Genomic DNA, 57,224 nt, shown 5'->3' on the forward strand with positions numbered 1-57,224 from the left:
CAGTTCAACCATTTGTGCCCGGAATTCCGCCGGGTACGGGGTACGATGCTTGCCCATTTCGGCACCTCCTTCTTCAAAAGGATAGGCGTCCGTTTTCGCGGGTCAACTTCAGTCAGCTAGCCATCAGGCTAGTTTGCTTCTACCATGCAAGCTGCTAAGCGGCGGCTCCCATGCTCGGGATGGATGAGCGCAGCATCGCCATCCGCTGTTTCATTCCTGGTAGCCGTTTCGAATACCGCGTGAACCGGTCTGGTTCTTCGTGGGTCCGTCATCAAAGCGTGTTGCAGGCCGTGTCATGCTTGATTGAGCATGACCGCCGTGTATCGCCGGTCGTTTTTCTCCGATGTTCCACCCACGCGCGCGTCGAGTGAGTCTTGCATTCGTGGTTAACGGTTTTCGTCGGGCGGCACAGCTCGTGTTGCCCGAATGGTTTGAGAGGCACGCTTCATCCACCTGCCGGCGACGGCAGACTTCATCCAAAGGGGTCAGCAGATGAGCACGATCACCACGAAAGACGGTACGGAAATCTTCTACAAGGACTGGGGCAAAGGCCGCCCGGTTGTCTTCTCGCACGGTTGGCCGTTGTCCGCGGACGCTTGGGACGCGCAGATGCTGTTCCTCGGCAGCAAAGGTTTTCGCGTGATCGCACACGACCGGCGCAGCCATGGCCGTTCCGCGCAGACGTGGGACGGCAACGACATGGATACCTATGCCGACGATCTGGCCGCGCTGATCGAGCATCTGGACCTGCAGGACACCACGATGATCGGCCATTCGACCGGCGGCGGGGAGGTCGCGCACTACATCGGCCGGCACGGCACGAAACGCGTGGCGAAGGCTGTGCTGATCGGCGCGGTGCCGCCGATTATGCTCAAGACCGAGGGCAACCCCGAGGGCACGCCGATCGATGTGTTCGATGGCATTCGTAAGGGCGTGGTCGACGATCGCTCGCAGTTTTTCAAGGATCTGGCGCTGCCGTTTTACGGCTACAACCGTCCGAACGCGAAGGTGTCGCAAGGCGTAATCGATTCATTCTGGGCACAAGGCATGGTGGGTTCGATCAAGGGCTTGTACGACTGCATCAAGCAGTTCTCCGAAGTCGACTACACGGAAGATCTGAAGAAGATCGACGTGCCGACTCTGGTACTGCATGGTGACGACGACCAGATCGTGCCGATCGACGCGGCAGGCCGCAAGACGGCGAAGATCGTGAAGAACGCCACACTCAAGGTCTACCCGGGCGGGCAGCACGGCATGTGCACCGTCGAAGCGGACAAGGTGAATGCCGATCTGCTGGAATTTATCAGCTCGTAATACGCTGACGTAGCGAGTGCGGCGGCGTGCGGCGATTGCCTTGCGTCAGCCGCACCTGTGGCCGCCTATGACAGCGCCGGTCAGGCAGTCGGCCAGCCGATGCGCGCCGCCCGGCGCAAAGACGAGCGAACCACCAGACGATGGAACGGTGCGATGGCGAAAATATAGAAGCGCCCGAGCCCGTTGTGGCAGTGCACGACGGTGGACAGGATCAAATAGCGCGCGCTCCCTTCGAGCGTATCGCGCGTTTGCTGCAACACCGAAAGCCGGAAGTCGAGATGGCTGTCATTCTCGCCGAGGATGATCTCGCGCGCGCTGCGCGTGTAGATTCTGAAGAAGTCGACCCGTTCCCTGGAGGCGTGCGAAGCTGCCGCGCGCAACTGCTTCGCCGTTTTGATTCCGAAGCGAGCGACCAGCGCATCGCGCAAGCTCAAGAGTTTCGCAACCCACGCCGGCTGGTGTGCGAACAGAAAACGCGCGAGTAGTTCGGGATCGTCAATTGCGTTGTCCGGCAAGCGGACGGCGAACGCGTCCGCGAGATCCGGGGCATCGTACAGGCGGGCTACGCCGGATTCGGCCGGCACAGCGACGGACAGCACGGAACGGTTGGTGTCTGGCATGGGAAGGTACTGTGCCGAAAAAAGATCGTGGTGAGAAGGGCGACCTTGCCGCTGGCGTGCCGCAGTTCGATCACACGCGTGCGCATCAAGTCTACGCGCGCTCGACGATAAGCGCCCGAGTGGCGATGCCCATCGAGCCAATCGGGTGCGACTCGGTATTAATTCACGTCTTATGTTATACGACGTCATACCAATATCGAGGTCGTGCGTGTTTGTTTTTCAACGACGAATTGCTGAACTACAAAAGTCAGTGCGGGTAAGTGCCTAGTTGAAATCCATCTTGGGATCGATGATAGTACGTTATCGTACAACTAGCCGGTCACTCTCGGCCCGATGCCACCACGGCTCGACCGCTGCCGTCCTCCGGCTCAATCGCGCGCAGCGCTGTAAAGGAACCTTATGAAGAAGATTGCCCTGAGTGGGGCCGGCGGACAGCTCGGCTCGGTAGTGCGTGCGGCGTTGATCGCCCGCGGCGTCTCCTTGCGTTCAGCCGCGGGTTCCAGGGCGCTGGTTCCTCTGGTGGAAGGCGAGGACGTGATGCACGGCGACCTGCGCGATCCCGCCGTCGTGGACCGTCTGCTGGAGGGGGTCGATGTGCTGATCCACTTCGCCGGCACGAGCGTGGAACGTCCGCTGCCGGAAATTATCGACAACAACCTGCGCGCGCTCGTCGAGGTGTACGAAGGCGCGCGCCGGCAAGGTGTCAAGCGCGTGGTGTTTGCCAGCTCCAATCATGCGATCGGCATGTATCCGGTCACCGAATATCTCAGTCTCGACTGCGCGTTGCGCCCGGACGGGTTCTACGGCCTGAGCAAGGTGTGGGGCGAAGCGCTGGCGCGCATGTATTGGGACAAGCACGGCATCGAAAGTATTTGCGTGCGCATCGGCAGCTGTCTTGAGCGGCCGACCGAGCAGCGACACTTGAGCACCTGGTTCGGTCATCGCGACCTGATGCATTTCCTCGACCGCTGTGTCGAGGCAGAAGACGTAGGTTTCATCACCGTGTGGGGCGTGTCGGCCAACAAGCGCAGCTGGTGGGACAACAGCGGCGCCGCGCGCCTCGGTTATCAGCCGACCCAGGACGCCGAGGCCTACGCCGAGGAAATCCTGCCACGGCCGAATCCGCTCGATGCATTGGGTCAACGTTATCAGGGCGGCAGCTTTGTCGGCATCGATTACTCGCGCGACGACGCGAGCAGCGACACCGCGGGCCGGCACGTCTGATTGGTTAAGGAATACGAGGAGACACAGTCATGAAAATCAAGGGCATCCGCTGGTGGATGGTCAGTCTGGTCGCGGCCGGGCTCATCATCAATTACCTCGCGCGCAATACGTTGTCGGTGGCAGCGCCGACGTTGATGAAGGACCTCAATATCACGACCGAGCAGTATTCGCATGTCGTGGTGGCGTGGCAACTTTGCTATGCATTCATGCAGCCGGTCGCGGGCTATGTGCTCGACACCGTCGGCACCAAGGTCGGCTTTGCGGTGTTCGCGCTGGCCTGGTCGCTGGCCTGTGCCGCGGCGGCATGGTCGACGGGGTGGCGCAGCCTGGCGTTCTTCCGCGGCGTGCTCGGTATCGCCGAAGCGGCGGGCATCCCGGCCGGCGTCAAGGTGACGAGCGAGTGGTTCCCGGCCAAGGAGCGCTCCGTCGCGATCGGCTGGTTCAATATCGGTTCGTCCGTGGGCGCGCTGCTGGCGCCGCCGCTGGTCGTTTGGGCGTTGTTGCACGGTCAATGGCAATGGGCGTTTCTGATCGTCGGGGTGGCGGGGATTGTCTGGAGCGTGCTGTGGATGCTGCTGTACAAGCACCCGCAGAAACAGAAGCTGTTGAGCGACGCCGAGCGGGATTACATCCTCAGCGGGCAGGAGGCAAAGCACAGCGACGTCGGCGCGGTCAAACGCAGTTGGGCTTCGATGCTCGGCAGCCGCGACTTCTGGGCAATCGGTATTCCGCGGATTCTGTCCGAGCCGGCCTGGCAGACTTTCAACGCCTGGATCCCGCTGTACATGATGACCGAACGGCACATGAACCTGAAGGAAGTCGCGCTGTACGCGTGGATGCCTTTTCTGGCCGCGGATATCGGCTGCGTGCTCGGCGGCTACCTCAGCCCGCTGTTTCATAAGTACGCGAAGGTCTCGCTGTTCACGTCGCGAAAGATGGTTTTCGTCGTGGGCGCGCTTTGCATGATCGGGCCGGCCTGCGTCGGGCTGGTGGCGAGTCCTTACGCGGCCGTTGCGCTGTTGTGTGTCGGCGGCTTTGCGCACCAGACCCTGTCGGGTGCGCTGTACGCAATCACCTCCGATATGTTCGGCAAGAACGAAGTCGCCACCGCCACAGGCATGGGCGGTATGGCGGGGTACCTCGGCGCGGCGGCATTCACGGCGCTGTTCGGCGTGCTGGTCACGCAGATCGGATACAGCCCGTTGTTTGTGGTGTTGGCGGTGTTCGACATCATCGCGGCCGCCGTGGTGTGCCTGCTGGCCCGAAGCAGTGACAAGGTGCCGGATCCGCGCTGGGGGGCTGGGACTGCTGTGGTCAAGTGAGTAACGATTTAGACCCGGCCGCGAATCGCGCCGGGTAATGAAGAAAAATGGAAAAATGGCGGCGCCCGAGGGCGCCGCCATTTGTTTTACCTCTCGCTTAACGCTGATCGACGACCGTCGTGTTGTAAGTCGTCGAACCGATGATCACGTTTTTCAGCGTGATTGCGTTGACGTTGTACGCATAGATCGGGCCCGGCGCCGTAGAGCTTGCGGGACCAGCGGAGACCGCCGTGCCCAGGTTGCAGTTCGAGATCGTGACGCCGCTGATTGGCGGGATGGACGGCGTCGGGGCGGGCCCGTTGTAGTCGAAGGCGACTGGTCCCTGAGCCACGATCGCCTGAAAACATGAACCCGTTACCCCGTTGAGCGTGACGTTGCTCGCCTGCACGTTGGAAATGTTCACGTTCTGTATGACCGCCGGGCGAGTGCGGATGGCGTCGTTTGCCGGTTGATAGTCGCAGTCGAACGTAATCAGGCCGCCCTGCGACGCAGAAGGATTACCCGCCGTCGCCGTGACGACGCCCACCGGCACCGTGCCATTGATCGGACTGCCGCTCAGCAACGCGCTGCCGTAGCCGCCGCCTTTCAGATTGATGCCGTTGGGCAGCGTGACTGTATCGACATAGAAGTTCTTCACGAAGCCGCCGCGATTCATATTCGTCTTGATGCGGATCGCGATGTTCAACGGATTGGTGGCCCAGTTCTGATTCAGCATCTGCAGATTTCGCGCGTAGATATTCTGCACGCCGCCGCCCATTTCGCTGCCGAGCGTGATGCCGCCGTGGCCGCTATTCATCGTGCAGTTCTGGATCACGTGATTCTGCGCGGGACCATACTGCGTATCGAGGTCCTTGCCCGACTTGATCGCGATGCAGTCGTCGCCGGTGTTGAACGTGACGCTGTCGCAGAGAACGTTGTTACACGCGTCCGGATCGAATCCATCGTTGTTCGGGCCGATGCTGTCAGCCATCACGCCGCGAATCACGACGTTCTTGCAATCGGTTGGGTGGTGCTGCCAGAACGGCGTGTTGTTGGTGTGATAGTTCTCCATCAGCACGTTCGTACAACCAATAAACTCGACCATGCACGGACGCAGATAATGTCCGATGCCGAAAATCCGCTGTGCGATCGGTACGCCCGCTTCGGACAAAGCTGGCAGGTAGTTTTGATCCTCTTGCCAGGGGGTCGTAGGGCTTGTCAGCAGCGCGTACAGCGCGTTGGAGATGCCGGGCGCAGCAGTTTTAAGGTCGACGTTCTTCGGATTGATGTAGGCCTGTGACGGTGTCGACGAGTTCACGCAGCCGTATGCCCCGTTCGATCCCTTGTAGGTCCACCAGCAGGTGGCGGTGTTGCCGGTTCCGGCGAACGGCGTCATCGCCTGGCCGTTGAGAACTGACGTGGCGTCTTCGCCGGTCAGGGCAATGTTGGTCTGGTTGCGCGCGTAGACTGGCGAGCCGTAGTTGAGGCAGTCGTTCGCCTGCCAGCGGCTATAGAAGAGGTTGCCGTTCGTGCCGCAGTTGACTGGGCCGTCTTTCGCGTAGTCCGCCGGGTTAGGGCTGAAGTAGATCGTGCAGTTCGCGCTGAGGTGGAAGTTGACATTGCTGAGCAGGACGATCGGGCCGGCGCAATACCACGTGCCGGCCGGCACAACGACGCGGCCGCCGCCGGCCGCATTGCATGCCACTATCGCGGCGAGAAACGCGGGCCTCGCGTCGGGCGCGTTCGCGGCATTGGTTTGCGCCGAGCCCGGACTCGCAACTGAAGACGCGCCCGTGTACGGATTGGTCGCGGCGACGACCGCGCAAGGCGTTGCGCCGTACTGGGTGACCACAAAATCGCGCGCCGGGAACATTGCCTGCGTGATGTTCTGGAGCGACGCAATGATCTGCGTCGCGGCGCCCGAGGTGCCCCAGATCGGGTCTTGCACCACCGGCGGCGTGGTGGCGGGCGCGTTGACGGAGCCGCCGCAAGCGGACAGTCCGCCTAGCAGGGTTGCGCCTGCGGAGGTTCCTGCGAGCACAATAAACGCTCTGCGTTTAGGTGAGTTCGGCGCGTCCTGGCCGCGGATTCTCGATGTTGCCGGCTTGCCGTTGTTTTTATCCTTAGTTGCCACGGATGTCTCCTTGCCCTTTGCGGGCGTTGTGAGTGATCGTCAATACTCGATGAGGCACAGTGCTTCAATCCATCGCCCGAATCGGCGGTGGATATCGGTGCAAGCTTTCGCGTCGTAAGTCATCCTTAATATTTGTAATAAAATGCTATGAATGAGCGTGAAGCTGTTGTACTTGAGACTCGCGCGCTCAGGCTGTGAACGTGCAGATGCGCCGCTCCATCTTCTCTATCTGCATAGAGGGGGTGGATTTGCGCGTGGAGCAGGGCTGCGGGTTTAGGCGGGCTTCTGGCCGATTTCGTGATTGGCGAGTATTTCGAGCGCGCGCACCATGGCGGAGTGATCCCATGCCTTGCCGCCATGCGCCACGCAGGCGCTGAAGAGCTGCTGACAGGTGGCCGTATTCGGCAGCGAGACGCCGAGCGCCTGGGCTGTCGAGAGCGCGAGATTCAGATCCTTCTGGTGGAGCTCGATCCGGAATCCCGGATCGAAGGTGCGCTTCGTCATCCGTTCACCGTGTACTTCGAGAATGCGCGAGGACGCAAAACCGCCCATGAGCGCTTCACGCACGCGCGCCGGATCGACGCCGGCTTTGGAGGCGAGCAGCAACGCTTCGCCGACCGCCTCGATCGTCGCGGCGACGATCACCTGATTGGCCACCTTGCACACCTGGCCCGCGCCGACAGCGCCGATCAGCGTGACATTCTTGCCCATCATGTCGAATAGCGGCTTGACGCTATCGAAGGTCGTCGTTTCGCCGCCCACCATGATCGTCAACGAACCGGCTTTCGCACCGACTTCGCCGCCTGAAACCGGTGCATCCAGATAGTCCGCGCCGTGCTCACGCACGCGGGCTGCGAACTCACGGGTGGCCATGGGCGAAATCGAGCTCATGTCGACCACGATTTGTCCTGGGCGCAATGCGTCGGCAAGACCTTGTTCGCCGAACAGCACGCGCTCGACGTCCGGTGTATCCGGCACCATGACGAAGATCACGTCAGCATGCGCGGCCACGGCGGCGGGGCTGTCACACGCGACAGCGCCCGCCTGGACGAGATCGTCGGGCACGCCGCTGCGTGTAAACGCAGCAAGGGCCACGCCGTTCTTGAGAAGGTTGGCGGCCATGGGCTTGCCCATGATGCCGAGTCCAATAAAGCCTGCTTTTTGCATGGAATGCTCCGTAGATATCATCGCGGCCCTCTCTACTTCGGGTCCGCCTGTTTCTGCATGAAGTGTTTTTGAACCGTCTGTGCGGCGGCTTTCAGCAGCCCCATATCCGCACAGACCGCGATGACGCGGCAGCCCATCGAGATATAGCGCTCCGCGTCGGCCTGCACGGGCGCGAGGATGCCGCTCGGCTTGCCTGCGGCCTGTGCGCGCTCGAAGACGCGAAGAATCGCCTGTTGCACGTCGGGATGGTTCGGATTGCCGATGTGGCCGTAGGCGGCTGCGAGATCGGAGGGGCCGACGAAAACAGCATCGACGCCGTCCACGGCGAGAATCTCGTCAATGTTGTCAACGGCCTTGCGGCTTTCGATCTGAACGATGACGCAGACGTTGTCGTTGGCGATATCGAAGTAATTGGCTACCGTTGCGTAGCGATTGCCCCGCTGGCTCACCGAGACGCCGCGGATACCCTGCGGCGGATAACGCGTCGCGGCGACAGCGCGCGCCGCGTCTTCGGCGCTATCGACGAACGGCACCAGAAAATTCGAGAAGCCGCTATCGAGGAGCCGCTTGATGAATACGCTGTCGTTGGCCGGCGGGCGCACGACCGGCGCGCTCGGGCTATCCTTGAGCGCCATCAACTGGGGGATCAGCGTCAGAACGTCGTTCGGCGCGTGTTCGGCATCCAGCAGCATCCAGTCGAAGCCGACAATGCCGAGCAGTTCCGTGACAATCGGACTGGCGAGGGATGCCCAGCAGCCGATCAGGGTTTCGCCGCCGCAGACGGCACGGCGAAAGCTATTGGGTAAGGGCTGATAAGGCGTGGCGGCTGTCATGGGCATGTCTCCTCAAACTGGAATTAACTGGGCAAACTCCGACGGTTGCTGAATTAAACGTTATAGGTCGTCGTACATCTTGATGAAGATTAGCACTGGCGTGTCGGCTTGTAACTGCCACGTAAACCCGAATTCCTTGCGGGGTAAGGATTTCGGGTTGCGTGAAGGCCGCTCTATGTTGTAGGATGACTTATATCTAGGATGTCCATCTAAGGAAAGCGAAATGTCTATTACCGGCGAAATGCTGATTGGTCGCAATGCAGTGCGCGGCGAGGAAAAACCCTTGCGTGCGTTCAATCCCGCCACGGGGTCCGACATCGCGGAGCCGGTGTTCGGCAGCGGTTCGGTCGCGAATGTCGAACTCGCCTGCGAACTCGCGCAGCAAGCGTTCGACCCGTACCGGCATCTGCCGCTCACGGTGCGCGCCGAGTTTCTCGAGCGTATCGCGGACGGCATCACGGCGCTCGGGGACGCGCTGATCCAGCGCGCGCAGGAAGAGTCGGGCCTGCCGAAGGCGCGTCTGGAAGGCGAGCGCGGCCGCACGACTGGCCAGCTCAAACTGTTCGCGCAAGTCGTACGCGCCGGCCAATGGCTTGCCGCAACGCTCGATTCGCCGTTGCCCGAGCGCAAGCCCTTGCCGCGCTCCGACCTGCGGATGCAAAAGATTCCGCTAGGCCCGGTTGCGGTGTTCGGCGCCAGCAACTTCCCGCTCGCGTTTTCGGTGGCGGGCGGCGATACGGCAGCGGCGCTCGCGGCGGGCTGCCCGGTGGTGGTGAAGGCGCATCGCGCTCACCTGGGCACCTCCGAGATGGTCGGCCGTGTGATTCAGCAAGTCGCGAAGGAAATGAATCTGCCTGAAGGCGTGTTCTCGATGATCGTCGGCGCCGGCAATTCTGTCGGTGAAGCGTTGGTCGCGCATCCGGCGATCAAGGCGGTGGGCTTCACGGGTTCACGGGCAGGCGGGACGTCGCTGATGCGCGTCGCGGCAGCCCGGGCCGAGCCGATTCCGGTTTACGCGGAAATGAGCAGCATCAACCCGGTGTTTCTCCTGTCGAATGCGCTGTCGCAACGCGGTGAGACCATCGCGCGTGGCTTCGTCGATTCATTGGTGCTGGGCGCGGGGCAGTTCTGTACCAATCCGGGGCTCGCGATTGCCGTCGACAGCGACGCCCTCAAAGGCTTCGTTGCAACGGCGTCCGAGGCGCTGAGCGGCAAACCGGCGCAGACCATGCTGACTGCCGGCATTCACGCGGCCTATGAAGAGGGCGAGGGCAAGCTGGAGGCGACGAGGGGCGTCGAGGCCGTTGCACGCGGCGTTGACGCGACGGGCCCGACGCAGGCTCGCGCGGCCTTGTTCGTGACCGATGCCGTGACCTTCCTGTCTACGCCGGCGCTGGAGGACGAGGTTTTCGGGCCGGCATCGACCATCGTGCGTTGCAAGGACGAGCAGGAGATGCTTGCAGTTGCCGAGCACTTTGCCGGTCAGTTGACCGCCACCGTGCAAATGGATAGCGCTGATCTGGCGGCCGCGAAGAAGCTGGCGCCGATCCTCGAGCGCAAGGCGGGCCGGATTCTGATCAATGGTTTCCCGACGGGCGTTGAAGTCTCACACGCGATGGTGCACGGCGGCCCGTTCCCGGCCACCTCCGATAGCCGCGCGACGTCAGTGGGGACGACATCGATCGAGCGCTTCCTGCGCCCGGTGTGCTATCAGGATTTCCCGGCCGATCTGCTGCCGGAGTCGCTGGCCGACGCCAACCCGCTGAACTTGTGGCGTCGTCGCGATGGCGAGATCACACGCAGCTAAGCGATGCGTGAGCGGCGCCGAAGTGGGCGCCGCGTGAGATAAAAAATGGCCGGGATCAAACTCCCGGCCATTTTTTGCGTCCAGCGCGACGAATCAGCGCTTGCTCAGCGTCAGCGCAAAGAATCAGCTGTTCGCTTCAGCGCTTTCGTTGGCGCGCCGCAGCCGCTCGCGGCTATTGGACAGGTGCATGCGCATCGCCGCGCGCGCGCCTTCGGCATCGTGCCGTGTGATCGCCTCGAGAATGCTTTCGTGCTCCAGATTGACGAGCGACAGATACGCGTCGGGCTCAGCATGCGCGATCCCCGCCGAGTCGAGCCGGTTGCGCGGAATCAGCGCGCTGCCCATTTGCGTCAGGATGTCGACGAAATACCGGTTGCCGGTTGCACGCGCCACGGAGATATGGAATTGCAGGTCGGCGTTGACGCTATCCAGCCCGTTGTGGCGAGTGGCTTCGATCGCGTCGAGCGCGGCGCGCATGCGCGCGAGGTCGTCCGGCTTGGCCCGTTGAGCCGCCAGACCCGCGCATTCCGTTTCGAGGCTGATGCGCAGTTCGAGGATCGCCAGTACGTCGCGCAACGTGGTGGCCGGCACCATATCGATACCGAGCTTTTCGCGCTGCGGTTCCAGCACGAAGCTGCCGATGCCATGGCGCGTCTCGATGATCTTGCCCGCCTGCAGGCGTGAAATCGCTTCACGGATGACGGTGCGGCTCACGCTCAGCGTGACCATCAATTGCGATTCCGTCGGCAATTTGTCGCCGGGCTTCAAGGCGTTAGACGCAATTTGCTCGGTGACGTAGCTGACGACAAACTCGGCAAGATTGCGCGCGCGTCGTGGCGGTGCCGCGGATGCCAGTGGTGTAGCCATCGAAAACGCCCCTCGAATCAGATAGTTGCAGATACTTCCTGCGATCCATTATACCGTCGTCTGACGACTGATTATATAAACGCCGGATCATTTTCGGTATCGACGTCAGACCTGGCGTCGATATCCGGTTTCAGGCGCCTGGCGGGCGAGCCGCATTGTTTGGCAGGCGCCGGGGGAAGTACGATAACCGCCCGGCTGCTAGCCTGGGCGCAGTTCGACCCGTTTGATGTCTTTCACGATCACGAGGTAACTGAACACCGTCAGCAAGGCATTCAGGCCGACGAAAACCAGCGCGCCGTTGAACGACCCGGTCTTCGCGACGAGATAGCCGATCACGATGGGCGTCACGATGCCGGCGACATTGCCGAACATGTTGAAGATCGCGCCCGACAGACCAAGGGCCTCCTTCGGCGACGTATCCGCCACGACGGCCCAACCGAGCGCTCCAATGCCTTTGCCGAAGAACGCGAGCGACATGAGCGCGACGACGACCCAGTCGGTCGACACGTAGTTGCATCCGATGATGCACACCGACAGCAGCATGCCGCCGACAATCGGCACCTTGCGTGCGATCGTGAGCGAATGTCCGCGCCGGATCAGCCCGTCGGACAAAATGCCGCCGAGCACGCCACCGGAGAATCCGCAAATCGCGGGCAGCGATGCGACCAGACCCGCTTGCAGAATCGTCATACCGCGCGCCTGCACGAGGTAGATCGGAAACCAGGTCAGGAAGAAGTAGGTCAGCACGTTGATGCAATACTGCGCGAGATAGACGCCGAGCAGCATGCGGTTGCTCAGCAGTTGGCGCACTAGCGACCAGCCGCCGGCGCCGGCTATGTCCTCAGCCCGGGCTGCTTTCTTGTGCCCGTTCACCACGCCGCCGCCCTGTTCGATGTAGTCGAGTTCGGCGCGCGAGACGCGTGGGTGGTCGGCCGGGTTCTTCATCACCTTCAACCAGGTGAGGGCGAGTAACAGTCCGGTCACGCCCATGACGACGTAGACCGTGTGCCAGCCGAATGCATGGGTCAGCCAGGCCATCAGCGGTGTGAAAATGACCGCCGCGAAATATTGAGCTGAATTGAAAATCGCGGAAGCAGTGCCGCGTTCGTTCGTGGGAAACCAGCTGGCGACAACCTTGGCATTGGCCGGAAACGCCGGCGATTCCGCCGCGCCCATCGCGAAGCGCAGCACGAACAGCGCGGTGACGGCGGCTGCTGCGCTGCCGAGCAGGCCAATTGAGCTTTGCAGCAGCGTAAACAACGACCACAGGAAAATGCTCGCCGCGTAGACGCGCCGCGCGCCGAAACGGTCGAGCAGCCACCCCGCCGGCAATTGCGACAGAACGTAGGCCCAGCTGAACGCGGAGAAGATGTAGCCCATCTTGATTGCGTCGAGGCCGAACTCAGCGCGCATCGCGGATCCGGTGACCGAGAGCGTGGCGCGGTCCGCGTAATTGAACGTCGTGATCAGAAAGATCAGCAGCAGAATCGCGTAGCGGACTTTGGTTCGTTTCTCAGCGTGGGCGGGGTTCGCCGTGCGGCTCATTTCCATGCTTGTCTCCTGAATCTCATGCAAGGGAGCGGACTCCCAGGTGTCGTGCCGCAATCGGCCGGCCGCCGCGGTCCTGACAAGTCGAGCCGGCGCTTCTTCGCAGGAAGCGCCGTGCGTCAACGCAGTGAAAAGCGCAGTAAAAAAACGCCCGGCGACGTTGCCGTCCCGGGCGCCCTGTGCAGTGCCGTGCGCGCGACCCAGGTTCGCACGGCTTGGCGCCGTACTGCGTTACTGCGCGCCGAGCTTCTTGATCAGCCCATCGAGTTGCGCCATTTCTTCTTCGGTCAGATCGGTCAGCGGTGCGCGCACCGGACCTGCACTGTGGCCGACCAGCTTCGCGCCGGCTTTCACGATGCTGACCGCGTAACCCTGGCGGCGGTTGCGGATTGCCAGGTACGGCAGGAAGAATTCGTCGATCAGCTTGCCGACGGTCGCGTGGTCGTCCGCGGCAATCGCGCGGTAGAAGTCCATCGCGGTCTTCGGGATGAAGTTGAAGACGGCCGACGAGTACACCGGCACGCCCAGCGCCTTGTAAGCCGCGGCGTAGACTTCAGCGGTAGGCAGGCCGCCGAGGTACGAGAAACGGTCGCCAAGGCGGCGGCGGATCGTCACCATGTTCTCGATCTCGCCCACGCCGTCCTTGAAGCCGATCAGGTTCGGGCAGCGCTCGGCAAGCCTTTCGAGCATGTCGGCGTTAAGCTTGGAGTTCGCGCGGTTGTAGATGATCACGCCCATGTTCGGCACCGACTTGCAGACTTCCTCTGCGTGCGCCGCGATGCCTTCCTGGCAGGCTTCGGTCAGGTAGTGCGGCATCAACAGAATGCCGTTCGCGCCGTGACGTTCGGCTTCCTGTGCGTAGGCGATCGCCACGCGCGTCGGGCCGCCGGCGCCGGCGAGAATCGGTACCTTGCCCTTGCAGACTTCAGTTGCCGTACGCACGACGTTCGAGTAATCGTTATGCGTGAGCGAGAAGAATTCGCCCGTTCCGCCGGCGACGAACAGTGCCGAAGCACCGTAAGGAGCGAGCCATTCGAGGCGCTCAGCATAAGTATCGGCGCGGAAGTCGCCTTGTGCGTCGAAGTCGGTAACGGGGAAGGACAGAAGGCCTTCGGAAACGATCTGCTTCAGTTCCTGCGGTGTCGTCATGATGAGTATCCAGGCGTCGAATGGAGTCAGTATTGAGAAATCGAGATTTCTTATACGTCATCGTACAACAACAAATCGTCTAACTCAACGGGGTTTTCGCGGCATAATGCGTGTCATAGGGTAAATACGGAACATCCGGCAATCTTCTATGTTGTAGGATGACGTATGAATGGTCGCTGCAGCAGGCGTGAAACCGCCATAAGGATCGATGCAATGGAACAAACCCCGCTCTACATTCGCGTTCACCCCAATGACAATGTCGCGATCGTCGTCAACGACGGCGGTCTGGGTGAGGGCGCCGTATTTCCCGACGGTCTTGCGCTGCGCGAGCGTGTTCCGCAAGGACACAAGGTCGCGTTGGCCGATCTCGCGGAAGGCGACGAGGTCATCCGCTATAACGTGGTGATCGGTTACGCGCTCAAGGCTTTGCCGAAGGGCAGCTGGATCAACGAACACGTGATCCGCATGCCGAGCCCGCCCGGACTGGAAGATCTGCCGATCGCCACCATCAAGGCGCCGGAGATGCCGCCGCTGGAAGGCTTCACATTCGAGGGCTATCGCAACGCCGACGGCTCGGTGGGCTCGCGCAACATTCTGGCCATTACGACCACGGTGCAATGCGTGGCCGACGTGGTTCAGCACGCGGTTACGCGTATCAAGGCCGAGCTGCTGCCGCACTACCCGAACGTCGATGATGTCGTGAGCCTCGGGCACACCTATGGTTGCGGCGTCGCGATCGACGCGCCCGACGCGATGGTACCGATCCGCACCGTGCGCAATATCAGCCTGAATCCGAATTTCGGCGGCGAAGTGATGATGGTCAGCCTCGGTTGCGAGAAGCTGCAGCCTGAACGCCTGATGCCGCCGGGCACGATTCCGATTGCCGCTGCTGCGAATGTCGCCGAAGTGGCCGACATTGGTGACGTCGAAGCCGATCTGAATGGCGACGTGGTGGTGCTGCAGGACGAAGCGCACGTCGGCTTCCAGTCGATGATCGAGTCGATCATGAGAATGGCCGACGGCCATCTGAAGCGGCTGAACAATCGCCGCCGCGAAACCTGCCCGGCCTCTGATCTGGTGATCGGTGTGCAATGCGGCGGCAGCGATGCATTTTCCGGGTTGACCGCGAATCCCGCCGTGGGCTTCGCCACCGACTTGCTGGTGCGCGCCGGTGCGACGGTGATGTTCTCCGAAGTGACTGAAGTGCGCGACGGCGTCGATCAGCTGACGGCGCGCGCGGCCAACGCGGACGTGGCTGCCGCGATCATCCGCGAGATGCAGTGGTACGACGATTATCTGAAGCGCGGCGGCGCGGACCGTAGTGCCAACACTACGCCGGGCAACAAGAAGGGCGGCTTGTCGAACATCGTTGAAAAGGCGATGGGTTCGATCATCAAGTCGGGCAATTCGGCCATCTCCGGTGTGTTGTCGCCTGGTGAAAAGGTTAAGCAGAAAGGCCTGATATACGCGGCCACGCCGGCCAGTGATTTCATCTGCGGCACGCTGCAAGTGGCGGCGGGCATCAATCTGCATGTGTTCACGACCGGCCGCGGCACGCCGTACAGCCTCGCGGAAGTACCTGTCATCAAGGTCGCGACGCGCTCCGATCTCGCGCGCCGCTGGCATGATCTGATGGATATCAATGCCGGCACCATTGCAACCGGCGCAGCGACGATCGAAGACGTGGGTTGGGAGCTGTTCCGCCTGATGCTCGACGTCGCAAGCGGACGTAAACAGACCTGCGCGGAGAAACTCAAACTCCACAATGCATTGACGCTGTTCAATCCGGCGCCGGTGACCTGATCGTACTGATAGTAATCACGAAAAAGACTGCGACATGACTGACTCGAACCTTGACCGCCCGGCGGCACAGAAACCTTTCCGCCGTCTTCTGCTCACGGGCGCTGCCGGCAACCTCGGCAAGCAGTTGCGCGGCGCGCTTGCCGCGTGGGCCGACGTGGTGCGCGTCACCGATATCGCGCCGCTCGGCGACGTGGCGGCGCATGAAGAAGCATCGATCGTGGACCTCGCGGATGAGGCCGCCGTTCACGCGCTGCTCGAAGGCGTGGATACGGTCGTACATCTCGGCGGCATTTCCGTCGAGGCGCCGTTCGAAGATCTGCTCGACGCGAATATCCGCGGCTTGTACAACCTCTATTCGGCCGCGCAGAAGCAGGGCGTAAAGCGCATCGTGTACGCGAGCTCGAATCATGCCGTGGGTTTTCACCCGACGACATCGGTGGTCGATATCGATGCGCCGCTGCGTCCCGACAGCCTGTATGGCGTGACGAAGTGTTTCGGCGAATCGCTGTCGCGCTATTACTTCGACCGTTTCGGTCTCGAGACGGTGTGCCTGCGGATCGGCTCATCGTTCGAGCAGCCGAAGAATCCGCGCATGCTCGTCACCTATCTGAGCTTCCGCGACTTTATCGAACTGGTGCGTTGCTCGCTGTTCACCAACCGGGTCGGACATGCGATCGTTTATGGCGTCTCGGATAACCGGACCAAGTGGGTCGATAACACCAGGGCGGCGTTCCTCGGCTTTCGTCCGCAGGACAGTTCGATTGAATTCGAGCACCTCTTTCCGGTCACGGCGCCCACCGCCGAGCTCGATGATCCGACGCAGCATTTCCAGGGCGGGCCGTTTGTGCTGGCCGGTCCGATGGAACCGAAGCGGTGAGCGCCACGGCGAACCCGCGCGTTGAGCGTGTTGAGGCGGCAGGGCAGGCGCCCGCATCGGTCGGCGAGAGTCCGGTGTGGCGCGCCGCGGAACAGGCGCTCTACTGGGTGGATATTCCGGCGCAAAAGATCGTGCGGCTACGGCTCGATTCGGCCGAGCGCACCGAGTGGCAATTGCCGGAGAAGGTGGCGTGCATTGCCTTCGATCGTCACGGCACGGTGCTGGCGGGCTGTGAGTCGGGGCTCTTCGCGGTCACGCTGACCGAAGGCGCGCCCCGCGGCGAACCCATGAAGGTGACAGGCAGAAAGCTCGCTGCGCCGGTCTTCGCATTCGACGATATGCGGTTCAACGACGGCCGTTGCGATCGGCAAGGACGCTTCTGGTCCGGCACGATGGTGCAGGACATGGCGGCCGCAATTCCCGCTGGCGCGCTCTATCGCTTCGATGAGCGCGGCGCGTTGTCGGAGTCGGCCGTCGACGCGTTGATCACCCAAAATGGTCTCGCGTGGTCGCCCGACGGGACCACGATGTATCTGTCGGACTCACATCCTCTACGCCGGCAGATCTGGGCGTTCGATTACGACATCGAAGCGGGAGAGCCGCGTAACCGGCGTGTATTCGCCGATCTGCATCACTATGCCGGCCGGCCGGACGGCGCTGCGGTGGATGCCGATGGCTGCTACTGGATCTGCGCGAACGACGCAGGGCTGTTGCTGCGCTTTACGTCCGAGGGCAAGCTCGATCGGCAGATTGCCGTGCCGGCTGTGAAGCCAGCGATGTGCGCGTTCGGCGGCAGCAATCTGGATACCCTGTTCGTGACGTCGATTCGTCCCGCGGCTGGCGCGAGCGAACACGACGGCCATCTCTTTGCCGTTCGCCCCGGCGTGACCGGGCTGCCCGAGCCTGAATACGCGGGCGAACTCTGATCAAGCGACATGCACGAGACGGGGCGCCGGGGTATTAGCACGCCGGCGCCCAACAGTCGCAATCTTTTATTCATCGCTTGTCGTACAACATAGTGGCAAAAATGCCACTCTCGGGTCATTTTCCTCTTTACAAAGAATATAAATCCACGAGCTGGAGATCTTGCTCGCTTTCCCTTCTGGATTGGGTTTGCAGCCTGATTTCAATCCGGCAACTCTGACGTGCAACGCGTTCTGGTGCGGGTAAATACCGGCTGTACAACTCAGATTACGTTTTATAGACTTCATATGTCGTCGTACAACATATGAGCCCAAACAAATTCATTTCAAGATGGTTTTGGCCGCTGGACAAAGAGGGCGGTGTTCGCTGCGCGTGTGGCCAACTCGCGCAGGGTTCACGCCGATGCAGTTGAAGTAAAGAAGTCGAGCTGTCTGACAGGAGTGCTGAGCATCTGTGCCGGGGAAGTAAAACAGGCCAGCACGGCAAATCGTTCGCTACCCGAGAAGGGCGGCGTGCGTGGCGCCGGGAGACGCATCAAAACCATGTCGCATCCGATAGCGGCCCCCCGCAGGCGGCCGCCCGCAATCGATTGGATGATCTAATTTCAAGGAATGTCACGATGAACAAGAAGTTTGCCTCTTCCCGTGTTTCGATGATTGTCGCGGCCTCCGTGCTGGCGTTCAGCACCGTGTCGGCACACGCTCGCGTGTTCCGTGTGTCGGACGTGCATGGCGACACCTATCCGACCAATATGGCCGTGAAGTACATGGGTGAAGAAATCAGCAAGGCAACCGGTGGCAAGGATTCCGTGAAGGTCTTCGGCAACAGCGCGCTGGGTTCCGAAAACGACACGATCGATCAGGTGCGCATCGGCGCACTGGACATGGCGCGCGCCAACGGCGCTGCGTTCAACGAGATCGTGCCTGAATCGATGATCCCGTCGCTGCCGTTCCTGTTTCGCGACATCGACCATTTCCGCAAAGTGATGTACGGCCCGGAAGGCCAGAAGATTCTCGACGCCTTCAAGGCGAAGGGCATGATCGCGCTGACGTTCTACGAGAGCGGCGCGCGCTCGATGTACGCGAAGAAGGCGATCCATTCGCCCGCCGACATGAAGGGCCTCAAGGTGCGCGTGCAGCCGTCGGATCTGATGGTCGATGAAATCAAGGCGATGGGCGGCACACCGACGCCGATGCCGTTCGCCGAAGTCTATACGGGCCTGAAGACGGGCCTGGTGGATGGCGCGGAAAACAATCTGCCGTCGTACGAAGAGACCAAGCACTTCGAAGTCGCGCAGTTCTATTCCGAAACCCAGCATTCGATGACGCCGGAAGTCCTGGTGTTCTCCAAGAAGGTATGGGACACGCTGACGCCGCAAGAGCAGGACATCATCAAAAAGGCTGCGGCTGACTCGGTGCCTTACTACGAGAAGCTGTGGACCGCGCGCGAAGCCGATGCGGCAAAGACGGTCACCAAGGGTGGCGCGACGATCGTCACTGCTTCGCAGATCGACCGTCCTGCTTTCGTGAAGGCGATGCAGCCGGTCTGGGCGAAGTACGAGAAGACGCCGCAGATGAAGCAGATCGTCGACGAAATCCAGGCAGTCAAATAAGTTCGGAAGTAACGCGGTGGCGAAAGACCTTGCAGCGAGCGCTGGAGGTTTTTCCCGCCGCGCGGTCTCCTGGATTGGCGACAGTTAGCAGGATTCCTGAAGATTAAAAATAAGTCCGCTGTATGCAAGGATGGGGTCAATGAGATTCATGAAGCGCCCAAATGATTTTCTCTTCCGTGTGCTGGTTGTCGTGGCGTCGGTGAGCCTTGCCGCGCTGTGCCTGTTGGTGATTTACAGCGTTGTGATGCGCTATGTCTTCAGCGATGCACCGGATTTCGTCGAGCCCATTGCCCTCTTGCTGGTGATTGTGATCGCCATGTTCGGCGCCGCGCTCAAGGTTCGTGAGGGCGGCCATATCGGGCTTGATTCGCTCGTCAAGAAATTGCCGCCGAAAGGCCAAACGGTCGCGCACGCGTTCCAGCATCTCTGCCTGATTGTGTTGGCCGTGGCGATTTTCTTCGGCTGCTGGCAGATGGCGGAGACGACCATGGACGACAAGATCCCGATTCTGGGTCTTCCGGAAGCGCTTCGTTACGTCATTCCGATCGTTGCCAGTGCCTGCATCGCTTTGTTCTCATTCGAGAACCTGCTGGGGCTTTTCGCACAGAAACACAAATAGAAGAATCATGGAACTTGCCATCCTCTCAGTTAGCTTCCTCGTTTTCCTCGTATTCGGGGTTCCTGTTTCGTTCGCGCTGGGGCTTTCGTGCGTCCTGACCTATCTGTATGAAGGCTTGCCGGCGGCCACCGCCATGCAGTCGATGATTTCGGGCATGAACGCGTTTTCATTCCTCGCGGTCCCGTTCTTCATTTTCTCCGGCGAGTTGATGCTGCACGGTGGTATCGCCGACCGCATCCTGCGTTTCGCGCAGGCCACGGTGGGCCATTTCCGCGGTGGACTCGGCATGGCTAACGTGGTCGCGTGCACCTTGTTCGGCGGCGTGTCCGGTTCGCCGACGGCAGACACTTCCGCCATGGGCGGCGTCGTCATTCCGCTGATGAAGCGCGAAGGCTACAGCGCGGCCTATGCGGTCAATGTGACGACCCATTCGTCGCTGGCGGGCGCGCTGATGCCTACGTCGACGAACATGATCATTTATGCGTTCGCTGCACAGGGCATCACCGGGACGTTGAACGGACACCAGATGAGCGGTGTGTCGATCGGCGATCTGTTGTTTTCTGGTCTCTTGCCGGTTCTGTGGGTGATGGGTTTCGTGCTCATCGCCGCGTACTGGCAGGCAGTCAAGTTCGGCTATCCGCGCCGCCCTGACGGCTCGACCGAATTGCAGCGCTTTCCCGGCTGGTTCGCGGTGGCCCGCACGTTCCTCGGTGCGTTGCCCGGCCTGATGGTGATCGCGATCATTCTGGTCTGTGTGGCCAAAGGCATTGCCACTGCGACGGAGGCAGCGGCCATTGCCGTGGCGTATTCATTGGTGTTGACCATCGTCATCTATCGCACGATGACGATGAAGAAGCTCTTTCATGCGTTGTCCAAGGCGGCTAAAACCACCGGCGTAGTGCTGCTGCTGATCGGCGTGTCGAACATGCTGCGTTTCCAGATGGCTTATCTGGAGATTCCCGACGCCATCGAACACATGCTCGACGGTGCAACGAGCCTGCCGTGGTTGATGCTGCTTTACATCAACGTCATCCAGATCTTCCTCGGCACGTTTGTCGACATGGCCGCACACATCCTGATCACCACGCCGTTGTTCCTGCCGATGGCGATGCACGCCGGCGTCGGCCCGGTGCAGTTCGGGATCATGATTTTGCTGAACTGTGCATTGGGTCTCGTGCATCCGCCGATCGGTTCGGTGCAGTTCATCGGTTGTGCGATCGGCAATGTGTCGATAGGTGAAACCACCAAGGTGGCGTGGCCGTATTACCTGGCTATCTTCAGCGCGATCAATATTGTGACCTACGTACCGATGTTTTCGACGTGGTTGCCAAGCCTGATCAATGGCCATCCGGTGTTTTGAATGCTTGATTAAGCGTCGGCGCCGGTAAGGCACTGCCAGAGACAAAGAATAATTTTTTACAAAGGAGCAGCAATGAAAAAGGCACTAGCAGCCTCGGCCGTTGGGTTGGTCGCCCTCGGCGCGCACGCTCAAACCAGCGTGACGTTGTACGGTATCGTCGATACGGGGATCGGCTATCAAAGCAGCCAGACGTCGCTCGGTTCAACGACTGGCGGCCGCTCGGTCGTCAAGATGATCAACGGCATCTGGGCGGGCAGCCGTTTCGGCCTGAAGGGTGCTGAGGATCTGGGTGGCGGCACGAAGGCGATCTTCCAGTTGGAAGAAGGCTTTAACAGTGCAACCGGCGCGCAATCCGTCTCCGGTCTGGCGTTCAACCGCCAGGCCTATGTCGGCTTGGCCAATGCCACTTACGGTTCGTTCACCGCTGGCCGCCAGTACACGTCGTACTACTCGCTGCTGTCGCCCTATAGCCCGACCACGTGGCTGACCGGCGCGTACGGCGCACACCCGGGCGATATCGATTCGCTGGATACGCTGTACCGCGCGAATAACTCGCTGGTGTACACGTCGCCGAACATGTACGGCCTGACGGTGAGCGGTTCGTATTCGGTGGGCGGCGTGGCGGGCAGCACCAATGCCGGTTCGACGATTAGCGGGGCGATCCAGTATCTGCACGGTCCGTTCGGGATCGCCGCAGGCTACCAGCGCATCAATAACGCGGCGCCGGGCGGCGGTGCGTGGGATCCGAACTCCACGACGTCGAATAACGGCGCACAGGCGGGTGTGTCGGGCATCAATAACGGCTACCAGACGGCGCAGGCGCAACAGCGGGTCGCAGTGACGGGTGGTTATGCGTTCAGCTCGCAATGGGACGTCTCGTTCTCATATTCGAACGTGCAATACATCCCGGGTATCAACTCGTTCTTCCACGGCGAGGCGATCTTCAACACGGCTGGCGCAGTGCTGCACTTCAAGCCGCTGTCGGCGCTGGACCTGGCGGCCGGCTATAGCTATACCCGCGCAACAGAGTCGAATGGCATTTCGAGCGCGGCCAGCTATCAGCAATTCAACCTCTCGCAGTACTACAGTCTTTCCAAGCGTACCGGCCTGTACGCGCTGGAAGCCTATCAGCGTGCGGGTGGCCAGACGCTCGGGACGAACGGCAAGAGCATCATCAACGCAACGGCCGATATCGGTGACGGTCAGAACAGCGCACCGTCCTCGTCACGCAGCCAGGTTGCTGTGGGTGTGGGCATCATCACGCGGTTCTAATCGTGTCGTGAAATGGCGGCGTCTGTCGACGCCGCCACGGCGACGCGAGTCAGATACGCGTCGCTCAGAAGTACCCGCTGCGCGCGCAACGCGCGCAGCGTTTTCGGCGGCGCCCGGCCTTCGAGCATCGCGCGTGCTGGCCCGACTGAGGGTGGACCCAGTGACGGCGTTTTCAGCACCCAGGATATGAGTCCCGGGTCACTCCCGAACGCCTCGCGACGCTCACGCGTTCGGTTCGGACCACAAACGCCCACCCGTGGCCCAGTTTTCGCGTTTGACGTCGGTGAGGATGATATCCACCGAGTTCGGCTCGACGCCGAGCGATTCGCAGGTCGCTTTGGTGATGGCTTCGACGAACTCGCGTTTCTGTTCCAGCGAGCGGCCTTCGAAGAGTTCAATATGAAACGTGGGCATTGTGCGACTCCGTGATGAATAACGTTGAGAAGTGAATTTAATCGCGGTAAGTGCGATCGAGCCGGTCGAGCTTGCGTAGCAACGCGGGCCATTCCAGCGCGCCTTCGATCGCGCCGCCGTCGACCAGTTGGTCGGCTGTGCGTGCGGCTACGGCATCGCCCGGCACGACGAGCGCGCTGCCGCATGCTTGTGCCTGCAACTGGATTTCGCAGGCCTTGATCAGCGTCGCCATCAATACGTAGGCTTCGGCGACGGTGCGGCCGGCGGTCAGTGTGCCGTGATTGCGCAACAGCATGGCCGGTTTGTCGGCGAGATGTGCGACGAGGCGTTCGCCCTCGGCCGGCGTGAAGGCGAGGCCTTCGTAATCGTGATACGCGAGGTGGCCGTAAAAACGCAGCGCGTGTTGCGAGGCCGGCAGCAAACCGGCCGGTTGAGCGGAAACCGCCACGCCCGCCGTATTGTGCAAGTGCATCACGCAAAAAGCGTCGGCGCGTGCCGCGTGCACGGCGGCGTGCAACGCGAAGCCGGTGGCGTTGACAGGATGCTCGCTCGTGCCGACGATGTTGCCTTCGATATCGATCTTCACCAGGTTCGACGCGCATACTTCGTCGAACGCGAGGCCGAAGGGATTGATCAGGAAGTGGCCGGGTTCGCCGGGGACGCTGGCTGAGATATGCGTGTAGACCAGGTCGTCCCAGCCATTGAGCGCTGCGAGGCGATACGCTGCGGCCAGGTCGACGCGGGTCTGCCGTTCGGCTTCGGACATCGGTTCCGTTTCGGCGACACGGCCGGCGGGCGTGTGGGTGAACGACATGTCTGTCTCCTGAGAATGCCTCGTGGGCTGTGACTGCGGGCTGAGTCTGGGGATAAACCTGCGGCCTGAATCTGCACGCAAACCTGCGGCTTAAGCTCGTGGCCGCAAAACTACAGCCCAAACCTGCGCTTAAACCTGCGTTTGAACTAGCCGCCTAACCCGCGCGCCTGACCGATGCCGGCGACGTGACACGCCGTCCGGCTGCGGCGCGCTTCGCCGGTTCGGCCACTGCCGCACCGTGCGTAAAGCGGCTAGTGAGCCACTGCATGCTCCACGTCGCGAGTACGAAAGGCGCAGTCATAGCCGGCAACGCATAATAAGCGGCGGCCGCTTGCAACACGACTGAAAGCACAACGCCGCCGAGCGTCACCGCGATGCCGCAATCGGCTAGTGCGATTGCGGTCAGCGTGCCGTTGAATCCTAACAGGCCCGCGTCGAACGAGCTTGCACTTGCACCGAGCAACAGGTGCATGGCGCTCGCGAGGCCTGCGCCGACCAATGCCCACAGCGCGTGCCGCCGTGACGCTGCGGCGATTCCGATCAATACGAGCAACCCCGGCAACGCGCCGGACGCAAAGCCGGTTTGCGCGAACCCGGCGAGCCAGCCGCGGCTCAATTGCGCCGCGCCGAGCGTGGGCTCAGTGGTGAGGCTGGCTGTCTGAGCGACGCGCGTCACCAGCGGCAGCCAAAGCCACGTGATAATCAGACATGGGCTCGAGAAGACGCCGAGTCCGCGCGCACGTAGCCAGCGCGACCACGGCTCCAGCAGCCACGCCGTCGCCGTCGCGGCCAGAATCGCCACGGCGGCGGCCGTTGCATTGTCGGCGATGAAGCTGAATGCGGCGAGACCGGCCAGCGCGCCGTTAAAGCCATGCAGGCCGGCGCGCGTGTCGTCGCTCTGATAGCCGGCCAACAGCGCGCTTACGTTGGCCGCGACAGCGCCCATCAGCGCCGCGCAGGCGAGGCGTGGATCGCACAGGAGCCATGCAGCGAGCAGGGATGCACCAGTGAAAGCATTCGGTTGCAGGACGATCTGGCCGAAACTGCGTAACAAGGTGCGCAGGGCGGCGGATTGTGCTTCGGTTGCGGCGGCGTGCATGATTGAAGGGCGGAAATTTCGATGCGGCATGACTTTGCCGCATGCAAGGCCGGCGCACGCAGCGGGTCGAATTGAGAGTAAACCCGGAGCATAGGCTACCAACGCCGCGCCGGGCATCGCCGGGCGTTGATAGTGGCTATTTGCGACACATGCGTCACCATGGTGACGTGAGCCGAAAAGCCGAAAAGCGAGCTGTCGGCGAACCGAAAGCTTTCGCGCTACGATAGGAATCCGGCGCGCGTGCCGTGCCGTTCCACAAGGAGACAGGCAGATGCGTGAATTACGATGGGCATCGGAAGAGGGCGACGGCTTCGAACATCTGGCGTTCGAGGCGCGCGCGGATGGTTTTGCGGTGGAGAGCGCCCTGGTCGGGCAGCGCTACGGCAAGGAGTATGGCCTGCACTATAAGGTGCGCTGCGACGCGCAATGGCGCACCACCTATGCGTGGCTGAAGATCGTCGGCGGCCGCGAGCTGGAATTGCACGGCGACGGCGCCGGCCATTGGCACGATGGTCATGGCCTCGTGCTGAGCGCGATCGAAGGGTGCATCGATATCGATATCGCCGCCACGCCCTACACGAACACGTTGCCGATCCGCCGCCTGCAACTGGCCGAAGGTGAGCGTCAGCCAATTTCCGTGGCCTATATTTCGACACCGGACTTGCAGGTCACGCGTGCCGAGCAGGCCTATTCGTGCATCGAGCTGAATCGTGTGTATCGCTACGAGGGCATCTTCCGCAATTTCACCGCGGACCTGACGGTGGACGAAGACGGCCTTGTGATCGACTATCCGACGCTGTTCACACGCCTGCCGCGCGGGCGTTGATCGTCGATGTGCCGGTGCCTCCGCTATCTACCGGATGCTGCGTCCGGTGCTGCTCGACAAAGCGTTCGATGCCCGCGGCGATACGCTCGGGTTCGCGCAATACGACCCAATGGCCAGCATCGATTTCAGTGCGAGTGTACGTGCCGAGCCAGCCTTCGAGTCCAATGGAGAGCTCGGGCCCGACGTAGCGATCGCGCAGTGGCACGATGAACTGCACCGGCGCATGCGCATGGCGCGCGCGCGGGTGCCGCAACCTGTCGATGAAATTGGCGCGGTAGAGATTCAAGCCGTTGATCGCGTTGCGCGTTTGCGCAGAATCGCGCTCGGCGCGTACCCGTTCGGTCAGACGCAGCCAGAACGGCCACATGCGTGCGCCGCCCGCGCGCCACACCAGTTCCGGCAGCAACGGCAGGTGAAAGAAGAAGATGTACCAGGATTTGAGCGTTTGCCGAAGATGGCTACCGGGCGGGCGCTTTGCGGCATGACGTGCTTTGGGCTGTTCCGCACGATCAGCGCCTGCGCCAGCGCCGCGTAAGCCGAACGACGCGTGATCGAGACACGGCCCGGAGATCGACGTGTACGACGCAATGCGGCCTCTGAAGGCCGGGTCGGTGACCGCTTCCCAGCTTTGAATCGACCCCCAGTCGTGGCCGACCAGATGAAACGGTCGAGCGCCGCACGTTGCATCGGCGACGGCCGCGAGATCGGCGGCCAGCCGTTCGAGCCGGTAAGCCGCGCGCGACGCCGGCGCGTCTGACGCCCCCGCGCCGCGCACGTCATAGCTGATCACACGGTAGCGCGCGTCGAGTTGTGCGCGTACCGGTTCCCACACCGCCGCCGAATCCGGATAACCGTGCACCAGCACGACCGGTGGCGCATCGTGCGGACCGCTCACGTAGACCGCGAGCCGCACGTCGCCGGCCTCGACCGACAGCGTGTCGCGTATCACGCGGCAGCCTGCACGCCGCGTCGCGCGGCTTTGCGTGCGCTCGGCGTGGCCGCGTTGGTAGCGTCGACCGCGGCGATGAGACCGTCGATGCGCGACAGTTGCGCGCGATTGTCGTGGTCCCACGGATGGAAGCCGGGCCGGAAGAAGCTCAGCCATTCACCGGCAATACGCGGAAACACGCCGTGACGCGGGCCGTACAGATACTTCACGACGCGCCACATGCCGCGGATATGGCCGCCGCGTTTTCGATCGGCGATTAGCAGACGCACGTGGAAGTCGAATACGATCAGCCAGAAGGTCAGCGTGGTGGCGAGCATCGTGCCGGTGCGCAGCAGGTAGCGTCCGAGTCCGGGCTTCAGCACGGTGTTCCACACGTCGTACGAAACCGATTTGTGTTCGGTTTCCTCTAGCGCATGCCACGTCCACATCTGCGTATAGCCTTCGACCGAACCGCCAATGCGCGATGCGTCCTCCAGCAGCAAGCCCGCCAGCATCGCCGTGTAATGTTCCAGACAGACCGTCACCGCGAGTTGATACGAATGCGGCAGGGTTCTGCGGCCGAAGTTGAGAATCGCCCACAGCCGCTTGTCGAGCTTATGCGCGGGCAAGCCGGCTTCCTGCAACAGATCGTTGTATTCGATGTGCTCGCGCGTATGCATCGCTTCCTGGCCGATGAAGCCGAGCACCTGCTTCTTCAGCACGGGGTCGTCGATCTGGTCGCGGTAGTTGCGCACGCTGTCCATGAAGAAACGCTCGCCGGCCGGGAATAGCAGCGAAAGCGCATTGAAGAAGTGTGTCACATGCGAGCCCTGCACGTGCCAATCGGAGGCGCGTTCGGGCGGTAAGTTGAAGCGCAGGTCGCGGCGAACCGGCATCATGGCCTTTCTCCTTGTGATCCTTGATGCGATGCTGATTGTGCTGATCGGGTCTTTTGCATTGCGCGCTGTATGCCGTTAGATGACGGGCGTCGCATCATGCGCGCCGGGCGTCCACTTGCGCGGCGCGGCGCGCGCGCTTTTCCGCAATGCGCTTCATGCGGCGCGTCTGCATCACGACCAGCGCCTGATAGGCCGCCGGCAACGTACGCGCCAGCCAGTCGGCGGCGCGCGCATCGCGGCCGATCAACACGCGCCGCTTGTTCTTGCGCACGCCGTCGAGAATCACGCGGGCGGCTTCGTCGGCGGTGGTGATGAAAAACTTCTCGAAGTCGTCCTTGCCTTGCTGTTCGTTTGCCAGCATGAAGCCGACCATGTTCGACGAGATCCGGCTCGACTGCGCGATGCTCGTGCGAATACCGCCGGGGTGCACGCAAGTCGCCGACACGCCGCACTTCATCAGATCGAGCTCCTGGCGCAACGCTTCGGTAAAGCCGCGCACGGCGAATTTGGTCGCGTTGTAGCCGCTCATGCCGGGTTGCGAGAACAGGCCGAATACGCTCGACGTATTGACGATGTGTCCCGCACCAGACGCCTTGATATATGGCAGAAATGCCTTCGTACCGTGCACCACGCCCCAGAAATTGATCCCGACGATCCATTCCAGATCGGCGTATTCCATTCCTTCGATGGTGCTCGACAGCGCCACGCCCGCATTGTTGAATACGAGGTTCACGCGCTGATGCTGTGCGGCCGTTTCGGCGGCCCAGTCGACCATCGCGGCTCGGTCCGACACGTCGAGCACACGCGTGGTGATGCGCAGCGGCGAGCCGACGATATGCGGCGCAGCGGCCTGCGCGAGTTGCGCGGTTTCGGCGAGGCTCGTGGCGTTGCGGTCGGCGAGCGCGAGATGGCAGCCTTCGCGCGCCAGCCGGATCGCGAGCGAACGGCCCATGCCCGAGCCTGCGCCGGTGATTGCGGCCACTCTGTCGGTGAAGTTCTTCATTGGCTTATCTCCTGTCCTCTCTGAACGGTGCCGTGTCGTTATGTTTTTTCTTCAGTGGTGCTTTTTCAGGTCGCTTCAGCGGATGTCGTGGCCGCCGTCGTGGCCGCATTGCCATGCACATGTACAGGCTGCTGCGAACCGCCATGCCCGCTCAGCGGCTGCGCCGCAGGCGAATACGCGAGGTAATCGTCCATGCTGAAGGTGCTCGTGGCCTGGCGGAATTTGTAGGCGAATCCTGGCCATAGGGTGGTGTTCTTGCCGGTCTTCGGATCGAGATACCAGCTCTTGCAGCCGCCCGTCGACCAGATTGCCCGGCCGAGTTTCCGCTGGATCTGTTCGTTGTAGGCACGCTCGACATGCGGACGCACTTCGATCGCGTCGGCGCGCTCTGTGTTCATCGTCTTCAGCGCGCGCAGGACGTATTCGACCTGCGACTCGATCATGAACACCATCGAATTGTGGCCGAGACCGGTATTCGGGCCGACGATCATGAAGAAGTTCGGATAACCAGGCAGTGTCGTACCGAGATACGCGTGCGCGCCGTCGCGCCATGTATCGACGATATCGACGCCGCCACGGCCACGCACCACGCCCGCCGGAAACGGATCGGCCACCTGAAAGCCGGTGCCGAAGATCAGGCAATCGACCGGATGACGTGCGCCGTCGGTCGTGATCACCGCGTCTTCTTCGACCCGCGCGATACCGGTGGTCGTCACCGATACGTTCTGGCGTGACAGCGCCGGGAAGTAGTCGTTCGAGATCAGGATGCGCTTGCAGCCCATCGTGTAGTTCGGCGTAAGCGTGGCGCGCAATTGCGGATCGGGCACCTGGCGGCGCAGATGCCGTTCCGCGACTTTCTGCGCGGTCTTCATGAGCGAAGGATGAATCGCAAAGCCGAAGGCGCGCGATTCGAGCATGCAGTAGAGCGCCGAGCGCATGATCTTCTGCGTGAACGGCAGATGCTTGAATAACCACTGTTCGAACGGCTTCACCGCGCGGTCGGCCTTCGGCATGATCCACGGGGGCGTGCGCTGGAACAGGTTCAGATGCGAGACCCGCGCCGCAATCTGCGGCACGAACTGGATCGCGCTCGCACCGGTGCCGATCACTGCGACGCGTTTGCCTTCGAGCGGATACGTGTGGTCCCAGTGCTGCGAGTGAAACGCTTTACCCTTGAATGTTTCGATGCCGGGAATGTTCGGTATGGCCGCGCGCGACAGTCCGCCCATGCCCGAGATCAGCACGCGTGCCGACCATTGCTGGCCGTTTGCGAACGTCAGTTGCCAGCGGTGGCGGGTTTCGTCGTAGATCGCCGAGGCGAGTTCATGGCCGAAGCGCAGATGACGCTGGATGCCGAAGCGCTGCGTGCATTCTTCCAGATACGCGCGAATTTCCGGCTGGCGCGCGAACATGCGGGTCCAGCGCGGATTCGGGGCGAAGGAGAACGAATAGACGTGCGATTGCACGTCGCAGGCACACCCGGGGTAGTGGTTGTCGCGCCAGGTGCCGCCAACCGACCCGGCTTTTTCGGCGACGATGAAATCGGTCATGCCGGCTTGCCGCAGGCGGATCGCCATGCCGAGCCCCGCAAAGCCGGAGCCGATGATGGCGATATCGGTATCGACGGGCGCGGATGCGTTGGGCACCGCGTCGTCGAGGGGCATCATGCGTGCGTTCATCCGGTCCGTCTCCTTTGTGTTCGCTCTTAACTGTTACATTGGTTGATGTAACAATAGAGGCTGTCAACGGATGACGCAAGCAGCGGGTTAGACGGGAAGCTCTATGGGGGGCGAAGAAGGTTGTGGCGCAAGGCCCAAGCGGCCCATGGCGCTGGCCGGGTAGGCCTTTGAGACTGATACGGAAATGTCTGTCGTTCCGCTATGTGAAAAGTGCCGGGCGGATTCGCTTCGGAACCGCGCCCGGCTTACCGCTTTAACGCGTTATTGCACCGAAGCCCTCGGCGCGGCAGTGACGCTAGCCGCTGCGGACTCGCCGGCGTCGTTGTTTTGCACGATATGCAGTTCACGTGTGCGAACCGGCAAGCCGCATTGCGCGTTGTTGAGCGTTTGACGGACCTGGCGAGCGAGGTCCCAGCGCATGTCCCAGAACGTGTCGATGTTGGCCCATAGGCGGATGTTCAGGACCACCGTGCTGTCGTCGAAACGGGCCACCATCACCTGCGGCGCGGGATTCTGCAGTGCGCGCGGGTCGGCTACGGCGAGCTTGCGCAGTGCGGCCAGCGCGTGGTCGACGTCGTCACGCACCGAGATTTCCACTTCCAGATCGAGGCGGCGGGTCGGATTGCGGTTGTAATTGCGGATTGAATTGCTCCACAGCGCGCTATTCGGCACGTATTCGCAAATGCCGTCGGATTTCGTGAGACGCGTGGTGAACAGGCTGATTTCTTCGACGGTGCCCGAGACGGTACCCGTGCCGGCATCAATGTAATCGCCCACCTTGAACGGCCGCAGCAGCAAAAGCATGATGCCGGCTGCGATATTTTGCATCGTGCCCTGCAGCGCGAGACCGATCGCGAGGCCGGCCGCGCCGAGCACCGCTACGATGCTCGCCGTCTGGATCCCCAGTTGCGACAGCGCGCCGATGATCGAGACGACGCGAATGCTCCACAGGCAGGTGTCGCTGATGACCGGACGCAGCGTGGCGTCCATGCGCGACTGGCTCGCGAGCAGCCGGTTGAGCGAGCGTGCGACGCGGCGGGCGACCCACCAGCCCACCACCAAGATCAATGCGGCCGCGCACAGGTGCATCGAGATCGTGGTGAGTGCGTCCCAAAGGAAGGTCCACCGGTCAGGGTGGATCTCAGCGAGTAGATTCTGCATGGGCTTGACGGTCCTGATTTTTTAAGCGGCGGCGTGTTGTTCGCCGCGTGGTTTGTAAAAAGCATGGATGCCGCTGCGTCCGCGCAACGCGCGTGCAGCGTGAGCGCAACGCAGTGACGAAGAGGTATCCGGAAAATGACGCGAGTAAAGCGTGCGCAGAAGGGACCGCTTTGCAAACGGAAAGTTCTACCTGTACAACCTTTTTTACAGATTGAGTTCCGGACGAGGCGGGCGGTGCGCTATAGCGACGTGACGGGGGTGTGACCCCGTCACGGATTGAATGCCGGGCGGCTAGAGAAATGTGGCGTTGAGCTGAGAAGTATTTCTCAAGCTGATCCAGCGCCATGGAATCATTTAATACGGATAGCGAAGTAATTGATCGTGCTGTGTTTTCGACCTGCCAACGTCTATTTTTCCGCGAGACTGGCTGCCACCTCACGGTTTTGCCACACATTGTCCTTCACAGTAACTTTCTGAGGAATCAGATGGGCGCCATAAAAGGCATCGGCGACCACCTGCTGCGAGCGCGCGATCTCGTCGGTCACTGCAGTAGTGCCGTACGGATAGCGGCGCACCCATGTTTCGACCAGCTTCTGATCCAGACCGACCTTCGGCGCGATCAGCGCGGCGGTCTCCACCGGATGATCGTTCACCCACAGGCCGGTGGTACGCAACTGCCCGAGAATCGCGCCGATCGCATCGGGATGCTGCTGGGCGAAGCCGCGTGTGGCTTCATAGAAGTTATAGGGGGCGTTGAGCGCCGAGTAATCGACCAGCGTGCGCGCCTTGAGCGCCTGCTGTGCGGACGCGTAGTAGGGGTCCCAGATCGCCCATGCATCGACGGTGCCGCTTTCGAAGGCGGCGCGCGCATCCGCGGGCGGCAGATACACCGGGCGAATGTCTTCATAGCGCAGACCGGCTTTTTTCAACGCTTCGAGCAGCAGATAGTTCGCGCTCGAACCCTTCTGCAGCGCGACGCGTTTGCCCTTCAATTCGGCCACGCTGTGCAGCGCGGAATCGCTTCTGACGAGAATGGCTTCGGCATGACGCCCGGACGGCTCCGCACCCACGTACACGAAGCCCACGCCACCGGCTTGCGCGAACACCGGCGGCGGTGCTCCGGTGTAGCCGAAGTCGATGCTGTTCGCGTTCAGCGCTTCGAGCAATTGCGGTCCGGCTGGAAACTCGAACCACTTGATGCTGTAGCCGAGCGGCTTGAGCTTGTCGTCGAGCGAGCCTTGCGCTTTGAGGATCGCGAGCAAGCCCGATTTCTGATAGCCGATGCGCAGTACTTTGGCGGGCTCCGGCACGGCGCCGGCGCCGCTGCTTTGCGCGGTTGCGCTCAATGTCGCGAATACCGCCAGCAATGCGGCGGTGACGTGAAGCGAAATACGGGTATGACGGGTCATTTGGCAAATCTCCATTGCGTTCGATTGATTCGAAGATCGTCGCATGGACGTTCCGCCGATCAAACGAAGCAATGCAGATTTGAATATGACGCGTGCGCGAACGCAGAACGGGGCGTCAAATCGCCCGCATAAGCGGCAACAGGCAAGACGCTTGTCGCGACGCGGGTGGCCGCGAGCGCCTGCCCGTAGGGCTATTTTTTGGGTTTATCTTTCTTTGCCGCAGGGCGCTCCGCGGCTGTGCCCTCGGATGGATGACCCAGCTTCTTTTCCATGATCGCCGCGACGCGGTCGCCGAGATAATCGCCGGAGGCTTCTTCAAGAGCGCGGTTCATTTCGCTTTCAACCAGCACCATGGCCAGCGGCCGCACACGCCAGATCGCGTCGACCAGGGCGGGCACGTCGGCAGGCGGCGGCAGGGCGTCGGCGTCATAGCGGTCCAGTTGGCGGACCACCAGATCGACCAGCGCTTTGGCGACCGCATTGAAATGCGGCCTTGCGATGCCCACGGCGTCGAGCAGGTCGGCGAGGGGAATGCCTTCCTTGGCCATGGTCGCGCCGGCGGCTAGCGCCGTCGGGCTGCCGGACACGAAGGAGAGGCCGTCGCGCTCCAGCAAACCCAGATCGACCGCCTTGCCGAGCGCGCTCGGCGAGGCCTTGTCGCCGAACATTTGCAGCAGTTCGATCAGCGAGTATTTTTTCGGCCGTTCGCGCGACCAGCGGCCGCCGATCGCGGTTTCAAGGCCGAGGATCGAACGCAGATCATGGCCTTCGTCCACAGCCATGATCAGGTCCTGGATGTTCGCGAGCGTGTAGCCGCGCGTGAGCAGATGGTTGATCAGCTTCAGACGCGACACATGCGTATCGTCATACACGCCGACCCGGCCGCGTTTTTCCGGCGGCGCGAGCAGGCCGCGGTCCTGATAGGCGCGCACATTGCGCACGGTGGAGTCGGTCACGCGCGCGAGTTCGTCGACCGTGTATTCGTTGCGCGGCGTGTCGCTTGCCGGGACGTTAGGGGCGTCGGGCAAGGGCGGAAAGGGAGGCGGCGTATTGGGCATGGGGGGATTTTAACGCGGCGGCCAGTGCGCTGGCTGGTGCGACGGGCAGTTTGCCGGTCAAGGCGGTGAGGCGAGGGCAGGGCTGGGGGAAAAGGCCGCCTCGCGACAAACAGCCTTCCCGGGCCCGAGGTGACGCCCTGCGCTCTATCGGCGCCCTGCTGCGACGTCGTCCGGCACGGATGAATCGCCCACGCCCAAGGTCCGCTGCATCAGCGTGGTGTCGAGCCAGCGGCCGTGCTTGAACCCGACCGCCTTCAACGTGCCGGCCAGTTCGAAACCCAGTTGCGCGTGCAGCGACAGCGATCCGCCGCTGCCGCCGTCGGCGATCACGGCGACCATCTGGCGCCACGGTCCGGTTTCGCAGCGTTCGATCAGTGCTTGTAACAACACACGTCCCAAGCCGCGCCCACGATACGCGTCGCTCACATAGATCGAATCTTCGATCGTGTTGCGATAGGCGGCGCGCGGCCGGTACGGTGTCGCGTAGCAATAGCCGGCGACTTTGCCGTCGATTTCCGCCACCATGTACGGCAGCCCGTGGCTGCGCACCGACGCGAGCCGCGTGCGCAGGTCGTCGACGGAAGGTGGGATTTCTTCGAACGATGCGACTCCGGTCAGCACGTGGTGCGCGTAAATCGCCTGGATCGCGGGCAGATCGGCTTCGGTGGCGTCGCGGATCCAGGGCGCGGGCGGCGGGGCGGCGGTTGAGTGAGGCGTGGCGGGCGCGGGGCGGGTGGTGCTCATACGTGTTCCTGTCGTGGCCAGTGGTTCTGGGGATAGGTTTTACTATGCCCGCCGCGCGCGCGAATTTGAAGCGAGTCAAAAATCACCACGATCTATACGGAGTATCAGCGCATCCCCTGGTGACCGGCGCGATCCGGGCCTGGCGTGGGGCGCCATGCCATGCGACTGTGCCGCGCACTGCAGGTCTTCGTCGTACAGACGCATGCATGTGGCATGCGTTTCGCCCATCAGTTATGCGAGTACGTATCCGGCTGCGTTACATGTCCGCGATGATGCCGGTGATGCTTTGCCTTGTGCTTCGGTTTGGCCTTGGCCGGCGCATGCTCGGTTGGTTGCGGTTGCGGTTGCGGTTGCGGTTGCGGTTGCGGTTGCGGTTGCTGCTGTGCTTGCTGCGCTTGTGGCTGTTGCGCCTGCGCGCCCGGCGCGGGTGCCTGATGGGCATTGCCGGACGGCAGCGTGCTCTGGCCTTCGCCGAAGCGATAAGTCTGCGAGGTTTGCGCGTACGCGGTGGCGGACAGCGTGAGGGCGGCAACCGCCAGGCAAATCGAAAACTTCATGAATCTATTCTCCTTCTGAACGAGCCGGTGAGGATACCGCAATGCGGCTTGCGGCTCCTTCGCCGCACGCAGGCAGATACGATCGGAAGCCTTGATTCGCCGCACGCAGGCATCACACACCGTTTTGCGGAAACACCGGCTCGCCAAGCGTGAGCATCAGGCGGTTGGCCCACGCGAAGATCGCGATTGCATGAGTCAGGTCGAGAATCTCTGCGTGCGTCAGGCCGCTTGCTTCGAGCCGCTTGATGGCAGCAGCGTCGACGCTTTCAGGATGGTCGGTCAATTCGATCGCGTACCGGATGATCGTCCGTTCGCGCTCTGTGGTGCCGGCAGTCGACGGGTCTTCGAAAACCTGCTCGATTGCGTCGGTCCGTTTCGCGAGCTGGCCGAATCGTTGCGCGTGCACCGAAGCGCAATACACGCAGCCATTCACGCGCGACACCACGGTGCTGGCGAGTTCCCGCTCGGCGCGCGGCAGGCCGCGAGGCGCATACATGATCGCGTTGAAGACCCCGGAGCGCTGCCGCAGGATTTCCGCCTGTTGGACCAGCAGCAGATAGTAGTCGGAGGTCCTGGCTTGCGGATGGCTCTCTTCGAGCACGCGGATCTGCTCGGGTGTGGCGTCGTCGAGGCTGACCGTGTCGAGCCACGCGCGCCAGCCGAGCGTATCGAAGGTGAAGCCGTTGAGCCGATCAGCCGGCGATGAACTGGTATTCAAATGAATCATGCTGCCCCCTGTGCGGCGCGCAATGCCGTCAGGCCCGCTATGACGCGCAATTGATAGGTGACGAACGCAATCAACTGCGACAACGCGACGATGCCGCGCGTCGTGATACCGGCGTGCTGCAGCGTCTGCAGATTCTCGGGGCGTGCTTCGAGCGGCTTGATAGTCAGCAGCTTGACGTGCGAGAGGATCGCGATCAGGCGCGCGTCGGTGGCCGGGTCGAGCGAGTCCGTTTCGATTGCATCGAGCGTGACCGGCTGTGCGCCGGCAGCGATGAGCCTCGCCGTGTAGGCGTCAGCGAGATCGTCCGCGAGGGAAAGGCGCGCGGTATACCATGCGGCAAACAAACGCTCCTGCAACGACAACTCGGGCAGCGAGGGATCGAACAGCGCGTCTTCGCTGCGTTGCGTGTGCAGCGCGACTTTGTCGCGAGCATGGCGGATCGCGGCGAGCGGGCTGCCGGCTTGCAGGCCGGCGAGGGCGTCGACGGTATCCGTATCTTCGGAGCCTGTGGGCGTGGATGGTTGGGTCGGTGACGCAAGGTCGGTCATGTCTGCTCCGGCTGGTTAATCGGTGTTTTCAGCGGCGTTCTCTGCTTGCAGTCGAGTGCGCCAAGTCTCGGACGATGCATCCGCATCGGTCCACTCATCGCCTCGCAACTCAGCCGTATCGAAGGCGACCAGTGCCTGGTAGTGCCGCTCGCGATCCGCGTCGAACAGGCGGCTTGCAATACCACGCGCAAGACGCTGCGCGCCGTCGCTGATCGCAGGGATGTCGCCGGACAGCTTTCCGTGGCTGAGACTCGCCGCGTGATTGAAGCAATGGATCTGCGTCAGCGCCGCACATGTGCCGGGCTCGCGCTCCTGAAACGCGAACGCAGCGCCCAGATCCGGCGACTCGGCCAGTTCGTACGAAGGCAGTGACGGGTCCGCCCGATAGCGATCTTTCCAGCGCCGCACGAAGGGGGCGAACGGCGCGAACTCGGCGCGCGTGGAGATATCCGAGTGAAAGCCGGTCGCGAAGATCAGAAAGTCCAGCACGTAGCGGCCTTTCGGTGTTGTTACCGCGAGCGCGCCGTCGAGTTCGTCGAGCGCAAGCACCGGACTGCCGACATGAAAGCGCGCACCGGCATGGCGCGAGACCCGCAGCACGCTGTCTCGCGGCGGCGGCGTTTGCTCAGCTTGCGCGTAATGCAGGAAACGCCATCTGGACGCGTCGTCGAGATCGGCGAAACCGTGCACGAGGCCCGGACTGCCGATGCCCGTCAGCTTGTTCACGCGCGGAATATCGTCGCGGCGGATAAACAGATTGACGCCGGCCGCGCCCGCTTCGAGCGCGGTTGCGGCATTGTCGAAGGCGGACGCGCCCGCGCCGACGACACCGACACGTTTGCCGGCCAATGCAGCGAAATCGATGGCATCCGCGGAGTGCGCCCAGTAGCGGCGTGCAACCGTATCGGCAATAGCCGGTACAAATGGGCCGCCCAAACCGTCGCGTCCGGTGGCGAGAACGACATGCCGCGCGAGCACCGTGCGCTGCGCGCCAGCTTCAGCGAGATCGAGCGCAAGCAGGCCGTCGTCGCGCGGACGCAGCGAGGTCAACGTGGTGTCGTTATGCACTGGAAGATCGAGCACGTGGCGATACCAGCGCAGGTAGTCCATCCACTGTGTCCGCGGAATCTTGTAGAGCGCATCCCACGCGGCGCTGCCGAATTGCGCTTCGTACCACGCGCGAAACGTGAGGGCCGGCATGCGCAAGGCGGGACCCGTGAGTTGCTTGGGCGAGCGTAGCGTTTCCATTCGCGCGAACGATACCCACGGGCCTTCGCGTCCTGATGGCGCACGGTCGAACACCTGCAGATTGTCGATACCGAGCCAGCGCAGTTCCGCCGCCGCGGCGAGCCCCGCCATGCCGCTGCCGATTACGGCGACATCGAGCACGCGTTCAGCGTCGGCGAAACGCGGCGGGACCCATGAGGGCGCGGGCAATTCCAGCCAGCGCAGATCTTCACGCAAGCGGGTTTCGAGTGCGGCAAGGCGATTCATGCTGTGTGTTCCAGATGTTTGGTGCGCGCACGAGAGACGCGCGTTTCGCGCTGTAGCAGCGCATCGTGCTCCTGGGCGGGATGCAGCACCACGCCATCGAGCAGCTCGCGCGTGGCGTGTTCGATGGATTGCAGCAACGCGTCGACGGCGGCGCGGCGCGGTTTGCCCGCCGGCGTCACGACGCCGAAGAAAAACGGAATCGCGCAGTCGAGCGGCCGCGCCGTCACGCCTTCGATTGAGAGGCCGAGACCCGTTGCCGGATCCACGATCGCGACACCGGCACCGGCCCGAGCGGCCATGACCGCATTCAACGACGCGTTGGTTTCAAGGAACACATTGGCGGCAATGCGCGCGGCCGCGAATGCAGCGTCGATTCGATGCCGCAACCTAAACCGGTTCGCCACGGTGACAATGCGCCGGTCCGCCAGATCGCGCAGCGCGACTTGCGGCTGCGTGGCAAGCGGGTCGCCGCTCTGCACGAGCGCCACGCAGGGCGCTTCGGCGATCCAGTGGATGTCGAGCCCCGCATGCCCGATCGGCAGTGTGACCAGACCGATGTCCGCGGTACGGGTCAGGACTTCATGAACGACGTGTTCCGCCGACAGACTGCGCAACTGGAATTGCGCCGTGTGGCCGATGAGCGGCATCGAGGCGATGGCGGGCGGCACGATTGACGCAGCCAGCGCGGGCGTGGCCGCCACGCGCAGCGGTTCCGCTTCGCCAAGACCGATGGCGCGCGCCCGTTGCTCGATGGTCTTCAGTCCGATCAGCGAGCGCTCGACTTCCTCATAGAGCAGAAACGCACGATGCGTCGGCGTGACACGCGGACCATTGCGATTGAACAGCGCATAGCCGAGATCCGCTTCGAGCTCCTGGATCTGACGCGTGACGGCCGGCTGCGAGCGCTCGAGCAAACGTCCCGCACCGGTGATGCTGCCGGCGGACATGACCGCCGAAAACGCTTCGAGTTGATGCAGTTCCATGACTTGCCCTGGCAATTCGGTCTGCGCATTTTAGGGTCGTCTGAATGCGGGATTTATATAATCAATTCCGATATCGACAGCCGAAAAAATGCGAAGCGGATCGGCGGGCGAGTGCGTGGCGTCTCAGCTTTTGTTCTCTACGGCACGTGTCGAAAGAGTGAAAAAGCAATTGCGTCAAGGAGATGCGTTGGCGTGTTTGCGCGTGAACCTGAACACGGCCTCATAGCGTTGCCTTGAGCGAACAGAGGGAGGTTGTCCAACGTGATAACCATATTCCCAAAACTTCGTTGGTCCGCCGGAATTCACCGTGGTTTCATGGCCCCACTTTGAAGATGACAGCCGGGGCAAACATGAAGCACGTATCCAAATCATCGCGGGCCAACTGGTCACGCTTGCTGAAAACGCTGCCGGTGCTCGCCGCGGTGGTGGGTATCGCCGTGACCTCGCCGGCCTATGCCGGCGCAGCGGCAGGCGAGCCGTATCTGATCGGCGTGAGTGGGCCGCTTACCGGACAGGATGCGCAGTACGGCACGCAGTGGAAGCGTGGTTTCGATCTCGCGCTGGAGCAGATCAACAGCCAGGGCGGTATCAAGGGCCGCCCGCTTGCCTACGATTTCGAGGATAGCCGTGGCGACCCGCGCCAGGCGGTGTCGATTGCGCAGAAGTTCGTCGGCGATCCGCGTATTCTGCTGGAGCTGGGTGACCTGTCGAGCACGACCTCGATGGCGGCCTCGCCGATCTATCAGCGCGGACAACTCGTGCAATTCGGCTTCACCAATTCGCACCCCGACTTCACCAAGGGTGGCGACTACATGTGGAGCACGGCGCTCAGCCAGGCTGAAGAGCAGCCGCTGCTCGCGCATTACGCGACGAAGGAACTCGGCTTCAAGCGTATTGCCGTGCTCTATCTGAATACCGACTGGGGCCGTACCAGCAAGGACATTTTCTCGAAAGCCGCCGCGCAGGATGGCGCGCAGGTCGTCGCGGCAGAAGGCTATCAGCCGACTGAAAAAGATTTCCGCGCGACGCTGGTGCGCGTCAACGAAGCGAAACCCGATTCGCTCGTGCTGATCTCTTACTACGCGGACGGTGCGCAGATCGTGCGTCAGGCGCGCTCGTCGGGCTTGACGCAACCGATCGCGGCCGTGGGCTCGGTCTATTCGCCGAAGTTTCTCGAACTGGGCGGCGAGGCCGTGAACGGCGTCTTCACCGAATCGAATTTCTTCCCCGGCGACAAGCGGCCTGAAGTGCAGGACTTCGTGCAGCGTTATCGCGCGAAGTACAACGGCGAGCCCGACACGTTCGCCGCGCGCGCATACGACGCGATGATCGTTTCGGCGGAAGTCATGCGCCGCTACGGCGTGACCCGTCAGGCGGTGCACGACGGCCTGAAGCAGATCAAGGATGTGCCGAGCCTGATCTTCGGCAAGGTGCAGTTTGATCAGGAGACGCGTCGCGTGGCCGGCGCGCGCAGCGTGTACCTGGTCGTCAAGGACAATCAGTTCACGCAATGGGACGGTGCGAAGCCGCTGGTCGCTTCCAAATAACACCCAGGCAACGCATAAGCGACGCTCACGTGTCTGCTTCTCACCGGATCTGAATGCTATGGCCTCATGGCTCGACTACACGATCAACGGACTGATCGTCGGCAATATCTATGCATTGCTGGCGGTCGGCCTCGCGCTGATTTTCGGCGTGTCGCATCTGATCAACTTTGCGCACGGCTCGGTGTACATGATCGGCAGTTTCATCGGCTGGCTGTGTCTGACCCGGCTCGGGTTGCCGTTGCCGCTGGCCCTGCTCGCGGTGGTGCTCGGCTGCGGGCTGCTGGGCATCGCGATCGAGCGCATCGGCTTGCGGCCGCTGCAAGGCGCGGCACGCATCGCTCCGTTGCTTGCGACGATCGGCATCAGCTTCGTGCTCGATCAATGCGCTCAGTTGCTGTTCGGTGCCGACCCGCGGCCGGTGCCAAGTACGCTACCCGATTGGCATTTCCGTCTTGGCGGCGCGACGATCGGCTCGCTTGATCTGCTGATTGCGGGCATCGGCGTGACGGCGGCGGCTGTGCTGTATGTGTTCTTGCGTTTCACGCGGCTCGGTTGGGCCGTACGCGCCACTGCGCAGGACCGGGATGCGGCGCAGCAGATGGGCGTCAACGTCAACGGTGTCAATCAGGCGGTGTTTGCGATCGCGTGCGCACTCGGCGGCGTGAGCGGCTTGCTGGTCGGCATGTACTACAACAGCATCGATCCGGCGATGGGCTTCCAGGCCACGCTCAAGGGCGTGGTGGCGTTGCTGATCGGTGGTCTGGGCAACGTGCCGGGCGCGATTGTCGGCAGCCTGCTGCTGGGTCTGGTCGAGAGTTACGGCGTGGCGATCTTCGGCACGAGTTACCGCGATCTGTTCGCGTTCGTTTTGCTGTTGCTGTTTCTGGTGTGGCGTCCCAACGGACTCTTTAGCGGCAGCCGCCGTTTGCCGCCCGAGCCGATGACCGGCACGTTCCTGGCCGCGGGCAAAGCGGTGAAGGTGCCGCGCGCGGTGGTGATTGCTCTCGCACTGGCTGCGGTTGCGTTGCCGTTCGTTGCCAGCTCGTCCTATCTCCTGCAAACACTCACCAATGCCTGGCTGTACGGAATGTTGGCATTGAGCCTGACGCTGGTGGCGGGCACAGTCGGGCAGATTTCGCTCGGCCATGCCGCGCTGCTGGTGATCGGGGCGTACGCGTCCGCGCTGCTGTCGATGAATCTCGGTTGGTCTCCGGTCGTGACGATCTTTTGCGCCGGTCTGATCACCGCCGCGCTCGGCACGCTGCTGGTCTATCCGGCATTCCGTTTGCGCGGGCATTACGTGTCGATTGCAACGCTCGGGATCGGCGAAGTGGTGAGCCTCGTGATCCTCAACTGGGACAGTCTGACGCGCGGCCCGCTCGGCATCGCGGGTATTGCACCGCTGTCGGTGTTCGGCTGGACACCGGATAGCGCGCGTGCGATTTACTGGTTCGCACTGGGCGTGCTGATCGTCCTGGCGTTGCTGCAAACGCGGCTGTTGGGATCGCATTTGGGCCGCACGCTGCGTGCGATTCGCGAAGACGAGGTCGCCGCGCGCTCGCACGGGATTCGCCCGAACCGCTACAAGGCGATCGCGTTTGCGTTCGGTGGGCTGGCCGCTGGCATCAGCGGGGGGATCGCGGCGCATCTGTATAGCTACATCAACAACCAGACCTTCGATTCGCAAGTGTCCATCCTTGCGTTGACGATGGTGATTCTCGGCGGCCTCGGCAACGTGCTGGGCGGCATCGTCGGCGCGGTTGCGCTGATCGGCTTGCCGGAGATTTTCCGCTGGGCCGCCGACTACCGGATGCTGATCTACGGTCTGGTATTGCTGCTGCTGGTGCGGTTCAGACCGCAGGGTTTGCTGGGAACGGTATGACGGAGCGCACATGACACAGACTCTTCTCGACGTGCGCGGCGTGACGCGGCGTTTCGGCGGACTGACCGCGGTGAACGGCGTCGATCTTTCGATTTCGGAAGGCGAACTCGTCAGCGTGATCGGGCCAAACGGCGCGGGCAAGTCGACATTGTTCAATCTGATCACCGGGCTCGATACGCCGGACGCAGGCAGCGTGCAATTCGACGGCCGCGACATCACCGGCGTGCGGCCGGAAAAGCTTGCCGCGCTCGGACTTGCGCGGACATTTCAACATGGCCGGGTGTTCGGCAATCTGAGTGTGCTCGACAACGTATTGATCGGCGCGCATGCGCGTTTGCGCGCCACTCGCACCGGTTGGCCGATTATCGGCGCGATGGCCGAAGTAGCGCGCGCGCTTATCGGACCGGCTTCGATCCGCCGTGAAGACACGGCGCTGCGCGACGAAGTACGCGAGATCATCGCGGGATTTGGCGAGCGCCTGGCGCCGCGTATCGATCACCCGGCGCACAGCCTGTCGTATGCCAACCGGCGGCGTGTCGAGATTGCCCGCGCGCTTGCCTTGCATCCGCGCATCCTGCTGCTCGACGAGCCGACGGCCGGCATGAACGAGTCCGAAACCGCCGAAATGCTGGTGCTGATCCAGCAACTGAAGGCGCGCGGGCTGACCATCCTGCTGATCGAACACAAGCTCGACATGGTGATGCGGCTATCGGATCGCGTGATCGTGCTCGACAACGGCGCGAAGATCGCCGAAGGCCTGCCGCGCGATGTGCGCAACGATCCACGTGTGATCGAAGCGTATCTGGGCCATCGCAATGTCGGCGGCGCGGCGACCATGCGCGTCGCGGCCTGAACCTCTGCTGGAATATCGACGATGAGCGACGCTTTACTGAAACTCGAACACATCGAGACGTTTTACGGCCCCGTGCAGGTGCATTTCGACGTCAACTTCCAGGTGCGGCGCGGCCAGATCGTCAGTCTGCTCGGCGGCAACGCGAGCGGAAAATCGACCACGATGAAGCTGATTCTCGGTCTGCACAAGCCGCGCTCCGGCAGCATAACGTTCGAAGGCGAGGCGATTACAGGACTCAGCACGCCACAGGTCGTGCGGCGCGGTGTCGGCTCGGTGCCTGAAGCACGGCGGCTGTTCGGCGACATGACGGTGCGTGAGAATCTGTTGATGGGCGCCTATACGCGGCGCGACCGTGTTTCCATCGACGAGGACTACGAGCGTGTGCTGGGCCTTTTCCCGCGCGTGAAGGAGCGCCTGGTGCAAAAGGCCGGCACGCTCTCCGGCGGCGAGCAGCAGATGCTCGCCATGGCGCGCGCATTGATGAGCCGGCCGAAACTAATCTGCATGGATGAACCCACCATGGGTTTGTCGCCGCTCTACGTCGACAAAGTGCTGGAACTGATCGACACGATCAACCGGCAAGGTGTGACGTTCTTCATGGTCGAGCAGAACGCCAGCCTTGCGCTGGAGATCGCGCATTACGGCTATGTGTTGCAGACCGGCCGCGTCGTGCTCGAAGGCACGGCTGAGTCCCTGCTCGGCGATGAGCGGATCCGCGACGCGTATCTTGGCGGCGAGGCCGCGGCGACGACAGCATCCTGACACGATCGACGAACTACATCGAGCGCTGCGGGCCGCCTGCGCTGCGGCCGATCTCAGTCATTTGGCGTGTGGCGAAAGCGGCTTCAAAGGTCGAACTGGTCGAATTCGCTTTGCAGTTCGCGGTTACGTGCAACGCGTTCGTCGATGCCCGGGCCGAGCCGTTCCACAATCGCCGAGATCAGCAGGTTGAACAGGCAGGTGAGCGGCGCCAGCGAATCCCAGAACTGACCGACATCGGTCTTGACCTGTAACAGGTCGCCGTCGAAGTCGCGCGCCCACGGGCAGTAAATGTCGGTGACAAGCGCGAAGGGCAGATTACGGCGCGTTGCGGCTTCGCAATAGCGGCGCGCGATCATCGAGTAGGCGCGCGTATCGGTGATGATCAGATACGGTGACTTGAACTCAGAGTTCAGCGAATCGACATAGGAGCCCGACATGCCGTCCGAATAGAACACGCGCGGGCGGATGTACTCGAGGTAGCTGTAGAACGCGTTGCTGATGCCGCGTGTGGACTGAATGCCGAGGATAAAGACGGCGTCCGCATTCGAGATGCGTTCGACCATGCGGGCGAACACCGGCGATTGCGCGAGTTGATAGACATGCTGGATCGCGCCGATTTCAAGTTCGAGCGACTGAGCGAGCGCGGGGTTGGGGGCTGCATGGGAAGCGTCAGGCGCGCTTGCGACCGGTGTGCCGTCGTCATGCTGGCCGGAAGCGCGTCGAAACGCGTCGAGCCGGTCGGTGATCAGCCACGGGCGCTCCTGCGCGCCGCGCAGTTCGCGCTTCAGGTCGTCGAGGTTCTGGTAGCCGATGCTGCGCAGGAACCGGCCCACCGAGATGCCGCTGGTGCCGGCTTGCTGGGCGATCTGATCGGCGTTTTCGAGGCCGAGCCGGTCGAGATTCGCCAGCATGTAACTGGCGACACGCTTGGAGGTGGGCGTGAGTTCGGCAAAGCGGGCTTCGACGGTTTGTGCAAAAGCGGTGGGCATCGTAGTCGCGGCGCTGGGCGGGTGATGGGTCGATCATTGAGATGATGACATATTCAACCGGCAGCCGACCCCGCGCGGTCCCAAAAATCGGGGTGCGCGCGGGCGAAACACCGTTCAGACTGCCGGCCGCACCGGCGTGGTTCGCGAGAAACGCCGCGCACCCGCTACGCATGCCACCACTACGACGGTGACCAGGATCATCGCCAGCGGTACTTGTTCGTGCAGCAGCAAACCGGCGAGCAGCAGGCCGAAGAACGGCTGCAGCAACTGCAGTTGCCCGACTCCCGCGATGCCGCCGAGGGCCAGTCCGCGATACCAGAACACAAAGCCGATCAGCATGCTGAAGAGCGACACGTACGCGAGTCCCCACAGCGCCGCGTGGCTCACACCGTCAAACGATGCCGGGCGTGCCCACCAGGCGAGCGGCAGCATCACCGGCAGCGACAGCACCAGCGCCCACGAAATCACCTGCCAGCCGCCGAGATGGCGTGACAGCCGCGCGCCTTCGGCATAACCCAGGCCGCAGACGACGATCGCCGCCAGCATCAGCGCATCGCCGAGCGGCGATGCGTCCAGACCGTGGCGCAAGGCGAACGCGACCACCGCGCCGCTACCGAGCGCCGAGAACAGCCAGAAAGCCGGCTGCGGGCGCTCGCCGCCGCGCAGCACGCCGAAGATCGCGGTGGAAAGCGGGAGGAGCCCGACGAACACGATGGCGTGCGCGGAGCTCACGTGGCGCAGCGCGAGGGCGGTCAGGAGCGGAAAACCGACCACGACGCCGAGCGCGACTACCAGCAGTGGGATGAGGTCGCGCCTTGCGGGCCGAGCCTGGCGAAACACAAGCAGCAGCAACAGACCGAGCGTGCCCGCGATGGTCGCGCGGGCCACCGTCAGAAACAGCGGATCGAGGTCTTGCACGGCGATGCGGGTGGCGGGTAGCGAGCCGCTGAAAATCAACACGCCCACCATGCCGCTCACCCAGCCGTTCGTTGTCTTGTCCATCGAAAGAGTCCATGCGCATTGAAAATTGAACTTACAGCATCCGCTTTCGGGCCGCAAAGTGTAAGCTACGGATCAGTACAATTCGTACAAACTGTACCGAACATGGAGCAGTACAGATGGCGGAAAGCGATAACAACCGGGTGGCCTCCGGCGAGCAAGCCGGCACGCGTGTCGGTGCGGTGATGGACAATTTGCGCGAGCGCATCGCGAGCCGTTCGCTGATGCCGGGCGCGCGCGTGCCGTCGATCCGCGTGATGACCGAGGCACTCGGCGTGTCGAAGTCGACGGTGGTGGAAGCGTACGACCGGCTGGTTGCGGAGGGGGTGGTCGTGGCGCGGCGCGGTTCCGGCTTTTTCGTGTCCGGCCATGCGCCGCCGCTCGCGCTTGCCGATCTTGGGCCGCGGCTGGATCGCGAGGTCGATCCGCTGTGGCTCACGCGGCAGTCGCTGGAGGCCGGTGCGAAGGTGTTCAAACCGGGTTGCGGCTGGATGCCTCCTTCATGGATGCCGGAAGAGGGCGTGCGCCGCGCGCTACGTGCCGTGGCGCGCGATCCGCAGTCGTCGCTCGCCGAATACGCCAGTCCGCTCGGTCTGCCCGCGCTGCGTCAGCAACTCGCCTGGCGGCTCGCGCAGCACGGCGTAGAGGCGCCGCCCGAGCAGATCGTGCTGACCGACGGCGGCACGCACGCGCTTGATCTGGTCTGCCGCTTTCTGCTCGAACCCGGCGACACGGTCCTGATCGACGATCCGTGTTACTTCAACTTTCAGGCACTGCTTCGCGCGCATCGCGCCCGTATCGTCGGTGTGCCATATACGCCGTCCGGGCCCGATCTGGCGGCATTCGAGCGGGCGCTGATCGAGCATCGCCCGCGGCTCTACGTGACCAATTCCGCGATCCACAATCCAACCGGCGCCACGCTTGCCCCGGCCATCGCGCATCGGCTGCTGAAGCTGGCGGGTGAGCACAATCTGCTGATTGTCGAGGACGATATCTTCGCCGACTTCGAGGACGAACCCGCGCCGCGTCTCGCGGCGTTCGACGGTCTTGCGCGGGTGGTCTCGATCGGCAGCTTTTCGAAGACCTTGTCCGCCGCGGTGCGCTGCGGCTACATCGCGGCGCGCAGCGAATGGGTCGAGCCGCTGGTCGATCTGAAGCTGGCCACCTCGTTCGGCAACGGCCAGCTCGCGGCGAGCGTCGTGCATCGTCTGCTGGTGGACGGCACCTATCGGCGGCATCTGGAATCGATGCGCGCGAAGCTCGCAGACGCCATGGGCGAGACGATCAGGCGGCTGGGCTATGCTGGCCTTGAAGTGTGGACCCGGCCACGCGCCGGAATTTTCGTGTGGGCGCGCCTGCCGGATGCGCTCGACGCCGCCGACATCGCGCGTCACGCGTTGGCCGAGAGCGTGGTGTTTGCGCCAGGCAATGTATTCAGCGCGTCGCAGTCGGCGGCCGGCTTCCTGCGCTTTAACGTGTCGCAGTGCAACCGGCCAAAAGTGTACGAGGCGCTGCAACGGGCGATGGACGTGTCGGCCGTATCGAAAGAGCGCGCCTGAACGCGCGCTCTTCACCAGGCGAAGCTACTTGCACAGCAACAGCAGACGCTCCTGATCCGTGCAGGCGGAGCGCGGTTTCTGCGCGGCTTGCGCCGCCGTCGCGCTGATTGCCGCACTCTTGTTCGCGAGACACGCGCGCAAATGTTTCTCCACTGGCCCGTAGTATTTCCATCCACGCACGAGTGTCGGCAATTCAATTTTCACCTGCTTCCACTTCGGATGCCCGTGCTCCTGCAGATTGTCGAAGTTGGCGCAGAGCGAGTCGGCAAAATGATTCAGGTTGCCGACGGTATCGCGCAGACCGTAATCGTAGGTGACAAGAAAGGCCTTCACCGTCAGCGTGGGGACATCTTCCTTCAGCCAGTTCGGATAGCTGGTCGCGCGGAGCGTCGCGGGAAAATACGTCTGCTTTGCACGGGCGGTTTCGGGCGCGTTGGGATCAACCTTCAGAGGGCGGATCTGTTGCAGCAGATCGGGATTCATGTCGTTGAACAGTTTTGCCGGCTGCCCGACCACGATGATCGCAACATCCACCTTCTTGACGATCAGCGCGGCCAGCGCGTCTTCGTTGCTCAGGTGCTGGATGTTCTGCTCGGGAATCGCCTGTCCGAACATCAGGTGATAGAGGGTCGTGGCCGTTTGAGCGGTACCGCTGCCGATCAGGCCCACACTGATGCTCTTGTCCTTGATGTCGGCGAAGGTTTTCATCGGCGAGTCCGCGCGCACCACGACGTTAATTTCCTCGTCGTAGAGCGGCATGATGAGCCGTAGCGGCCGGATCGCCGTGCCCGCATCGGCATTGCCCGCGTTGGCCATGTCGATGTAGGCCTGATACACGTCGGACTGCACCAGCGCGAGCTTTACGCCCGGTTCGAAGCGCATGCGCTGCACGTTTTCAGCCGAGCCCTTCGACGCCATCACTTCCAGGTCGATGCCGGCCGGCTGTGCCACCCATTTCGACAGATCCTGGCCGATCTGAATATACGTGCCCCGTTCCGGACCTGTGACGATCTTGTAGTGCGCAGGCTCCGCGCCGGCAAACGAAAACGCGACCATCAGCACCAGCCCCAGCCATCCCGCCAGAAGTCTCTTCAGCATGGTCTCTCTACCTATCGGTCAGGGTTGAACAGGCTCTCGCCTCCGCGCGCGACGCACCGGTGAGCCGGCTTGCCATCTCATGTTCAATGCACTGCGCATGCAATGTCCGTCTGTTGCCGCTCAGAGGGCGCGCGATCGCCAGGGTAATCGGGCGCGCCGCGATTCAGGCGATCAGGCAGTCAATCGGTCGTGCGGGCGTCTATGAAATTCGGTATCCAAACGATTTATCGCTGACGGGACTGTCCGTCGCGGCATGCGGGTGGAGCGGCGCCCAACCTGTTTCGTGAATCACGCGTTCGAGAATCGTCTTCGCGGTGTCGTTGCCAGTGTCAATCGCGAGCGCTTCATTGGCGTGCTGGCGTGCGCAGTTCCACGACTGTTGCGAGGCACACAGTTGTGCTGCCTGCAACGCGGCGTCGCGGCGCGCGGCAAGCGGTTGCAATTCGGTCAGCAGGCTTTGCGCGTCGGTGTTGCCGGGTTGCAGCGTTTGCGCCGCGCCAAGCGCCGCTTGTGCCGCGGACAGATCGTTGGCACGCAAGGCGAGACGCGCTGCCTGCAGCGCTTGCGTGGCATCGCGGAACTGCGGTGCCACCGGTTTGACCGGCGCCGCTGCCACCTGCGGCGCGATGGGGGAGGCTGGAATCGCCGGTGCGGTCCTGGCGGGACTGCTAGGGACAGCAGGCTTAACCGCGGCCGCCTGGTTCGTCGATTGAGCCGGTGTGTATGGCGCAATCGTGCCGGTCGCCGTTCTTGCGTCCTGAGGGTTGTCTGCTGTCTGCTCGGCGTTGCCGTTCTGCGAATCGTGGTTGTCGCTGAATAGTGCATAGGCGACATACGCTAGTCCGATTGCGCCAATGGCCACGATCGCGAGCAGCACCCGGCGCAACGGGAGGGCGCTGTGGCCGCCCGGATGCGGCGGGTCGGCGAGCGGAGGAATCGGCGCATCCGGTGACGCGAGTACCGGTGCCTGCATCGGGGGCTCGGCAGGCGGAGCTTCACCGGTGACCGCTGTCTCTACGGGGAGATCGGTTTCGCCCGGCAGTGCCGGGTCGAAGGCGCTTTTCTGCGCCGTCTTGCTCATGGCGCTGGCGCGGCTGCCGGGAATCACAGCGCGTTTGTGTGGGCCGGCGTCGAGCGGATGCACCGCGCCGCAATACGGACAATAGTCGACTTGCCGGTACAGGGCGCCGCCACAGCGTTTGCAGGGCATCGGGAAACTATGGCCGAGTATTGTCTGGGTGGACATACTGTGGACCCGCCTGTGGAAAACAACGCCGTTACGGCATGCTCCAGATCGTGTTGAGGCAGGAAGCAATGTCCGCGGAAACCACGATCTACACGCGCTGGAAAACCTTGGGACGCAAGTCCTCGCTTGCGGTGCCGCTGCTTGCAATATGTGGCGTTTCGGTGAGAACGTCAATCGACGTTCTCACCTACTTCAGGTGCGGGAAAGCACCTTTGTAGGTACGACGAAACACTGCACATGTCGGCAGAACGAACCGGCGGACGGTTTTTTTCACGTCGCTTGCGAAGTCATGACGCGCAGGCGATGGCGCGATGCTGCGGCGGCGGAATCAGCGGAACGGAAGGGCAGCGATGAAAACGGAACGAGGTCGAAGCGCGTGGCGTTCGACCTCGTCATCAAGCGCTTGCAGAAAGCGCTTGCAAGAAGCGTGATACGGAATCAGTGCTTGCGCAGCGGATGATCCTTCAGAAGCCACGCGAGTGCGAAGGCCAGCACGACTACGCAGGCTGCCGACAGATACACCGTGTGCAACGCGCCGCCAAACGCCTGCAGATAATCGTCGCGCAATGCTTCAGGCAACTGGTGAATGGTTGCCGGTCCGAGCGCGTGCGGCAATTCAGTGTCGGGCGGAATCAGCTTTTCGAGGCGCGCGGCGAGGCCATTGGAAAATACCGCACCAAAACCGGCCACGCCGATCGAGCCGCCGATCGAACGGAACAGCGTCGCGCCTGAAGTGGCGACGCCCATGTGCTTGAATTCGACCGTATTCTGCACGGCGAGAATCAGCACCTGCATCACCATGCCGAGGCCGCAACCGAGAATGCCCATGTAGAGATACATCACACGAATCGGCGTGTCGATCTGCAGGCGTGCGAGCAGCAGCATGGCGACGGCCACGAGGAAAGTGCCGGCGATTGGGAACATCCGGTACTTGCCGATCTTACTGATTAAGCGTCCGGTTACCATCGACATCACGAACAGACCGCCCATCATCGGCAACATCTGCATGCCGGCTTCCGTAGGTGTCGAGCCTTTGACGACCTGCAAATACAGCGGCAGGAACGTGACCGAACCAAACATCGACACGCCGACGATGAAGCCGATCAGACTGCTCAGCAAAAACGTGCGCTGTTTGAAGAGCTCGAGCGGCATGATCGGTTCAACAGCAGTGCGCTCTTCGTGGATGAAACCCCAGATCGCCACCAGCCCCATGCCCAGCGTGAACCACAACTGCGGCGACGACCACGGCAGGATCGTGCCGCCCTGGCTCGTAAACAGGATGATGCAGGTGAGCGCGCCGGCGAGAAACGCGGCGCCCATGTAGTCGATGGTGTGCTTCACATGCCGCACGTGCGGTTTGAAGACCGCGCCGATCACAGCCAGCGCAATGATGCCGAGCGGCAGGTTGATGTAAAAAATCCAGCGCCATGACAGGTGCTCGACGAGAAAGCCGCCGAGCAGAGGCCCAACCACCGTCGCGAGACCGAACACGCCGCCGAATACACCCTGGTAGCGGCCGCGTTCAGCTGGTGGAATCACGTCCGCGATGGCGGCCATGGTCACGACCAGCAGGCCGCCGCCGCCGAGCCCTTGCAGCGCGCGCAGCACGATCAGTTGGGTCATGTCCTGCGCGATGCCGCACAGCGCTGAGCCGACGAGGAACACGATGATCGCCGTTTGCAGGACGATCTTGCGGCCGAACAGATCGCCGAATTTGCCGTACAGCGGCACGACGATGGTCGAGCTGAGCAGGTAGGCGGTCACCACCCATGACAGGTTATTGAGGCCGCCGAGTTCGCCGACGATGGTCGGCAGCGCGGTCGAGACGATCGTCTGATCGAGCGCGGCGAGCAGCATGACCAGCAGCAGTGCCGGAAACAGCAGACGGATCGGCGGGTGGTCGGTGGCTCGGGGGCCGGGCTGTACATCAGGCTGCACGAGCCCGGTGGGTTGAGTCGTTGTCGATTGGTCCATGGCACCACGCGGCGTTGAAATTAATTAATTCGGAGATTAATATATGCGACATCGCGTCACTCGTCAAATTGAATGCAATGGCAAGGATTCCGGCAGATGAACAGAAAGTGAAGAGCGCATCGCGCAGCACGGCCGCCGTCAAGGCGCGAAGGCTTGCGAAGCCTGCGACGTCTGCCGCCGCGGGTGAACCTGCGAGCGTTGCAACGCCCGCACCTGCACGGCGCCCCGGCCGACCTTCGGGCTCGACGCGCGGGCCGGAGCAGCGTAGCCGCCTGCTGGACGCCGCGCTCACCTTGTTCGCCCGGCAGGGCATCGTCGACACCACACTCGGGGAGATCGCCCGCGAGGCGGGTTTCACGCCGGCGATGATGCATTACTACTTCAAGACGCGCGATCAACTGCTCGACGTGTTGATCGATGAGCGTTTCGCTCCGCTGCGCGCGGGGCTCGGCGTGCCATTTCAGGAAAATCCCGACGACCCGGTGGCAGCAATAACGCTGCTTGCGCAGCGTTTGGTGCAGGTGGCGAGCGACAACCCGTGGTTTCCGTCGCTGTGGGTGCGTGAAGTGATCAGCGACGGCGGCCTGCTGCGCCAGCGCATGCATGAACGATTCGGCGACACGCATCAGAAGGCATCGCTGTCAGCCATCGCGCGCTGGCAGAAGGAAGGGCGCCTGAATGCGGGGCTGGAGCCGTCGCTGGTGTTCGTCACGCTGCTGGGGATGACGATCCTGCCGCTGGCCACCTCGAAGCTGTGGCGTAACGATCCCGCGCGGCGCAATATCGGCGGCGAGGAGATCGCCCGGCATGCGGTGGCCTTGCTGGTGCAGGGTATCGGTCCCGGCAAAACGAATTGACGGCGGTGGCGGATCTTTGCACAGGCGAGGCGTTCCGGCGCGATGCCGGCAGGTGCCCCGGCGGCGCCGGGGCTTTCTCTTCAGTTATGGGCCGCGAGGAGCGTCGCGTTGCGGCGCCTGCGCGTGGAGCGCCGCCCGGAGTCTCTTCACCGCCGATGCGTCGACCGGCTCCGCCTGATTGCCCCAACTGCCACGCACGAACGTCAGCACGTCGGCAACCTGCTGATTGCTGAGCCGCCAGCCGAAATCCGGCATGGCGAGCGGCGCGGGCATCGCGGACGACGAGGGCATCGTCGAACCGGTCAGAACGATGTGAATCAGCGACGTCGGGTCAATCGCGTTGACCACAGGGTTGCCCGACAGCGACGGGAAGGTCTGGCCGGCGCCCGTGCCGTCCGAGCGATGGCAGGCGTTGCAGTTGTCGAGATAGATCGCGGCGCCGCGCGCATGCAGGTCGCCGGCACGCAGCGCGCGTGTGGCGCTAGCGGCGTCGTTGGCGCTGATTGGGGGGCCGAGCGCGGTGTCTTCGGGCGTGAGGCTCTTCAGATACACCGCGATGGCTTTCAGGTCGGCGTCGCTCAGATGCTGCGTGCTGTCGTTCACCACTTCCGTCATGGCACCGAATGCCGCGGTATGGGCGCCGCGCCCTGTCTTCAGAAACGCCACGAGTTCCGCTGTCGACCACCCTGCAAGCCCGGTGCCGAGTCCGTCGGCGAGCGTGGGCGCGTTCCAGCCGGCCAGCGTGGCGCCGCTCAGGTAGCGTTTGCCGTCCTGTTCGCTGAAGGCCTTTTCCTGACCTGTCGCGCCATGCGGCGTATGGCATGCGCCGCAATGGCCGAGCCCCTGCACGAGATAGGCGCCGCGATTCCACTCGACACTCTTTGACGGATCATCGCGGTAAGGCGTGTCGGCTTTCAGATACAGCAAATTCCAGCCGATCATCAACGCCCGCACGTTGAGCGGAAACGGCAACTGGTTCGGGCGGTCTGGCTGATTCACCGGCTCGATGCCGTTCATGAAATAGGCGTACAGCGCGTCCATGTCGTCATGCGACAGAATCCGGAACGACGGATAGGGCATTGCCGGATAGAGATGCCCGTTGCGTTTCGAAGTGCCGCGGCGCACCGCGTCGTCGAACGCCTGGAAGCTGTAGCCGCCAATGCCGGTGTCTTTGTCGGGGGTGATGTTGGTGGAGTAGATCGTGCCGAACGGCGTCTCCATTGGCAGGCCGCCGGCGAATGGCTTGCCGCCCGGTGCAGTGTGGCACGCGGCGCAATCGCCCGCGCGAGCCAGATAGGCGCCGCGTTGCACGAGTGTGTGGGTTGCCGGTGTGTCTGGGGAGGGCGCGGTATCGGGCGGGATATGAACCGTTGTGGTTGCAGCCGCCTGACCGTAAGTAGGGCGCGCCGCAGACAAAAGCGCCAACGATGTCGCCGCCGTGCAGACCGATATCACTGCTCGAAGCCGGAAAGAGTTTTTCATACTCTGCGTCCTCGTCAAACGGCCAGCAGCGCGCCGGGGTTCTTCAGATAGCGCGTGCGAATCGCATGTGCCGCCCAGTACGCGAGTGCGCCGACCGTGCCGGTCGGGTTGTAAGAAAAATTTTGTGGGAACGCGCTGGCGCCGAGCACGAAAACGTTTGGCACGTCCCAGCTTTGCAGATACTTGTTGACCACGCTGCTGTCGGGGCGCTCGCCCATGATCGCGCCGCCCGTAGTGTGGGTGGTTTGATAGGGACGCACGTCGTATGGATCGCCGATCTTCTTCGTGTTGATCACCAGTTGTTTCGGCTTCATTGCGCGGCCGATTTCCGCCGCGCGTCCGGTGGTGTATTGCGACATCCTGATATCGTTACTCTTCCAGTTGAAGGTCATGCGCAACAGCGGCTGGCCATAGGCGTCGCGATAGGTCGGATCGAGGTCAAGGAAATTGTCGCGATACGACATCACCGAGCCTTCGGTGCCGATGGTCATCGAATGCAGGTAGCTTTCCTTCAGCGCGCTTTTCCATTGCGCGCCCCATGACGGTGTACCCGGCGGCACCATGGCCTGCTGGATCGGCCTGCCGCCGGTGATATTGGCGGCCGTGTAGGCGCCGCCGATGAAGCCGAGCGGTCCATGGTCGAAGTTGTCGCCGTTGAATTCGTCGATTGCCTGGCCGCCCGCGCCCGAACCGGCGAACGGATTCAGGTACACGTTCTTATCGAAGAACAGCGAGACGCCACCATTCATCTGATACGCGTAGTTCTTGCCCACCGTTCCCTGGCCGGTTTGCGGATCGTAGGGGCGGCCGATCTTCGAGAGCAGCAGCAGGCGCACGTTGTGCATCTGGTACGCGCAGAGAACCACGAGGTCGGCAGGCTGTTCCACTTCGCGGCCCATGGCGTCGATGTAGGTGACACCTGTGGCTTTCTTGCCGGACGAATCGAGGTTCACGCGCGTCACATGCGCCTGCGTGCGCAATTCGAAGTTCGGCTTCTTGCGCAGCGCGGGGATGATGGTGGTCTGCGGCGACGCCTTCGAATACATGTAGCAGCCAAAGCGTTCGCAATAGCCGCAGAAATTGCATGCGCCGAGTTGCATGCCATACGGGTTGGTATAGGCCTGCGACGCATTCGACGAAGGCGAGGGAAACGGCTTGAAGCCGAGCGAGCGCGCTGCTTGCGCAAACAGTGCGGCGGGTAGGTTGTCTTTGAGCGGCGGCAACGGGTAGTCGCGCTTGCGCGGACTCTCGAAAGGATTACCCCCGGCGCCTGGCAGGCCGCCTAGATTGCCGGCTTTGCCCGACACGCCACATACGTATTCGAACTTGTCGTAGAACGGTTCGAGTTCGTCGTAGGTGATGCCCCAGTCCTGGATCGTCATGTCCTCGGGAATGAAGCGCTTGCCGTAGCGTTGTTCGTAGTGGCTGCGTAGCAGCAGGTCGCTGGCGGTGGCACGCCAGTGCATGCCGTTCCAGTGCGCACCGGCTCCGCCTACGCCGTTGCCGAGCAGGAACGAACCCAGTTGGCGGTAGGGCAGCGCCTCGTCTCGCGCGGTATGACGCACCGTGACGGTTTCGGTCGCCAGGTTCTGCATGAGGCCGTAGCGGATGCCGTAGGTCAGTTCGTCGGCAATGCGCGGGTAGGCGAAATCCGGGCTGGTGTCGCGCGCGGGGCCGCGTTCGAGCGCGAGGACGTCGAGGCCCGCCTCGGTGAGCTCCATCGCCATGATTGCACCGGTCCAGCCGAAGCCGACCAGTACGGCATCCACAGGTTTTTTTTTGATCGCAGCCATTTCAGTTCTCCTTGCCCATGACGCCGACCGGCTCGTACGGATACGGCCGGTTCTGGCCGACAAAGTCCAGGTAGTCGGCCCGCGCGCCGGGAAAGCCGATCATTTTCCAACTGCCCGCGTGCTTGTTGCCGCCGTGCACGGGGTCGGCGAGATAGCCTTCGATTGTGTTGGTGCGCAGGAACTCGAAGAAGGTTTTGGCATCGACGCCGATGAATTCGAGTTCGCCTCTGTCCAGTTGATGCAGAACGACATCCTGATCCAGATTACTTAGCTTGGCGAAATTATTTCCATAGCGTGCTGCACACAGGGTATCGGTTTCGGCGATGCCGAGCCGATAGACTTCGCGCGGCGTAAGTCGTGATTGATAGCCGAACTGCGGCGCCGCCTGCGTGAATGGACCCTGCATGTACCAGCGCGCCGCATGGCCAAATTCGCTTTCCATCTGTCTGTCGATGAACACTGGAACGTCGAGTTCAAGTGCGCCCGGACCCGTGTCGTCCGAGGGAATCAGCCGTGCGACTGCGGCATGGATAAATGAAAATTCGGCCGCGCTGAAGTATCGAGGGCTGTAGTGTCTGCTAGCAGAATCCGGCGTGCCGGTTGGCGATGATTGCCCGGAATCGCACGCGGTGAGCGTGACAGCCGCAGGAAGCAATGCAGCCGATTTGAACATGAAGCGACGGCGTGAACTGGATGGCTGGCCGCTAGTTTGTTCGTCGATGAGATGTTGAGGATTTCTTTGCATCGTACTTACCGATCATGTGGGAAACGATAAGTAGATGCGTCGAGAAAAGATTAAGTTCAATAGTTATGGTGTGCGAATTATCATTACGAAATGGTTTCGATAAAGAGATGGATTTTCTCTTGCGGGAGGTTTGCCTACCGGTGTAAAAAGGCGTTATTCATCCTTTGTTTTTTGCCGCCATGCCTCATACGCAGCCTTCGTTTTTTCATTCGGTGGGTATGTGCCGGGCAGGGCAGCGCCCTCACGAATACGCTCGGTGAGAAACGCTTCGAGTTGCTCCTGCTCAGCGGCGGCCTGTGCAACCTCGGCTGCCATTTTGAGTGGGATCACCACCACGCCGTCCGCATCGCCTACGATCACGTCGCCGGGAAACACGGCTACACCGCCGCAGCCGATCGGCACATTGATATCCACCGCATGGTGCCGGATCAGATTTGGCGGCGCGCTTGCTCCGGCACAGAACACTGGCATGCCGAGCGCGGCAATCGTCGTGCTGTCGCGCACCGGTCCGTCGGACACCATGCCCGCCACACCGCGCACCTGCAACCGTTGCGAGAGGATCGAACCGAATGAGGCGCTGCCGCGCTCGCCGCGGCAATCCTGCACGAGCACATGGCCAGCCGGAATGGTTTCGACACATTTGCGCTGTGCGTACTCGGGATCG

Annotated in this window: 50 protein-coding genes (1 of these 50 running past the window's edge); 18 read left to right on the plus strand and 32 right to left on the minus strand. The window is 62.4% G+C overall.

Annotated elements, in window-relative coordinates; all coding sequences use genetic code 11:
- Positions 1-492: 492 nt before the first annotated feature.
- Entirely contained in the window at positions 493-1,314 is an 822-nt protein-coding gene (locus tag KHO31_RS27440; protein WP_201082205.1) for an alpha/beta fold hydrolase, read from the plus strand.
- Positions 1,315-1,394: 80 nt separating this feature from the next.
- On the opposite strand, the gene KHO31_RS27445 is transcribed toward KHO31_RS27440, so the two are convergent.
- Complete coding sequence (locus KHO31_RS27445) at positions 1,395-1,934, minus strand: DUF2867 domain-containing protein (protein ID WP_201082203.1); 540 nt, start codon at positions 1,932-1,934, stop codon at positions 1,395-1,397.
- 399 nt (positions 1,935-2,333) lie between these two features.
- Between KHO31_RS27445 and KHO31_RS27450 the strand changes: the two genes are divergently transcribed.
- Positions 2,334-3,158, plus strand: coding sequence for an NAD-dependent epimerase/dehydratase family protein (locus KHO31_RS27450; protein WP_201082201.1), 825 nt, complete (start codon positions 2,334-2,336; stop codon positions 3,156-3,158).
- Between the two features lie 29 nt (positions 3,159-3,187).
- The gene (locus tag KHO31_RS27455) at positions 3,188-4,480 is read left to right on the plus strand and encodes an MFS transporter (RefSeq protein WP_211624564.1); all 1,293 of its coding nucleotides are present in this window, start codon (positions 3,188-3,190) and stop codon (positions 4,478-4,480) included.
- Between the two features lie 97 nt (positions 4,481-4,577).
- Here the strand turns inward: KHO31_RS27455 and KHO31_RS27460 are convergent, their stop codons facing one another.
- From KHO31_RS27460 to garL, 3 genes are all read right to left on the minus strand, one after another.
- The gene (locus KHO31_RS27460; RefSeq protein WP_201086561.1) at positions 4,578-6,593 is read right to left on the minus strand and encodes a glycoside hydrolase family 28 protein; all 2,016 of its coding nucleotides are present in this window, start codon (positions 6,591-6,593) and stop codon (positions 4,578-4,580) included.
- A gap of 273 nt (positions 6,594-6,866) precedes the next feature.
- Positions 6,867-7,760 (minus strand): 2-hydroxy-3-oxopropionate reductase, encoded by an 894-nt coding sequence (locus KHO31_RS27465; RefSeq protein WP_236071495.1) that lies wholly within the window; start codon positions 7,758-7,760, stop codon positions 6,867-6,869.
- Positions 7,761-7,792: 32 nt separating this feature from the next.
- Positions 7,793-8,593, minus strand: a complete 801-nt coding sequence (gene garL, locus KHO31_RS27470) for a 2-dehydro-3-deoxyglucarate aldolase (RefSeq protein ID WP_201082188.1) — start codon at positions 8,591-8,593, stop codon at positions 7,793-7,795.
- A 223-nt stretch (positions 8,594-8,816) separates the two neighbouring features.
- On the opposite strand from garL, the gene KHO31_RS27475 reads away from it, so the two are divergent.
- Positions 8,817-10,400 carry an aldehyde dehydrogenase (NADP(+)) gene (locus tag KHO31_RS27475; protein ID WP_201082186.1) on the plus strand — a complete coding sequence of 528 codons (1,584 nt, stop codon included), beginning with the start codon at positions 8,817-8,819 and terminating at the stop codon, positions 10,398-10,400.
- Positions 10,401-10,523: 123 nt separating this feature from the next.
- On the opposite strand, the gene KHO31_RS27480 is transcribed toward KHO31_RS27475, so the two are convergent.
- The 3 genes from KHO31_RS27480 to kdgD form a co-directional block, all read right to left on the minus strand.
- The gene (locus KHO31_RS27480; RefSeq protein ID WP_201082184.1) at positions 10,524-11,267 is read right to left on the minus strand and encodes a FadR/GntR family transcriptional regulator; all 744 of its coding nucleotides are present in this window, start codon (positions 11,265-11,267) and stop codon (positions 10,524-10,526) included.
- A 198-nt stretch (positions 11,268-11,465) separates the two neighbouring features.
- A complete protein-coding gene (locus KHO31_RS27485) occupies positions 11,466-12,818 on the minus strand; it encodes an MFS transporter (RefSeq protein ID WP_321207337.1) in 1,353 nt (450 codons plus the stop codon).
- A gap of 228 nt (positions 12,819-13,046) precedes the next feature.
- Positions 13,047-13,964 (minus strand): 5-dehydro-4-deoxyglucarate dehydratase, encoded by a 918-nt coding sequence (gene kdgD, locus KHO31_RS27490; RefSeq protein ID WP_201082182.1) that lies wholly within the window; start codon positions 13,962-13,964, stop codon positions 13,047-13,049.
- Between the two features lie 213 nt (positions 13,965-14,177).
- Here kdgD and garD point away from each other — a divergent pair, with 213 nt between their 5' ends.
- The 7 genes from garD (at position 14,178) to KHO31_RS27525 (ending at position 22,431) form a co-directional block, all read left to right on the plus strand.
- On the plus strand, positions 14,178-15,767 hold the full coding sequence (gene garD / locus KHO31_RS27495) for a galactarate dehydratase (protein WP_201082180.1): 1,590 nt from the start codon (positions 14,178-14,180) through the stop codon (positions 15,765-15,767).
- Between the two features lie 34 nt (positions 15,768-15,801).
- A complete protein-coding gene (locus KHO31_RS27500) occupies positions 15,802-16,644 on the plus strand; it encodes an NAD-dependent epimerase/dehydratase family protein (protein WP_211624568.1) in 843 nt (280 codons plus the stop codon).
- The gene (locus tag KHO31_RS27505) at positions 16,641-17,570 is read left to right on the plus strand and encodes an SMP-30/gluconolactonase/LRE family protein (protein ID WP_211624570.1); all 930 of its coding nucleotides are present in this window, start codon (positions 16,641-16,643) and stop codon (positions 17,568-17,570) included. Before KHO31_RS27500 ends, KHO31_RS27505 begins: the two co-directional genes overlap by 4 nt.
- A 617-nt stretch (positions 17,571-18,187) precedes the next feature.
- Positions 18,188-19,180 (plus strand): TRAP transporter substrate-binding protein, encoded by a 993-nt coding sequence (locus tag KHO31_RS27510; protein WP_201082174.1) that lies wholly within the window; start codon positions 18,188-18,190, stop codon positions 19,178-19,180.
- 139 nt (positions 19,181-19,319) lie between these two features.
- Positions 19,320-19,799 (plus strand): TRAP transporter small permease, encoded by a 480-nt coding sequence (locus KHO31_RS27515; RefSeq protein WP_201082172.1) that lies wholly within the window; start codon positions 19,320-19,322, stop codon positions 19,797-19,799.
- A 7-nt stretch (positions 19,800-19,806) separates the two neighbouring features.
- Positions 19,807-21,159 (plus strand): TRAP transporter large permease, encoded by a 1,353-nt coding sequence (locus KHO31_RS27520; RefSeq protein ID WP_201082170.1) that lies wholly within the window; start codon positions 19,807-19,809, stop codon positions 21,157-21,159.
- 72 nt (positions 21,160-21,231) lie between these two features.
- The gene (locus KHO31_RS27525; protein WP_211624572.1) at positions 21,232-22,431 is read left to right on the plus strand and encodes a porin; all 1,200 of its coding nucleotides are present in this window, start codon (positions 21,232-21,234) and stop codon (positions 22,429-22,431) included.
- 222 nt (positions 22,432-22,653) lie between these two features.
- Here the strand turns inward: KHO31_RS27525 and KHO31_RS27530 are convergent, their stop codons facing one another.
- The 3 genes from KHO31_RS27530 to KHO31_RS27540 form a co-directional block, all read right to left on the minus strand.
- Positions 22,654-22,887 (minus strand): 4-oxalocrotonate tautomerase, encoded by a 234-nt coding sequence (locus KHO31_RS27530; RefSeq protein ID WP_268962013.1) that lies wholly within the window; start codon positions 22,885-22,887, stop codon positions 22,654-22,656.
- A complete protein-coding gene (locus tag KHO31_RS27535; protein ID WP_201086006.1) occupies positions 22,883-23,659 on the minus strand; it encodes a class II aldolase/adducin family protein in 777 nt (258 codons plus the stop codon). The genes KHO31_RS27530 and KHO31_RS27535 overlap by 5 nt, the downstream gene beginning before the upstream one ends.
- Positions 23,660-23,813: 154 nt before the next feature.
- Complete coding sequence (locus tag KHO31_RS27540) at positions 23,814-24,758, minus strand: urea transporter (RefSeq protein ID WP_201078685.1); 945 nt, start codon at positions 24,756-24,758, stop codon at positions 23,814-23,816.
- Between the two features lie 271 nt (positions 24,759-25,029).
- On the opposite strand from KHO31_RS27540, the gene KHO31_RS27545 reads away from it, so the two are divergent.
- The gene (locus KHO31_RS27545) at positions 25,030-25,584 is read left to right on the plus strand and encodes a putative glycolipid-binding domain-containing protein (protein ID WP_201078669.1); all 555 of its coding nucleotides are present in this window, start codon (positions 25,030-25,032) and stop codon (positions 25,582-25,584) included.
- Here KHO31_RS27545 and KHO31_RS27550 read toward each other — a convergent pair.
- From KHO31_RS27550 to KHO31_RS27610, 13 genes are all read right to left on the minus strand, one after another.
- Entirely contained in the window at positions 25,559-26,533 is a 975-nt protein-coding gene (locus tag KHO31_RS27550; protein ID WP_201078667.1) for an alpha/beta fold hydrolase, read from the minus strand. The genes KHO31_RS27545 and KHO31_RS27550 overlap by 26 nt on opposite strands.
- Complete coding sequence (locus KHO31_RS27555; protein ID WP_201078665.1) at positions 26,530-27,411, minus strand: metal-dependent hydrolase; 882 nt, start codon at positions 27,409-27,411, stop codon at positions 26,530-26,532. Before KHO31_RS27555 ends, KHO31_RS27550 begins: the two co-directional genes overlap by 4 nt.
- Before the next feature lie 94 nt (positions 27,412-27,505).
- Complete coding sequence (locus tag KHO31_RS27560) at positions 27,506-28,414, minus strand: SDR family NAD(P)-dependent oxidoreductase (protein ID WP_211620623.1); 909 nt, start codon at positions 28,412-28,414, stop codon at positions 27,506-27,508.
- A 65-nt stretch (positions 28,415-28,479) separates the two neighbouring features.
- Complete coding sequence (locus KHO31_RS27565) at positions 28,480-30,093, minus strand: flavin-containing monooxygenase (RefSeq protein WP_211624574.1); 1,614 nt, start codon at positions 30,091-30,093, stop codon at positions 28,480-28,482.
- A gap of 261 nt (positions 30,094-30,354) precedes the next feature.
- Positions 30,355-31,254, minus strand: coding sequence for a mechanosensitive ion channel family protein (locus KHO31_RS27570; RefSeq protein ID WP_201122892.1), 900 nt, complete (start codon positions 31,252-31,254; stop codon positions 30,355-30,357).
- Between the two features lie 407 nt (positions 31,255-31,661).
- A complete protein-coding gene (locus KHO31_RS27575) occupies positions 31,662-32,663 on the minus strand; it encodes a sulfonate ABC transporter substrate-binding protein (RefSeq protein ID WP_201078660.1) in 1,002 nt (333 codons plus the stop codon).
- Between the two features lie 191 nt (positions 32,664-32,854).
- A complete protein-coding gene (locus KHO31_RS27580) occupies positions 32,855-33,721 on the minus strand; it encodes a MerR family transcriptional regulator (protein WP_201078658.1) in 867 nt (288 codons plus the stop codon).
- Positions 33,722-33,865: 144 nt separating this feature from the next.
- Positions 33,866-34,465: a GNAT family N-acetyltransferase gene (locus tag KHO31_RS27585; RefSeq protein ID WP_201078656.1), complete on the minus strand. Its 600-nt coding sequence runs from the start codon at positions 34,463-34,465 to the stop codon at positions 33,866-33,868.
- 227 nt (positions 34,466-34,692) lie between these two features.
- On the minus strand, positions 34,693-35,022 hold the full coding sequence (locus KHO31_RS27590) for a hypothetical protein (RefSeq protein WP_211624577.1): 330 nt from the start codon (positions 35,020-35,022) through the stop codon (positions 34,693-34,695).
- Positions 35,023-35,134: 112 nt separating this feature from the next.
- Positions 35,135-35,749 (minus strand): peroxidase-related enzyme, encoded by a 615-nt coding sequence (locus KHO31_RS27595; protein ID WP_201078652.1) that lies wholly within the window; start codon positions 35,747-35,749, stop codon positions 35,135-35,137.
- Entirely contained in the window at positions 35,746-36,297 is a 552-nt protein-coding gene (locus KHO31_RS27600; protein ID WP_201078650.1) for a CMD domain protein, read from the minus strand. Before KHO31_RS27600 ends, KHO31_RS27595 begins: the two co-directional genes overlap by 4 nt.
- A 15-nt stretch (positions 36,298-36,312) precedes the next feature.
- Positions 36,313-37,791: an NAD(P)-binding domain-containing protein gene (locus KHO31_RS27605; RefSeq protein WP_201078648.1), complete on the minus strand. Its 1,479-nt coding sequence runs from the start codon at positions 37,789-37,791 to the stop codon at positions 36,313-36,315.
- Positions 37,788-38,774, minus strand: a complete 987-nt coding sequence (locus KHO31_RS27610; RefSeq protein ID WP_201078646.1) for a LysR family transcriptional regulator — start codon at positions 38,772-38,774, stop codon at positions 37,788-37,790. The genes KHO31_RS27605 and KHO31_RS27610 overlap by 4 nt, the downstream gene beginning before the upstream one ends.
- A 350-nt stretch (positions 38,775-39,124) precedes the next feature.
- Here KHO31_RS27610 and KHO31_RS27615 point away from each other — a divergent pair, with 350 nt between their 5' ends.
- Genes KHO31_RS27615 through KHO31_RS27630 form a run of 4 tightly spaced genes read left to right on the plus strand, consistent with a single transcriptional unit; the run spans position 39,125 to position 43,818 of the window.
- Positions 39,125-40,321, plus strand: coding sequence for an ABC transporter substrate-binding protein (locus KHO31_RS27615; protein ID WP_201122891.1), 1,197 nt, complete (start codon positions 39,125-39,127; stop codon positions 40,319-40,321).
- A gap of 58 nt (positions 40,322-40,379) precedes the next feature.
- Positions 40,380-42,203, plus strand: a complete 1,824-nt coding sequence (locus KHO31_RS27620) for an ABC transporter permease (RefSeq protein ID WP_201086011.1) — start codon at positions 40,380-40,382, stop codon at positions 42,201-42,203.
- A 10-nt stretch (positions 42,204-42,213) separates the two neighbouring features.
- Positions 42,214-43,056, plus strand: coding sequence for an ABC transporter ATP-binding protein (locus tag KHO31_RS27625; protein ID WP_201086012.1), 843 nt, complete (start codon positions 42,214-42,216; stop codon positions 43,054-43,056).
- A 21-nt stretch (positions 43,057-43,077) separates the two neighbouring features.
- Entirely contained in the window at positions 43,078-43,818 is a 741-nt protein-coding gene (locus KHO31_RS27630) for an ABC transporter ATP-binding protein (RefSeq protein ID WP_201078639.1), read from the plus strand.
- 83 nt (positions 43,819-43,901) lie between these two features.
- On the opposite strand, the gene sapR is transcribed toward KHO31_RS27630, so the two are convergent.
- Complete coding sequence (sapR, locus tag KHO31_RS27635; RefSeq protein ID WP_201078637.1) at positions 43,902-44,807, minus strand: sap1 transcriptional regulator SapR; 906 nt, start codon at positions 44,805-44,807, stop codon at positions 43,902-43,904.
- Between the two features lie 114 nt (positions 44,808-44,921).
- Positions 44,922-45,809: a DMT family transporter gene (locus KHO31_RS27640; RefSeq protein WP_201078635.1), complete on the minus strand. Its 888-nt coding sequence runs from the start codon at positions 45,807-45,809 to the stop codon at positions 44,922-44,924.
- 116 nt (positions 45,810-45,925) lie between these two features.
- Here KHO31_RS27640 and KHO31_RS27645 point away from each other — a divergent pair, with 116 nt between their 5' ends.
- Positions 45,926-47,365: an aminotransferase-like domain-containing protein gene (locus KHO31_RS27645; RefSeq protein WP_201086013.1), complete on the plus strand. Its 1,440-nt coding sequence runs from the start codon at positions 45,926-45,928 to the stop codon at positions 47,363-47,365.
- Between the two features lie 24 nt (positions 47,366-47,389).
- Here KHO31_RS27645 and KHO31_RS27650 read toward each other — a convergent pair whose 3' ends face one another.
- From KHO31_RS27650 to KHO31_RS27660, 3 genes are all read right to left on the minus strand, one after another.
- Positions 47,390-48,463 carry a TAXI family TRAP transporter solute-binding subunit gene (locus tag KHO31_RS27650; RefSeq protein ID WP_201086014.1) on the minus strand — a complete coding sequence of 358 codons (1,074 nt, stop codon included), beginning with the start codon at positions 48,461-48,463 and terminating at the stop codon, positions 47,390-47,392.
- Between the two features lie 199 nt (positions 48,464-48,662).
- On the minus strand, positions 48,663-49,709 hold the full coding sequence (locus KHO31_RS27655; RefSeq protein ID WP_201078630.1) for a zinc ribbon domain-containing protein: 1,047 nt from the start codon (positions 49,707-49,709) through the stop codon (positions 48,663-48,665).
- Between the two features lie 438 nt (positions 49,710-50,147).
- A complete protein-coding gene (locus KHO31_RS27660) occupies positions 50,148-51,683 on the minus strand; it encodes an MDR family MFS transporter (RefSeq protein WP_201078628.1) in 1,536 nt (511 codons plus the stop codon).
- Between the two features lie 77 nt (positions 51,684-51,760).
- On the opposite strand from KHO31_RS27660, the gene KHO31_RS27665 reads away from it, so the two are divergent.
- The gene (locus KHO31_RS27665) at positions 51,761-52,540 is read left to right on the plus strand and encodes a TetR/AcrR family transcriptional regulator (protein ID WP_201086015.1); all 780 of its coding nucleotides are present in this window, start codon (positions 51,761-51,763) and stop codon (positions 52,538-52,540) included.
- Positions 52,541-52,624: 84 nt separating this feature from the next.
- Here KHO31_RS27665 and KHO31_RS27670 read toward each other — a convergent pair whose 3' ends face one another.
- The 4 genes from KHO31_RS27670 to KHO31_RS27685 all read right to left on the minus strand — a co-directional run.
- Positions 52,625-54,022: a c-type cytochrome gene (locus KHO31_RS27670; protein ID WP_201086016.1), complete on the minus strand. Its 1,398-nt coding sequence runs from the start codon at positions 54,020-54,022 to the stop codon at positions 52,625-52,627.
- A gap of 14 nt (positions 54,023-54,036) precedes the next feature.
- On the minus strand, positions 54,037-55,815 hold the full coding sequence (locus KHO31_RS27675; protein ID WP_201078623.1) for a GMC family oxidoreductase: 1,779 nt from the start codon (positions 55,813-55,815) through the stop codon (positions 54,037-54,039).
- 1 nt (position 55,816) lies between these two features.
- Complete coding sequence (locus KHO31_RS27680) at positions 55,817-56,488, minus strand: gluconate 2-dehydrogenase subunit 3 family protein (protein ID WP_236071497.1); 672 nt, start codon at positions 56,486-56,488, stop codon at positions 55,817-55,819.
- Positions 56,489-56,713: 225 nt separating this feature from the next.
- Positions 56,714-57,224 carry the 3' portion of a ribonuclease activity regulator RraA gene (locus tag KHO31_RS27685; RefSeq protein ID WP_201086018.1) on the minus strand. It continues 212 nt past the right edge of the window, so the window shows 511 of its 723 coding nt (coding positions 213-723); its start codon lies beyond the right edge, outside the window — the gene reads right to left on this strand; it ends in the stop codon at positions 56,714-56,716.

The sequence above is a fragment of the Paraburkholderia domus genome (assembly GCF_905220705.1).
In the GTDB taxonomy this organism is placed as follows: domain Bacteria; phylum Pseudomonadota; class Gammaproteobacteria; order Burkholderiales; family Burkholderiaceae; genus Paraburkholderia; species Paraburkholderia domus.

What these genes read in the sequence shown, in the direction of transcription:
- KHO31_RS27535 (WP_201086006.1), bottom strand. Translation starts at nt 23,659, where the DNA reads ATGTCGTTCACCCACACGCCCGCCGGCCGTGTCGCCGAAACGGAACCG.
- KHO31_RS27630 (WP_201078639.1), top strand. Translation starts at nt 43,078, where the DNA reads ATGAGCGACGCTTTACTGAAACTCGAACACATCGAGACGTTTTACGGC.
- KHO31_RS27475 (WP_201082186.1), top strand. Translation starts at nt 8,817, where the DNA reads ATGTCTATTACCGGCGAAATGCTGATTGGTCGCAATGCAGTGCGCGGC.
- KHO31_RS27650 (WP_201086014.1), bottom strand. Translation starts at nt 48,463, where the DNA reads ATGCTGAAGAGACTTCTGGCGGGATGGCTGGGGCTGGTGCTGATGGTC.
- KHO31_RS27565 (WP_211624574.1), bottom strand. Translation starts at nt 30,093, where the DNA reads ATGAACGCACGCATGATGCCCCTCGACGACGCGGTGCCCAACGCATCC.
- KHO31_RS27525 (WP_211624572.1), top strand. Translation starts at nt 21,232, where the DNA reads ATGAAAAAGGCACTAGCAGCCTCGGCCGTTGGGTTGGTCGCCCTCGGC.
- KHO31_RS27540 (WP_201078685.1), bottom strand. Translation starts at nt 24,758, where the DNA reads ATGCACGCCGCCGCAACCGAAGCACAATCCGCCGCCCTGCGCACCTTG.
- KHO31_RS27595 (WP_201078652.1), bottom strand. Translation starts at nt 35,749, where the DNA reads ATGATTCATTTGAATACCAGTTCATCGCCGGCTGATCGGCTCAACGGC.
- KHO31_RS27585 (WP_201078656.1), bottom strand. Translation starts at nt 34,465, where the DNA reads ATGAGCACCACCCGCCCCGCGCCCGCCACGCCTCACTCAACCGCCGCC.
- KHO31_RS27590 (WP_211624577.1), bottom strand. Translation starts at nt 35,022, where the DNA reads ATGAAGTTTTCGATTTGCCTGGCGGTTGCCGCCCTCACGCTGTCCGCC.
- KHO31_RS27455 (WP_211624564.1), top strand. Translation starts at nt 3,188, where the DNA reads ATGAAAATCAAGGGCATCCGCTGGTGGATGGTCAGTCTGGTCGCGGCC.
- KHO31_RS27480 (WP_201082184.1), bottom strand. Translation starts at nt 11,267, where the DNA reads ATGGCTACACCACTGGCATCCGCGGCACCGCCACGACGCGCGCGCAAT.
- KHO31_RS27500 (WP_211624568.1), top strand. Translation starts at nt 15,802, where the DNA reads ATGACTGACTCGAACCTTGACCGCCCGGCGGCACAGAAACCTTTCCGC.
- KHO31_RS27440 (WP_201082205.1), top strand. Translation starts at nt 493, where the DNA reads ATGAGCACGATCACCACGAAAGACGGTACGGAAATCTTCTACAAGGAC.
- KHO31_RS27640 (WP_201078635.1), bottom strand. Translation starts at nt 45,809, where the DNA reads ATGGACAAGACAACGAACGGCTGGGTGAGCGGCATGGTGGGCGTGTTG.
- garL (WP_201082188.1), bottom strand. Translation starts at nt 8,593, where the DNA reads ATGACAGCCGCCACGCCTTATCAGCCCTTACCCAATAGCTTTCGCCGT.
- KHO31_RS27605 (WP_201078648.1), bottom strand. Translation starts at nt 37,791, where the DNA reads ATGAATCGCCTTGCCGCACTCGAAACCCGCTTGCGTGAAGATCTGCGC.
- KHO31_RS27610 (WP_201078646.1), bottom strand. Translation starts at nt 38,774, where the DNA reads ATGGAACTGCATCAACTCGAAGCGTTTTCGGCGGTCATGTCCGCCGGC.
- KHO31_RS27670 (WP_201086016.1), bottom strand. Translation starts at nt 54,022, where the DNA reads ATGAAAAACTCTTTCCGGCTTCGAGCAGTGATATCGGTCTGCACGGCG.
- KHO31_RS27680 (WP_236071497.1), bottom strand. Translation starts at nt 56,488, where the DNA reads ATGTTCAAATCGGCTGCATTGCTTCCTGCGGCTGTCACGCTCACCGCG.
- KHO31_RS27665 (WP_201086015.1), top strand. Translation starts at nt 51,761, where the DNA reads ATGGCAAGGATTCCGGCAGATGAACAGAAAGTGAAGAGCGCATCGCGC.
- kdgD (WP_201082182.1), bottom strand. Translation starts at nt 13,964, where the DNA reads ATGACGACACCGCAGGAACTGAAGCAGATCGTTTCCGAAGGCCTTCTG.
- KHO31_RS27575 (WP_201078660.1), bottom strand. Translation starts at nt 32,663, where the DNA reads ATGACCCGTCATACCCGTATTTCGCTTCACGTCACCGCCGCATTGCTG.
- KHO31_RS27645 (WP_201086013.1), top strand. Translation starts at nt 45,926, where the DNA reads ATGGCGGAAAGCGATAACAACCGGGTGGCCTCCGGCGAGCAAGCCGGC.
- KHO31_RS27655 (WP_201078630.1), bottom strand. Translation starts at nt 49,709, where the DNA reads ATGTCCACCCAGACAATACTCGGCCATAGTTTCCCGATGCCCTGCAAA.
- KHO31_RS27485 (WP_321207337.1), bottom strand. Translation starts at nt 12,818, where the DNA reads ATGGAAATGAGCCGCACGGCGAACCCCGCCCACGCTGAGAAACGAACC.
- KHO31_RS27520 (WP_201082170.1), top strand. Translation starts at nt 19,807, where the DNA reads ATGGAACTTGCCATCCTCTCAGTTAGCTTCCTCGTTTTCCTCGTATTC.
- KHO31_RS27570 (WP_201122892.1), bottom strand. Translation starts at nt 31,254, where the DNA reads ATGCAGAATCTACTCGCTGAGATCCACCCTGACCGGTGGACCTTCCTT.
- KHO31_RS27445 (WP_201082203.1), bottom strand. Translation starts at nt 1,934, where the DNA reads ATGCCAGACACCAACCGTTCCGTGCTGTCCGTCGCTGTGCCGGCCGAA.
- KHO31_RS27580 (WP_201078658.1), bottom strand. Translation starts at nt 33,721, where the DNA reads ATGCCCAATACGCCGCCTCCCTTTCCGCCCTTGCCCGACGCCCCTAAC.
- KHO31_RS27625 (WP_201086012.1), top strand. Translation starts at nt 42,214, where the DNA reads ATGACACAGACTCTTCTCGACGTGCGCGGCGTGACGCGGCGTTTCGGC.
- KHO31_RS27660 (WP_201078628.1), bottom strand. Translation starts at nt 51,683, where the DNA reads ATGGACCAATCGACAACGACTCAACCCACCGGGCTCGTGCAGCCTGAT.
- KHO31_RS27620 (WP_201086011.1), top strand. Translation starts at nt 40,380, where the DNA reads ATGGCCTCATGGCTCGACTACACGATCAACGGACTGATCGTCGGCAAT.
- KHO31_RS27510 (WP_201082174.1), top strand. Translation starts at nt 18,188, where the DNA reads ATGAACAAGAAGTTTGCCTCTTCCCGTGTTTCGATGATTGTCGCGGCC.
- KHO31_RS27555 (WP_201078665.1), bottom strand. Translation starts at nt 27,411, where the DNA reads ATGATGCCGGTTCGCCGCGACCTGCGCTTCAACTTACCGCCCGAACGC.
- KHO31_RS27545 (WP_201078669.1), top strand. Translation starts at nt 25,030, where the DNA reads ATGCGTGAATTACGATGGGCATCGGAAGAGGGCGACGGCTTCGAACAT.
- KHO31_RS27515 (WP_201082172.1), top strand. Translation starts at nt 19,320, where the DNA reads ATGAGATTCATGAAGCGCCCAAATGATTTTCTCTTCCGTGTGCTGGTT.
- KHO31_RS27615 (WP_201122891.1), top strand. Translation starts at nt 39,125, where the DNA reads ATGAAGCACGTATCCAAATCATCGCGGGCCAACTGGTCACGCTTGCTG.
- KHO31_RS27600 (WP_201078650.1), bottom strand. Translation starts at nt 36,297, where the DNA reads ATGACCGACCTTGCGTCACCGACCCAACCATCCACGCCCACAGGCTCC.
- garD (WP_201082180.1), top strand. Translation starts at nt 14,178, where the DNA reads ATGGAACAAACCCCGCTCTACATTCGCGTTCACCCCAATGACAATGTC.
- sapR (WP_201078637.1), bottom strand. Translation starts at nt 44,807, where the DNA reads ATGCCCACCGCTTTTGCACAAACCGTCGAAGCCCGCTTTGCCGAACTC.
- KHO31_RS27465 (WP_236071495.1), bottom strand. Translation starts at nt 7,760, where the DNA reads ATGCAAAAAGCAGGCTTTATTGGACTCGGCATCATGGGCAAGCCCATG.
- KHO31_RS27675 (WP_201078623.1), bottom strand. Translation starts at nt 55,815, where the DNA reads ATGGCTGCGATCAAAAAAAAACCTGTGGATGCCGTACTGGTCGGCTTC.
- KHO31_RS27450 (WP_201082201.1), top strand. Translation starts at nt 2,334, where the DNA reads ATGAAGAAGATTGCCCTGAGTGGGGCCGGCGGACAGCTCGGCTCGGTA.
- KHO31_RS27560 (WP_211620623.1), bottom strand. Translation starts at nt 28,414, where the DNA reads ATGAAGAACTTCACCGACAGAGTGGCCGCAATCACCGGCGCAGGCTCG.